Source organism: Streptomyces sp. NPDC001339, assembly GCF_042895955.1.
Classification (GTDB): Bacteria; Actinomycetota; Actinomycetes; order Streptomycetales; family Streptomycetaceae; genus Streptomyces.
In genome coordinates this window covers 1-52,525 of the sequence record NZ_JBIAWT010000021.1, presented here as the reverse complement: position 1 = coordinate 52,525, position 52,525 = coordinate 1, and the positions used below count along the sequence as shown (strand labels likewise).

At 67.4% G+C, this 52,525-nt stretch carries 53 protein-coding genes and 4 pseudogenes; 32 read left to right on the top strand and 25 right to left on the bottom strand.

The genetic code is table 11. From position 1 onward, the window contains the following. The 3 genes from ACFY12_RS34675 to ACFY12_RS34665 form a co-directional block, all read left to right on the top strand. The coding region (locus ACFY12_RS34675) for an FCD domain-containing protein (RefSeq protein WP_390719970.1) at positions 1–123 on the top strand (123 nt) is incomplete at its 5' end. 193 nt (positions 124–316) lie between these two features. After that, entirely contained in the window at positions 317–1,582 is a 1,266-nt protein-coding gene (locus tag ACFY12_RS34670) for an alpha/beta fold hydrolase (RefSeq protein ID WP_390719967.1), read from the top strand. Between the two features lie 121 nt (positions 1,583–1,703). Further along, on the top strand, positions 1,704–2,951 hold the full coding sequence (locus ACFY12_RS34665) for a M6 family metalloprotease domain-containing protein (RefSeq protein ID WP_390719969.1): 1,248 nt from the start codon (positions 1,704–1,706) through the stop codon (positions 2,949–2,951). A 66-nt stretch (positions 2,952–3,017) separates the two neighbouring features. Here the strand turns inward: ACFY12_RS34665 and ACFY12_RS34660 are convergent, their stop codons facing one another. Continuing rightward, the gene (locus ACFY12_RS34660) at positions 3,018–4,091 is read right to left on the bottom strand and encodes a hypothetical protein (RefSeq protein ID WP_390719966.1); all 1,074 of its coding nucleotides are present in this window, start codon (positions 4,089–4,091) and stop codon (positions 3,018–3,020) included. Next, on the bottom strand, positions 3,976–5,031 hold the full coding sequence (locus tag ACFY12_RS34655; protein WP_390719965.1) for an NACHT domain-containing protein: 1,056 nt from the start codon (positions 5,029–5,031) through the stop codon (positions 3,976–3,978). The genes ACFY12_RS34660 and ACFY12_RS34655 overlap by 116 nt, the downstream gene beginning before the upstream one ends. A 413-nt stretch (positions 5,032–5,444) precedes the next feature. On the opposite strand from ACFY12_RS34655, the gene ACFY12_RS34650 reads away from it, so the two are divergent. The 4 genes from ACFY12_RS34650 to ACFY12_RS34635 all read left to right on the top strand — a co-directional run bounded on the left by ACFY12_RS34650 (position 5,445) and on the right by ACFY12_RS34635 (position 7,995). Next, positions 5,445–5,594 (top strand): hypothetical protein, encoded by a 150-nt coding sequence (locus ACFY12_RS34650; protein WP_390719964.1) that lies wholly within the window; start codon positions 5,445–5,447, stop codon positions 5,592–5,594. 244 nt (positions 5,595–5,838) lie between these two features. Then, positions 5,839–6,780 (top strand): LysR family transcriptional regulator, encoded by a 942-nt coding sequence (locus ACFY12_RS34645; RefSeq protein ID WP_390719963.1) that lies wholly within the window; start codon positions 5,839–5,841, stop codon positions 6,778–6,780. Between the two features lie 128 nt (positions 6,781–6,908). Beyond that, the gene (gene dmpI / locus ACFY12_RS34640) at positions 6,909–7,091 is read left to right on the top strand and encodes a 4-oxalocrotonate tautomerase DmpI (protein WP_390719962.1); all 183 of its coding nucleotides are present in this window, start codon (positions 6,909–6,911) and stop codon (positions 7,089–7,091) included. 13 nt (positions 7,092–7,104) lie between these two features. Beyond that, positions 7,105–7,995, top strand: a complete 891-nt coding sequence (locus ACFY12_RS34635) for an MBL fold metallo-hydrolase (protein WP_390719961.1) — start codon at positions 7,105–7,107, stop codon at positions 7,993–7,995. Positions 7,996–8,132: 137 nt separating this feature from the next. Here the strand turns inward: ACFY12_RS34635 and ACFY12_RS34630 are convergent, their stop codons facing one another. Further along, a complete protein-coding gene (locus tag ACFY12_RS34630; RefSeq protein WP_390719960.1) occupies positions 8,133–8,483 on the bottom strand; it encodes a hypothetical protein in 351 nt (116 codons plus the stop codon). A 341-nt stretch (positions 8,484–8,824) separates the two neighbouring features. Here ACFY12_RS34630 and ACFY12_RS34625 point away from each other — a divergent pair, with 341 nt between their 5' ends. Both ACFY12_RS34625 and ACFY12_RS34620 read left to right on the top strand, forming a co-directional pair. After that, positions 8,825–9,193, top strand: a complete 369-nt coding sequence (locus tag ACFY12_RS34625; protein ID WP_390719959.1) for a YciI family protein — start codon at positions 8,825–8,827, stop codon at positions 9,191–9,193. Between the two features lie 100 nt (positions 9,194–9,293). Further along, positions 9,294–10,478 (top strand): RNA polymerase sigma factor, encoded by a 1,185-nt coding sequence (locus ACFY12_RS34620; protein WP_390719958.1) that lies wholly within the window; start codon positions 9,294–9,296, stop codon positions 10,476–10,478. A gap of 158 nt (positions 10,479–10,636) precedes the next feature. On the opposite strand, the gene ACFY12_RS34615 is transcribed toward ACFY12_RS34620, so the two are convergent. Further along, on the bottom strand, positions 10,637–11,221 hold the full coding sequence (locus ACFY12_RS34615) for a hypothetical protein (RefSeq protein WP_390719957.1): 585 nt from the start codon (positions 11,219–11,221) through the stop codon (positions 10,637–10,639). Between the two features lie 384 nt (positions 11,222–11,605). On the opposite strand from ACFY12_RS34615, the gene ACFY12_RS34610 reads away from it, so the two are divergent. Next, positions 11,606–12,382, top strand: coding sequence for a hypothetical protein (locus ACFY12_RS34610; RefSeq protein WP_390719956.1), 777 nt, complete (start codon positions 11,606–11,608; stop codon positions 12,380–12,382). Positions 12,383–12,492: 110 nt separating this feature from the next. Here ACFY12_RS34610 and ACFY12_RS34605 read toward each other — a convergent pair whose 3' ends face one another. Then, positions 12,493–13,449 (bottom strand): NAD(P)-dependent oxidoreductase, encoded by a 957-nt coding sequence (locus ACFY12_RS34605; protein WP_390719955.1) that lies wholly within the window; start codon positions 13,447–13,449, stop codon positions 12,493–12,495. A gap of 104 nt (positions 13,450–13,553) precedes the next feature. On the opposite strand from ACFY12_RS34605, the gene ACFY12_RS34600 reads away from it, so the two are divergent. After that, positions 13,554–14,528: a bis-aminopropyl spermidine synthase family protein gene (locus tag ACFY12_RS34600; RefSeq protein ID WP_390719954.1), complete on the top strand. Its 975-nt coding sequence runs from the start codon at positions 13,554–13,556 to the stop codon at positions 14,526–14,528. Here the strand turns inward: ACFY12_RS34600 and ACFY12_RS34595 are convergent. From ACFY12_RS34595 to truD, 3 genes are read right to left on the bottom strand one after another with little or no spacing between them, the layout of a single operon-like run. Then, on the bottom strand, positions 14,497–15,072 hold the full coding sequence (locus tag ACFY12_RS34595; protein WP_390719953.1) for an adenylate kinase: 576 nt from the start codon (positions 15,070–15,072) through the stop codon (positions 14,497–14,499). The genes ACFY12_RS34600 and ACFY12_RS34595 overlap by 32 nt on opposite strands. Continuing rightward, positions 15,069–16,184 (bottom strand): aminotransferase class I/II-fold pyridoxal phosphate-dependent enzyme, encoded by a 1,116-nt coding sequence (locus ACFY12_RS34590; RefSeq protein WP_390719952.1) that lies wholly within the window; start codon positions 16,182–16,184, stop codon positions 15,069–15,071. Before ACFY12_RS34590 ends, ACFY12_RS34595 begins: the two co-directional genes overlap by 4 nt. Before the next feature lie 46 nt (positions 16,185–16,230). After that, on the bottom strand, positions 16,231–17,280 hold the full coding sequence (gene truD / locus ACFY12_RS34585) for a tRNA pseudouridine(13) synthase TruD (protein WP_390719951.1): 1,050 nt from the start codon (positions 17,278–17,280) through the stop codon (positions 16,231–16,233). 290 nt (positions 17,281–17,570) lie between these two features. On the opposite strand from truD, the gene ACFY12_RS34580 reads away from it, so the two are divergent. From ACFY12_RS34580 to ACFY12_RS34540, 9 genes are all read left to right on the top strand, one after another. After that, positions 17,571–18,866 carry a glycosyltransferase family 4 protein gene (locus ACFY12_RS34580; protein ID WP_390719950.1) on the top strand — a complete coding sequence of 432 codons (1,296 nt, stop codon included), beginning with the start codon at positions 17,571–17,573 and terminating at the stop codon, positions 18,864–18,866. A 70-nt stretch (positions 18,867–18,936) separates the two neighbouring features. Next, complete coding sequence (locus tag ACFY12_RS34575; RefSeq protein ID WP_390719949.1) at positions 18,937–20,043, top strand: radical SAM protein; 1,107 nt, start codon at positions 18,937–18,939, stop codon at positions 20,041–20,043. Next, positions 20,040–20,735, top strand: a complete 696-nt coding sequence (locus tag ACFY12_RS34570; RefSeq protein WP_390719948.1) for a tyrosine-protein phosphatase — start codon at positions 20,040–20,042, stop codon at positions 20,733–20,735. The genes ACFY12_RS34575 and ACFY12_RS34570 overlap by 4 nt, the downstream gene beginning before the upstream one ends. A gap of 226 nt (positions 20,736–20,961) precedes the next feature. Continuing rightward, positions 20,962–22,617, top strand: a complete 1,656-nt coding sequence (locus ACFY12_RS34565) for a carbamoyltransferase (protein WP_390719947.1) — start codon at positions 20,962–20,964, stop codon at positions 22,615–22,617. Then, a complete protein-coding gene (locus ACFY12_RS34560) occupies positions 22,614–23,435 on the top strand; it encodes a class II aldolase/adducin family protein (RefSeq protein ID WP_390719946.1) in 822 nt (273 codons plus the stop codon). The genes ACFY12_RS34565 and ACFY12_RS34560 overlap by 4 nt, the downstream gene beginning before the upstream one ends. Before the next feature lie 62 nt (positions 23,436–23,497). After that, entirely contained in the window at positions 23,498–24,355 is an 858-nt protein-coding gene (locus ACFY12_RS34555; RefSeq protein WP_390719945.1) for a TauD/TfdA family dioxygenase, read from the top strand. Continuing rightward, complete coding sequence (locus tag ACFY12_RS34550; RefSeq protein WP_390719944.1) at positions 24,352–26,925, top strand: PqqD family peptide modification chaperone; 2,574 nt, start codon at positions 24,352–24,354, stop codon at positions 26,923–26,925. Before ACFY12_RS34555 ends, ACFY12_RS34550 begins: the two co-directional genes overlap by 4 nt. A gap of 53 nt (positions 26,926–26,978) precedes the next feature. Beyond that, on the top strand, positions 26,979–29,024 hold the full coding sequence (locus tag ACFY12_RS34545) for a Gfo/Idh/MocA family oxidoreductase (protein ID WP_390719943.1): 2,046 nt from the start codon (positions 26,979–26,981) through the stop codon (positions 29,022–29,024). Beyond that, positions 29,021–29,695 carry a hypothetical protein gene (locus tag ACFY12_RS34540; RefSeq protein WP_390719942.1) on the top strand — a complete coding sequence of 225 codons (675 nt, stop codon included), beginning with the start codon at positions 29,021–29,023 and terminating at the stop codon, positions 29,693–29,695. The genes ACFY12_RS34545 and ACFY12_RS34540 overlap by 4 nt, the downstream gene beginning before the upstream one ends. On the opposite strand, the gene ACFY12_RS34535 is transcribed toward ACFY12_RS34540, so the two are convergent. From ACFY12_RS34535 to ACFY12_RS34500, 8 genes are all read right to left on the bottom strand, one after another. Further along, entirely contained in the window at positions 29,683–30,495 is an 813-nt protein-coding gene (locus tag ACFY12_RS34535) for a N5-glutamine methyltransferase family protein (protein ID WP_390719941.1), read from the bottom strand. The genes ACFY12_RS34540 and ACFY12_RS34535 overlap by 13 nt on opposite strands. Continuing rightward, complete coding sequence (locus ACFY12_RS34530) at positions 30,488–31,222, bottom strand: HAD family hydrolase (RefSeq protein ID WP_390719940.1); 735 nt, start codon at positions 31,220–31,222, stop codon at positions 30,488–30,490. Before ACFY12_RS34530 ends, ACFY12_RS34535 begins: the two co-directional genes overlap by 8 nt. A gap of 14 nt (positions 31,223–31,236) precedes the next feature. Next, on the bottom strand, positions 31,237–32,160 hold the full coding sequence (locus ACFY12_RS34525; RefSeq protein WP_390719939.1) for a radical SAM protein: 924 nt from the start codon (positions 32,158–32,160) through the stop codon (positions 31,237–31,239). Between the two features lie 26 nt (positions 32,161–32,186). Further along, the gene (locus tag ACFY12_RS34520; RefSeq protein WP_390719938.1) at positions 32,187–33,152 is read right to left on the bottom strand and encodes a hypothetical protein; all 966 of its coding nucleotides are present in this window, start codon (positions 33,150–33,152) and stop codon (positions 32,187–32,189) included. An 11-nt stretch (positions 33,153–33,163) separates the two neighbouring features. Continuing rightward, a complete protein-coding gene (locus ACFY12_RS34515; RefSeq protein ID WP_390719937.1) occupies positions 33,164–33,841 on the bottom strand; it encodes a TylF/MycF/NovP-related O-methyltransferase in 678 nt (225 codons plus the stop codon). A 119-nt stretch (positions 33,842–33,960) separates the two neighbouring features. Further along, positions 33,961–35,061, bottom strand: a complete 1,101-nt coding sequence (locus tag ACFY12_RS34510) for a Gfo/Idh/MocA family protein (RefSeq protein ID WP_390719936.1) — start codon at positions 35,059–35,061, stop codon at positions 33,961–33,963. Positions 35,062–35,081: 20 nt separating this feature from the next. Next, on the bottom strand, positions 35,082–36,203 hold the full coding sequence (locus tag ACFY12_RS34505) for a DegT/DnrJ/EryC1/StrS family aminotransferase (protein ID WP_390719935.1): 1,122 nt from the start codon (positions 36,201–36,203) through the stop codon (positions 35,082–35,084). Between the two features lie 1,573 nt (positions 36,204–37,776). Further along, positions 37,777–38,226, bottom strand: coding sequence for a DUF523 domain-containing protein (locus ACFY12_RS34500; RefSeq protein WP_390719934.1), 450 nt, complete (start codon positions 38,224–38,226; stop codon positions 37,777–37,779). A gap of 344 nt (positions 38,227–38,570) precedes the next feature. Here ACFY12_RS34500 and ACFY12_RS34495 point away from each other — a divergent pair, with 344 nt between their 5' ends. Continuing rightward, positions 38,571–39,110, top strand: coding sequence for a putative immunity protein (locus ACFY12_RS34495; protein WP_390719933.1), 540 nt, complete (start codon positions 38,571–38,573; stop codon positions 39,108–39,110). A 175-nt stretch (positions 39,111–39,285) separates the two neighbouring features. On the opposite strand, the gene ACFY12_RS34490 is transcribed toward ACFY12_RS34495, so the two are convergent. Both ACFY12_RS34490 and ACFY12_RS34485 read right to left on the bottom strand, forming a co-directional pair. Further along, positions 39,286–39,792 (bottom strand): hypothetical protein, encoded by a 507-nt coding sequence (locus tag ACFY12_RS34490; RefSeq protein WP_390719932.1) that lies wholly within the window; start codon positions 39,790–39,792, stop codon positions 39,286–39,288. A 524-nt stretch (positions 39,793–40,316) separates the two neighbouring features. Then, on the bottom strand, positions 40,317–41,291 hold the full coding sequence (locus ACFY12_RS34485) for a zinc-binding alcohol dehydrogenase family protein (RefSeq protein WP_390719931.1): 975 nt from the start codon (positions 41,289–41,291) through the stop codon (positions 40,317–40,319). 117 nt (positions 41,292–41,408) lie between these two features. Between ACFY12_RS34485 and ACFY12_RS34480 the strand changes: the two genes are divergently transcribed. Next, positions 41,409–42,002, top strand: coding sequence for a TetR/AcrR family transcriptional regulator (locus ACFY12_RS34480; RefSeq protein WP_390719930.1), 594 nt, complete (start codon positions 41,409–41,411; stop codon positions 42,000–42,002). Between the two features lie 246 nt (positions 42,003–42,248). Here the strand turns inward: ACFY12_RS34480 and ACFY12_RS34475 are convergent. Continuing rightward, a pseudogene (locus ACFY12_RS34475) lies at positions 42,249–42,362 on the bottom strand (ATP-binding protein); the annotation flags it as partial. A gap of 144 nt (positions 42,363–42,506) precedes the next feature. Here ACFY12_RS34475 and ACFY12_RS34470 point away from each other — a divergent pair. The 5 genes from ACFY12_RS34470 to ACFY12_RS34450 all read left to right on the top strand — a co-directional run bounded on the left by ACFY12_RS34470 (position 42,507) and on the right by ACFY12_RS34450 (position 44,919). Further along, positions 42,507–43,181: a hypothetical protein gene (locus ACFY12_RS34470; protein WP_390719929.1), complete on the top strand. Its 675-nt coding sequence runs from the start codon at positions 42,507–42,509 to the stop codon at positions 43,179–43,181. Between the two features lie 6 nt (positions 43,182–43,187). After that, entirely contained in the window at positions 43,188–43,571 is a 384-nt protein-coding gene (locus ACFY12_RS34465) for a tyrosine-type recombinase/integrase (protein ID WP_390719928.1), read from the top strand. Next, entirely contained in the window at positions 43,568–43,882 is a 315-nt protein-coding gene (locus ACFY12_RS34460) for a helix-turn-helix domain-containing protein (RefSeq protein WP_390719927.1), read from the top strand. The genes ACFY12_RS34465 and ACFY12_RS34460 overlap by 4 nt, the downstream gene beginning before the upstream one ends. A gap of 239 nt (positions 43,883–44,121) precedes the next feature. Then, positions 44,122–44,664 (top strand): hypothetical protein, encoded by a 543-nt coding sequence (locus ACFY12_RS34455; protein WP_390719926.1) that lies wholly within the window; start codon positions 44,122–44,124, stop codon positions 44,662–44,664. A 111-nt stretch (positions 44,665–44,775) separates the two neighbouring features. Next, positions 44,776–44,919 carry a hypothetical protein gene (locus ACFY12_RS34450; protein ID WP_390719925.1) on the top strand — a complete coding sequence of 48 codons (144 nt, stop codon included), beginning with the start codon at positions 44,776–44,778 and terminating at the stop codon, positions 44,917–44,919. A 21-nt stretch (positions 44,920–44,940) separates the two neighbouring features. On the opposite strand, the gene ACFY12_RS34445 is transcribed toward ACFY12_RS34450, so the two are convergent. The 4 genes and pseudogenes from ACFY12_RS34445 to ACFY12_RS34430 all read right to left on the bottom strand — a co-directional run bounded on the left by ACFY12_RS34445 (position 44,941) and on the right by ACFY12_RS34430 (position 47,413). Beyond that, the gene (locus ACFY12_RS34445; protein ID WP_390719924.1) at positions 44,941–45,327 is read right to left on the bottom strand and encodes a barstar family protein; all 387 of its coding nucleotides are present in this window, start codon (positions 45,325–45,327) and stop codon (positions 44,941–44,943) included. Continuing rightward, positions 45,257–45,808 carry a hypothetical protein gene (locus tag ACFY12_RS34440; protein ID WP_390719968.1) on the bottom strand — a complete coding sequence of 184 codons (552 nt, stop codon included), beginning with the start codon at positions 45,806–45,808 and terminating at the stop codon, positions 45,257–45,259. The genes ACFY12_RS34445 and ACFY12_RS34440 overlap by 71 nt, the downstream gene beginning before the upstream one ends. A gap of 58 nt (positions 45,809–45,866) precedes the next feature. Continuing rightward, positions 45,867–46,817: pseudogene (gene istA, locus ACFY12_RS34435) on the bottom strand (IS21 family transposase); the annotation flags it as partial. Positions 46,818–47,026: 209 nt separating this feature from the next. Then, positions 47,027–47,413: a VOC family protein gene (locus ACFY12_RS34430; protein ID WP_390719923.1), complete on the bottom strand. Its 387-nt coding sequence runs from the start codon at positions 47,411–47,413 to the stop codon at positions 47,027–47,029. 171 nt (positions 47,414–47,584) lie between these two features. Here ACFY12_RS34430 and ACFY12_RS34425 point away from each other — a divergent pair. Continuing rightward, positions 47,585–48,166, top strand: a pseudogene (locus ACFY12_RS34425) (Tn3 family transposase); the annotation flags it as partial. Between the two features lie 385 nt (positions 48,167–48,551). Here ACFY12_RS34425 and ACFY12_RS34420 read toward each other — a convergent pair. Then, positions 48,552–49,115: a GNAT family N-acetyltransferase gene (locus tag ACFY12_RS34420; RefSeq protein WP_390719922.1), complete on the bottom strand. Its 564-nt coding sequence runs from the start codon at positions 49,113–49,115 to the stop codon at positions 48,552–48,554. 150 nt (positions 49,116–49,265) lie between these two features. Between ACFY12_RS34420 and ACFY12_RS34415 the strand changes: the two genes are divergently transcribed. Beyond that, positions 49,266–49,832, top strand: coding sequence for a helix-turn-helix domain-containing protein (locus tag ACFY12_RS34415; RefSeq protein ID WP_390719921.1), 567 nt, complete (start codon positions 49,266–49,268; stop codon positions 49,830–49,832). Positions 49,833–49,899: 67 nt separating this feature from the next. Further along, positions 49,900–50,466: a transposase gene (locus tag ACFY12_RS34410; RefSeq protein ID WP_390719920.1), complete on the top strand. Its 567-nt coding sequence runs from the start codon at positions 49,900–49,902 to the stop codon at positions 50,464–50,466. On the opposite strand, the gene ACFY12_RS34405 is transcribed toward ACFY12_RS34410, so the two are convergent. Then, positions 50,456–51,040, bottom strand: a complete 585-nt coding sequence (locus ACFY12_RS34405; RefSeq protein WP_390719919.1) for a DinB family protein — start codon at positions 51,038–51,040, stop codon at positions 50,456–50,458. The two genes, ACFY12_RS34410 and ACFY12_RS34405, sit on opposite strands and share 11 nt — an antisense overlap. A gap of 169 nt (positions 51,041–51,209) precedes the next feature. Between ACFY12_RS34405 and ACFY12_RS34400 the strand changes: the two are divergent. Together ACFY12_RS34400 and ACFY12_RS34395 are read left to right on the top strand one after the other, a co-directional pair. Beyond that, positions 51,210–51,272 (top strand): annotated as a pseudogene (locus tag ACFY12_RS34400) (hypothetical protein); the annotation flags it as partial. Positions 51,273–51,549: 277 nt separating this feature from the next. Then, positions 51,550–52,525, top strand: a 976-nt coding sequence (locus ACFY12_RS34395; protein ID WP_390719918.1) for an asparagine synthetase B family protein, incomplete at its 3' end; no start/stop codon positions are given.

Genomic DNA, 52,525 nt, shown 5'->3' with positions numbered 1-52,525 from the left:
GAGGAGCACCTGGAACTGCTGGACCTGATGCTCGCCGGTGACGCCGAGAAGGCCGAACAGTGCATGGCCAAGCACCTGGGCCACGTCCGCTCCCTGTGGGCCGGCAGCAGCAGCTCCTCATAGCACCGCGCTATGCCCAAGTAGGAGTTCCGCGGAAGCGGACCGCTGATGCACGATGACGTATGCGTCGTATGCAATGTCACACCTCATCCATGGCTCCTCATGCGCAACTTCTCGCTCCCCGCGGCTCCCCGCGGCTCCCCGCGGCTTCCCGTGTCTCGCCGCGCTCCGCCGTGCCTCGCTGTGAAAGGGCCCCATGAACCCCGCGTACGCCACTACCGACCACGTCTTCACCGTCCCGCTGGACCACCGCCGTCCCGACGGCCCGACTCTCCAGGTCTTCGCGCGCGAGGTCGTCGACCCGGCTCACGCCGATGACCAACTGCCCTGGCTGCTCTACTTGCAGGGCGGCCCCGGCGGCAAGGCGCCGCGCCCCTCGGCAGGTTCGCCGGGATGGCTGCCCCAGGCGCTGAAGACCCACCGGGTGCTGCTCCTCGACCAGCGCGGCACCGGACGCTCCACCCCGCTCACCGCGCGCACGGCCTCCCGGTTCGCCTCCGCCTCTCAGCTGGCCGCACATCTGGCCCACTTCCGTGCCGACGCGATCGTGGCCGACGCCGAACTGATACGCCGGCAACTATGTGACGACGAACCCTGGGAGACACTCGGCCAGAGCTACGGCGGCTTCATCACCCTCACCTATCTCTCCCAGGCCCCCGACGGCCTGCGAGCCTGCTACGTCACCGGCGGCCTGCCCGGACTCTCCGCGACCGCCGACGACGTGTACGCCCGCACCTACCCCCGCGTGCGTGACCGGGTCCTCGACTTCTACGCCCGCTACCCCGACGACGCCCCTCGCCTCCGCGAGATCGCCGATCTCCTTGCATCCGAGGACATCCGCCTGCCCGGCGGCGATCGCCTCACCACCCGCCGTCTGCGCACCCTCGGCCTCGTCCTCGGCATGGGCGACGGTTTCGAGCGCATCCACTGGCTGCTCGACGAATCCCTGGAGGCGGATGGCGAATTGACCGACACCTTCCTTCGCCAGGTCGAGTCCCTGACCGGCTTCACCGACAACCCGCTGTTCGCCGTCATGCAGGAGACCCTGTACGGGCAGGGGGCCGGTCCGACCGGCTGGGCGGCCGCCCGGGCTCTGACCACGTTCCCCGAGTTCGCCGAAGAGGCGGACCCCCTCCTCCTCACCGGGGAAATGATGTACCCCTGGATGTTCCGGGAGATTGCGGGCCTGCGCCCCTTCGAGGACGCCGCGGACCTCCTGGCCCAGCGCACTGACTGGAGCCCGCTCTACGACCCCCAACGCCTCGCCGCCAACCAGGTACCCCTCGCCGCGGCCGTCTACCACGACGACATCTACGTCGACGCGGAACTCTCCCTGCGCACCGCCCGCGAGGTCGGCGCCACTCACGTCTGGGTCACCAATGAATGGGAGCACGACGGCATCACCGCCTCGAACGGCCGCGTCCTCGCCCGCCTGATGGACCTGGCTACGGGCCGAGCCTAGGGCCTGTCCCAACGGACCGCCGGACCGGCCCTGAGCCGATCACCCTCCGTCCGCGCCCCAAGCCATCCCCTCCGATGCCCCAAGCCGTCCCCTCCGATCCGACGGGAGTGACATGCCTGCCCTGTCCGTCTCGCCGAGCCGCCTGCGCCGTTGTGCCGCGGCACTCACCCTCGCCGCATGCCTCGCCGCCCCCACGACGGCGAACGCGGCCGCCACGCCTTCAGCCCACCGGCCTCCTTCTCCCGCCGCCGCTTGTGCGCTGCCCGGGAAGACGGGCTGGACCGACGAAGGCCACGACACCGACCGTGCCCGGTTCCAGCCCACCACCGGAACCCGGCGGGTCCTGACGCTGTTCGTGGACTTTCCCGATGCCCGGGCCACCGGCGGCACGGACGAGTACGCGGCTCAACTCGCCCCGGCCGCCGACTGGATGCGCACGGCCAGCTACGGTCGCACCCGCCTCGCGCTCACCTCCCTGCACCGCTGGATCCGCATGCCGGCGGCTTCGGACGCGTACGGCTTCGAGCGCGGTCTCACTTTCGAGGCACATGAGAAGTACGTACGCGACGCCATCACCGCTGCCGACCCGTACGCGGACTTCTCCCGCTACGACATGGTCTACGTCGTCCCCACCAAGACGGCTTCCGCGATCTCGTTCTCCCCGACCTACCTCTACGACCCCGCCACTCCCGGCGTGCATGCCGACGGCACCCGCATCAAGTGGTCCGTGACCTTCGGCCAGGACCTGTGGCGCTGGGGCCCCAAGGTCGCCGCCCACGAGACCGGCCACACCTTCGGCCTGCCCGACCTGTACTCGTTCACCGCCCCCACCCACCAGTACGTCGGTGGCTGGGACGTCATGGGCAACATCGCCGGCCCCGCGCCCCAGTACCTGGGCTGGCACTCCTGGAAACTCGGCTGGACCCGCGATGCCCAAGTCACCTGCCTGGCCGCCCCCGGGCGCCGCACCGTGCGCCTGGCCCCGGTGGAACGGCGCCCTGGCACCAAGATCGCCGTACTGCGCACCGGCGCGACAACGGCGTACGTCGCGGAGTCCCGCCGGGCCGAGGGCAACGACCGGGATGCGTGCTCGGCCGGCGTCCTCATCTACAAGGTCGACTCCGCCACCCCGACCGGCGAGGGACCGGTCCGGGTCATGAACGGCCACCCGGCCGCCCGCCCGTCACCCGACCTCCACCCCCAGAAGACGGCGCTACGTGCCGACCGCCCGCATGCCACCGGCTGCACCGGACTCGACCTGGCGGCGTACCGACCGGGCCAGACCTTCACGGACCCGGACAGCGGCGTCCATATCGACATTCTCGCGGGTGACGCAACGGGGGATGTAGTGCGGCTTGGTCTTTCCTAGCAGGCCTTGAGGGCGGGACTGTCCGGGCACGGACGCACACACCACCGGGCGAGTGGCAGCGCGCGCTCAGCGGGCCGACGGCCCCGTAGGTGCCGAGCCGTTCGCGGTACGGGCGTGAAGGGCCGCGAAGTGGTCGAGGAACAGGCCGTGAACGAACATGTAGCCGCCGCCGACCCGGCGGAGCAGGATGCGGTCGCTCGCGTACTGCAGGAATCGCACCCACCTCAGCGGGATACGACCCCGTAGCGCCAGCATCACCCGCAGGGTGTAGTGGTGCAGCCAGGCGCGTCCTCCGGTGTGCAACGCCGTCAGAACGAACACGGAACCGCCGCACGTCAGCCCGTCGATCACACCGAACAGCAACGTCATCCGTGCGCCGAACGCCACTCCTGCCAGGATGCCGATGGCCGTTCCTCCGGGCAGGCCGACGGCGACGGCGTTCACCAGGGAGCGGCGCATGCCTTCGTTCGGAGTGATGCGGGCCTCTCGTAGCTGCGGCGACACCCCGCCGACCACCACGTAGAAGGTGATCGGCAAGGCCATGAAGAAGGCCGCGAAGATCACGGTGGTGGCCGGGCCCCACACGTGCATGATCGTCCCGACGATGGCGGAGAGCGCCACTCCCCAGGGCAGGGCCGAGCGCAGTTGCCGGCCGGCGTTCTGCCGCAGGGAGTGCAGTGACCAGGAGATGGTCTCGGCTGGACGGATCGCTCTGTCGAAGGCGAAGACGCAGACCAGCGCTCCGATCGCGGCACCCGTGAGCCAGCCCGTCGAGATGCCCGCCACATGGACGTCGTTCCCCAGGCCGAAGAGTCTGGCGCCGAGGGCGTTGGCATGGTCGATTGCGTACCCGGTGGGCAGAGCCATCGCCACCCCCAGGAGAAGGGGGGAGAAGCATGCCGTCAGGATCCTCAACAGCGGGCTCGACAACCACGCGGGCTGCATCCACTCCACGTGGAACACGGTCTGGTCGTCCTGGCTCATCTGATGCGCGAGCTCACCGAGCCAGCGGACGACGCGTGCGTCATCGTAGGCACGGCCGGTCGGCCGGCGGCGCAGCGTGTGCTGGATATAGCTGTCGATGAGGTGTGAACGTCGGTCCACGACCCGGCCTGCGGCCTCCAGCTCCGCTGCGGACAAGCCCCGGTAGACCAGGGAGGCCACATTCAGCAGCAGCAGCGGAGAGGAGTGACAGCAGCTGATCGTCGTGCTCGATAGCCGTGTGCAGCCCTGCGAGCTGGCCGCCGGCGCCGGCGAGGTGGTTGAGCACCTGGTTTTGCGTCAAGTCCTGGATCAGAACCGCCCTGTTCAGGCGGAGCCGTGAGCCGATGGCGTCGTAGTCCGCGACCCGCGAGCAGACGACGATTTGCAGGGGGCCGTTCGCGCCGAGGAAGTCATTGATCGCCTTGACGCAGTCGCCCCGGCGGTCGGCTCTGACCTCGTCGAGACCGTCCAGAAGGGGCAGGATCATCTCCTCGCGGAGCCACTGCCGGGCCAGCTTCCGCGGAACGGTGTACCGGCGATGCAGTTCGTCCTCCAGCCACTGGTCGAGCGGGCTTTCGGACTTCCCCCAGGAGGAGAGGTTGAAGACGACGGGCATGGGCTGTTCGTCGTCGGACCGGGCCCTCCGCAGCAGCTCCGCCGCCATCTCCAGCAGTAACGTCGTCTTGCCGGACCCGGGCATGCCCAGGACCAGCAGGGAGCCTCCGGACCGGTCGAAGACATCGATGGCGGACGTTCCCGGCGGAAGGGCACGCGGCCGGTCCGGATCGTCGTACACCACTACGTTCCACGGGTGCTCGACAGCGTCCGAGCGAGCCTCCAGACCGAGTTCGAGCCTCGTCACCGCCTCCAGTGACTGGCTCAGGACCCCGTCGATCCAAAAGGCCCACTGACGCTGGAGCATCAGTCTGCGGTGCTGCTGCGGAACCGGGTCGTCGGGTGCCGCTGCCTCCTCTTCCTGCGGCTCGATCCATGCCTGCCACGCCGCGACGCCGAGACACAGCAGCGTGGTGATGGCGAAGGCGGCCCAGGCGAGCGTGGAATTCTTCACCAGCCAGTCCGGCAGATGATCGGGCACGAGCCCGGTGGCAATCCCCGAGCTGGCACTGGCGCAGGCCAGCGCAATCGCCACGGCAACCCTTGCCCTGCGCGCGGCCATGACCGGTTTACCTGACGTCCGACATGTCGACATCCCCCAGAAGACGAAGCCACGGTGCCGAGGAGCGGAGAGGCGTGAGTGCCTCTGAGTGCCTTCCGGTACCGACGTGCAGACTTCTACTCTTGTATTGCCTATCGCTGCGCTTACAGAGCGTCAATTCACCTGAAGGTGTGATGCCCTGGCCTTGCACGCGCGACTGCAGCCGTGTCGATCTGGGGGTGTTTGGGGGCGTTACTTGCCCTCCCAGGGGTTGCCGGGGGCTCTGATCAACATTTCGGGATGACGAGCGTGATCGGTGCTCGGTGAGCTGGGGCCAGCGGTCCGAAGTTGTCGTGGAAGCGCACGGGGCCGACCGGAGCGGCCTGGGACCTCTGTGGCGGCAGAGCCGCCAGTACGCCTGGAACGGCGCCCCCCGGGTGTGGCTGACCGTGCTGGATCTGGCCCGCCGGACATACCTGATCAAGCCACCGACGAAGCGCTGACGTACCGCCCCGGTCACCGAGGGATGCCGCTGCCGTGACCCACCTCGTGCTGGAGGATCCGGAGGAGGCGCCGCTACCAGCGCACCAGTGCCTCGGCGCGGCCGCCCCGGTGCCCTCGGCGGGCCCGACACTCCCTCTGGATCAATGGCTTCCGTCGGTCTGCGCGCTCGGCTTTCCCTGGCGAGCCTGACGCGTACAAGCCGGAGGCATCGGGCGCATCCGCGCGGATTTCCCATGCCGTAGCGTGGTCGAGCATGTGTGTCTGCTGGGAGGGGGCGACGTGATGGAGCTTCGGCAGCTGAGGTACTTCGTCGCGGTGGCCGAGGAGTTGCATTTCGGGCGGGCGGCCGAGCGGTTGATGATTGTGCAGTCGGCTGTGAGCCAGCAGATCGGCCGTCTTGAGCGGGAGCTGGGGGTCGAGCTGTTCGACCGTTCGCCGCGTCGGGTGCGGTTGACCGACGCCGGGGTGGCGTTCTTGCCGGAAGCTCGTGCGGTACTGGGGGCCGAGCTGCGGGCGCTGGCGGTGATCGGGGATTTCGTCGCCGCGCGCGAGACCGTGCTGCGCGTGGGCACGAGCCGGGGGATGGGGGATCGGCTGGAGTACGTCCTGGAGGCGCTGAAGCGGCGAGCGCCGCAGGTGCGGGTGGAGCTGAGATCGGAGGGGACAGAGGAGCGTCTGCGGCGGGTGGCTGATCGGGAATGGGATGCGGCGTTTGTCCGTGGGGAGGTGGCGGCGCCTGACCAGGTGCGGCAGATCCCGGTGTGGCGGGACGAACTGGTGGTTGCCGTCTCGGCCCGCCACCCGCTGGCTACGGGAGCCCGCGTGGAGCTTGCGCAGCTCGCCGAGCTGCCGCTGTACCTGACGTCCCGCCGGAACAACCTGCCGTTGGTGGATCTGGTGGTGGGCGCGTGCCGGGATGCCGGTTTCGAGCCGGTTCCCGGGCCTCCGCACAGCTCTCTGCAGGACACTCTGGCGGCGCTGGGCGCGGGGGCCGCCGGTTGGACGGTGGTGTACGCGGCGCACGCCCGTCAGTTGCTCGGCACGCGGGTCGCCTTCCTCCCGGTGATGTCGCCGGGGCTCTGGCTGCCGACGGTGCTGGCGGTGAATGCCGCGGCGGCAGCCGAGCGGCAGCGCCACCTGGTCGAGGCATGCCGGGAGGCCGGGCGCGTCGATCACGATTCGTGATCGACGCATTCTCGGAACGCTTCTGGATCGCCGGTGTCGGCCGCAGTGGAATGGATCCATGCCGCCCCGTCGCCATCGTGGTCGAGGGGGCCGCGTTCACACACCAGTCTCGTAACGGGAGCACACCTATGCCCATCGTCACCGTCCAGCAGGGACCGCGCGATATCGAGCTCAAGCGGGAGCTTGTGGCACGTATCACCGACGCGTTCGTCGACACGTACAAGATCCCGGCGGACACCGTCCAGGTGTGGATCCAGGAGTTCCCACCGGACAACTGGGGTGCGGCGGGCACGCTCCGGGCCGACCGGTAGAGGGGGCGGACTCATGGCGAACCATGTGGCGATGAACCTCGGGGAACGGCTGCGGCGGCCGGCCGTGATGCGGTCGCTCCACCTCGGCGCGGTGAAGGTGACCTACGTGCCCGACGGTGCGGTGGAGCTCAACGCCCGTGCCTGGCTGCCGGGGAGTACGCAGGAGGACTGGGACGCACACCCGGAGTACCTGGACGACCGCGGGAACCTCACCGGCGGCATCGGAGCCCTGCTGGTGGAGCGGGAGGGCCGTGCGTTGTTGATCGACGCGGGATTCGGACCGCACGCGATTCCGGCACAGCCGGGCAACCCGCGCGGAGCCATCCATGGGGGTGCGTTGCTGGACAACCTGGCCGCGATCGGCCGCTCGCCCACACAGATCGAGGCGGTGGCCCTCACCCATCTGCATCTGGACCACATCGGCTGGGCCTGGAGCCCGGTCCCCGGCGGCAGCCGGCTCCCGTTCGACGACTGCCCGTACCTGGTCGCCGAGCCTGAGTGGGAGCACCGCCATCTGCTGAAGGAGCGCGGGGTCACCGACGAGATCCTCCAGGTCATGGCGCCCCGGGTGCGTACGGTGACCGACGGGGAGGAGGTCTTCCCCGGCGTGCGGATGGTTGTCACGAGCGGCCACACTGCCGGGCACGCCTCCTACGTCATCAGCTCAGGGAACGAGAGGCTGATGGTGTTCGGGGATGCGATGCACTCACCGATCCAAGTGGATCATCCGCGGTGGTCGGCTGCCGCCGACCTCGACGCCGACCGGGCGGCAGAGCAACGTCGCCTACTGGTAAGGGAGTTGGCCAAGCCGGGAACGATCGGCTTCGGTGTCCACTTCGCCGATGTGGTGTTCGGCCGGGTCCACCTGGACGGTGCGGGGCCCGCCTGGCGTCCGGTCGTGTGACCGCGGCGGTTGCCCGTACGAACAAGGGGTGCCCGCGCCCGGGGCTCGGCGGCCAGCCGACATCCCTCCCGACGACTGGCCGCCTGAGCTGCACCGTACCGACCAGGTTCGCCCCGCCGGTCACGCCTCGGCGGGGCCTACGGCACGAGCACGACGGAGTTGATCGGTGTCATGTTGTACGGCGCGGATTCGCCCACACCACGCATCACGATGGAGCAGCCGCCACCGCCGTCGTACCCGTAGCAGAACTGGAATCCGGCGCCGCCCGTCTGGTTGTTGACGACGACCCGGTCGCCGGTGACGTTCGACAGGTTGTGGGCGCCGTAGCTGTAGAAGATGTTCTTGCTCAGGATGCTGCCGTTCGTCTCGCGGATGCAGACCGCTCCGGACGGACACGGCGTCGCCGCAGTAGCGCTGGGAGCCGTGGCGAGCCCGAGAGCCCCCAAGGCGAGAGACAGACCTGCGGCGGATGCGGCAATCTTGCGCATTTTTCCCCCATTATCTTGATGTCCTGAATTAGGCCACCTCGCATCCGAAAGTATCCTGTGCCAACGAGGCTCACCAGAGGGCCGGTACAAGTCGCGGGTGCCCTTCCGCTTCCACGTACTCACCGAAGCGGGATGCACCCGGACTCACCGAAGCGGGATGCATCCGGACCTTCGCCGACAAGAAGCCCGACAAGAAGCCCGGCAAGAACGCCGACGGTGCCGGAACGGGTGCCGGAGCGGTCTAGATTTGGTCACCGGGGGATGTCGAAAGGCGCTGGACGGTTCCGACTCCTTGTCGAGCCGCCCCTCCCAGGGCGGAACCCGATACGAGGAGTCAGAACATGAAGTACCTCCTGATCATGCAGGTCGACCAGGAGATCCTGGATGCCCTCTCGGAGGACGAGCGGAAGCTCATCATGGAAGGCCACGGTGAGTTCATGAAGACCGTGCAGGACTCGGGGGAATTCATCCTCACTCAGGCACTCGCCGACCCGGCGAACTCGACCGTCGTCACCGGCACCGGCGGCGAGCCTGCCGTCACTGACGGGCCGTTCATCGAGGCCAAGGAGTTCATGGGCGGCTTCTACCTGATCGACTGCGAGAGCACACAGCGTGCGATCGACATCGCCAAGCTCATCCCGGACACTCGCATCAAGGGCCTGTCGATCGAGATCCGTCCGGTGATGTTCTCGTCCGGGGCCGATCTGTGAGCGGCCGTCCGTGAGCGGTGGGTCGGCGAGCGGTGGGTCCGTGAACGGTAAGTCTGTGCGCGGTGGTTCCGTGAGTGGTGAGTCTGTGCGCCGTGGTTCCGTGAGCGGCGGGATCGAGGACCTGTTGCGCAGCCTGGCGCCGCAGGTCCTCGGCGCGCTCGCCCGCAGGTACAGGCAGTTCGAAGCCTGCGAGGACGCTGTGCAGGAGGCGCTGCTCGCGGCGTCGGTGCAGTGGCCTCAGGAGGGTGTGCCCAGCAGGCCGGCGGGCTGGCTGGTCACGGTCGCCGGCCGGAGGCTGACCGACCACTGGCGCAGTGAGGCGGCCCGGCGGGAGCGCGAGCTTACCGTCAGCATGCAGCCGCCGCCGGACGACGATGCCTCCCGGCACGTCGACGACACGCTGAGCCTGCTGTTCCTGTGCTGCCACCCGAAGCTGTCGGCGACCTCGCAGGTGGCGCTGACGCTCCGGGCGGTCGGCGGCCTGACCACGGGCCAGATCGCGCACGCGTTCCTGGTGCCGGATGCCACTATGGCGCAGCGGATCAGCCGGGCGAAGCAGACGGTCAGGGGCGCCGGCTTCCCGGACGGTCCCGAGCGGCTGCCGGCGGTGCTGCAGGTGCTGTATCTGATCTTCAACGAGGGCTACACCGCCACCTCCGGGCCCGACCTGCAACGGGTCGAGCTGGCCGCTGAGGCCATCCGGCTCGCCCGCGAGGTGCACCGGCTGCTGCCCGACGACGGCGAGGCCGCCGGGCTGCTCGCGCTGATGCTGCTCACCGACGCCCGGCGGGGGACACGGAGTGCGGACGGCGTGCTGGTGCCGCTCGCCGAGCAGGACCGCAGCCTCTGGGACCGCGCGCGGATCGAGGAGGGCGTCGCGCTGGTCTCCGGTGCCCTGTCCAAGGGGCCGCCCGGGCCGTACCTGCTGCAGGCCACGATCGCCGCGGTCCACGCCGAGGCGCCGTCCACCGAGGAGACGGACTGGAGCGAGGTGCTGATCCTCTACAAGATCCTGGACCGGACCGCGCCGAACCCGATGGTCACCCTGAACCGCGCGATCGCGACCGCGATGGTGCACGGCCCGGCCGAGGGGCTGGCCCTGCTCGCCACGCTCGACGGCGACAAGCGGGTTGCCGGCCACTACCGGCTTCACGCAGTGCGCGGGCACCTGCTCGACCTGGCCGGTGAGCACGACCAGGCCCGCGAGCACTACCGGTGGGCCGCACGGCTCACGTTGAGCCTGCCGGAGCGGGAGTACCTGCTGCGCAGGGCTTCGCCACGGTGAGCCCAACGGCAGTGGTGACTTGCGCGTCGTTCTCGGTGAACTGCGCCCGGAGCGCGGCCTGTTGCGGTGCCGGGAACCGGGAGGCGGCCAATGGCATGACGTCGTTCTGACTCGACATCATCTACGGCCCGCGCCCCGCTCGACGTCGTGGTGCAGCATCAGTGTCCGCCGCTGGGGGGCTTGCAGCCCGTGCCGTCGGGATAGCCGCCGAAGGCATTCGCCTCGATGAAGTGGGGGTTGACCTTCCCTTCTACACACAGAGGTGAGGCGTTGATGGCGAAGCCGACGCTGGGCTCGACCTTGTAGGTCTCCACTTGTGCGGCGGGGTAGCCGAGGGCGGTGAGTGCGCGGCGGGCGGTGTCCGGGTCGATGTCGTTGTGTGTGCGCAGGGGTTCGAGTGCGTTCTTGATGCGCTGGACGGCGGCGATTCCGTCGCAGCGACGCTGGCCGTGGAGGGGGAGAGGCTCCCTGAAGCCGTGGTTTTCGGCGTAATGGTCGGCGGGGGGTGCGGCCGGTCCCGGAGTCTCTGCGGTCGCCTGTGGGTTCGGGGTGGGGGTTTCGCCGGGGCAGGGGAAGTCCACCGGGACGCTCGGCCTGCTCGGCTTCGCCGACGCGGCCCGCGAGGGGGCGCCAGTCGCGGTGTCGGTCCCGGGCCGCTGGGTTCCGCATCCGGCAGCGAGCAGGGACAGCGCCGCTATGGGCAGTATCCCGATCCGAACTCCGGCTCTCTTGATCAATGACATGCACTGATCTTGGCCGCATGACCGACAACACGGCAAATGAGCCTCGATCCCGGCTGAAAAGGCGAAGATCCGGGCCACCGCCACACCGGCGGACAGCAGACTGGCTCGGACCTCCGCTAGCTGCTGCGATACGCGGACGGCAGCATGCGTGCGGACTGCTCGGCTGCTGCCACGCCACCAGGCCGGCGGTGTACAGGCGACGGCGGCCGGGAAAGCGGGATTTCATCGGCATTTCAACGCCTCCATGACACTTGGAGGCCATGCGTCGAACGGTCAGTTGCACATCCGCAACGTGCCCACCCGGCTCCTGCTTCCTCGAACGCGACGGGCTGGTCGGCCGCACTGGTGTGGTGCTCGTTGTCGTTCCCCTGGGAGGGTGTGTTCATGGCCCAGCTGATGGTCCTCTTCATCGGCATCGCGGTGGTCTTCTCGGTGATTGCCTTCAAGGGCGGAAATCCCGCGGTAGGTGTCCTGTTCGCCGTAGTGGCAGCTGCCCCGCTCCTGTACCTCGGATACTTCTTGACGAACAGGCGTCGGGCCGGTGGGACGTCCTTCCAGGATCTGCGGCCGTACGAGCGCAGGCGGCGAAAGCTGTTGCTGCGGGTGACCGCGGTGGCCATGGTGGCGGCGCTCGGGTATGGCGTGTACTGGGTGATGTTCGAGCCGAAGGCCAGCGACACGATGCCAGGTCGCGTCTCCGACTTTGCCACCGGCTGCGGCGACGGCATAGCCCGCAAGTACTTCCCGCAGGCGGCAGACCGCAGCGCCACAGGTCCGCACCCGATAGCGATGTTCACGATCAGTGAGTCCGGCTCCCCACGGCAGATGATCCCGGCCTCCGGCACGGCGGACCACTGGAGCGGCAACCACCTCGATCCACACCTCGTCCAGCTCATCGCCTGCCTGGACTCCCCCGACGAGGGAGAATTCCTGACCGACTGCAAGTTCACGACGGACACCATCAAGCTGTACCGCGGTGTGTACGACGTCACCGTCTACGAGGCCAGGACGGGCAAGAAGATCGCAAGCGAGCGGCTGCACGGCAGCGTGAAGCCCGACTGTCCGGGACTGGTCTACCTCAAGAAGGGGACCGACAAGCTCCACACCGAGCCCGAATTCCCCGACTACCAGGCTGTGCTGCGCAAGTACGTCGAAAGCTGATCTCACACAAGACCCCTGAGAGCTACCCGCCGGCCTTCCTCTCCGAGCCTCGGTCATCTGGCTCAAGGACCTCACACGGACCGCCCATTGAGAGCGACTCACTACGCGCCCTAGTACCCCGCATCCGGATCCACGCGGTTCGCCAGGGGTTCGCCGCGCAGGTATGCCCTGAGGTGCTCAAGGAAAAGTGCCGCGTGCGCGCGATCCGAGCCTGGACACCGGAACGACACGTGCGGGGTGAGCCGCACGCGTGGATGTGCGCGGAGCCAGTGCCCGAGTGGCAGTCGTTCCGGGCTGACGACGTCCAGGGAAGCGCGGGCCACGATGCCCTGGGCGAGCGCTCGCCGCAGCGCATCGTGGTCGATCAGACCGCCTCGGGCGACGTTGACCACGTGCACTCCGCGCCGCATGAGGTGGAAGGCGCTGTCGTCGATCATTCCGGCGGTGGCCGGGGTCAGCGGAGCGGTGAGCACCAGGTGGTCGGCATCGCGTACCAACTCTCCTAGGGAACCGGCCATTTCGACGTTCGGCAGAGGAGCCGGGGCGGCCGTGCGCCGCAGCGCGCGGACCGAGGCGCCGACGCAGGCCAGCAGTGCGGCGACACTGGAACCGATGCTGCCCAGACCCAGCAGACCCACGCGTCGGCCTTGCAGCGTGCCGACGCACCGCGGCTCGGCGGGCTTCCGCGGGGTCTCCCACGACCACGCCTCTGGAAACCGCTTTTCGAAAGCCAGCAAACTGGCCAGTACCCATTCGGCGATGGCGAACCCGTCGGCGCCCGACGAGTTCGTGACAATCCGGCCATCACGAGTGAGCCGGTGCAGGTCGAGCCGCTCCATGCCGGTTCCGTACGTGTGGATCCAGCGCACATGACTGCGTTCGACGGTTTCATAGAGGGCGGGTCCGGTGGCACGCCAGCCGGAGATGTACAGAACGTCGCCGGACAATCCGGCTCGCGGCGGTGTGTCCGGCGGTATGTCGACCAGTTCGACACGCTCATGAAGGTCCGTGGGCAAACTCAGGCCGTCGGCGACCCCGCGGTGGCGCAGAACACGCGTTTTTGGCATGGAACTCTTTCCTCTGTGATCACTGGGAACTATTGCCGGAAACAGCTGTACCGATCACCGAGGTCTCTTGCACTGCCATGTTCAGGTCCCTAACATCGGCTCGCATGACCGCTGACAGGCACAATGCAGAGGTGATCGATTTTCTCACGAACTTCGGTGCGGCAGAGGTGCCGGAGATCCTGCGGTACTGTCGGATCGATTATCGCGACCTGGGGCCGATGCTCAAGAGGGCGCTGGGGCAGGGTTCGGTCCTACGTGAGGGCTCGCGCTATCGCGTTCCCGAAGTTCAGGTGGAAGCCGCCGCCCGGCAGTTGGCCGGACGGGTCTTCCATCCGCATGAAGCCCTCCGCGCCCGCTCTCCCCTGGTGGAGGAGTGGTTGCGGAGTCTTCACGTGCTCGCCCGGTCGCGACCGGGCGAGCACGATGAATGGCATCAGTGGCATGTCACCCTCCGGACATCGCTGCTCCGCGCGCTCTACCTGCAGTACCGAGGCGATGCGCGAGGAAAGGACGTGGTTCTGCTGGGCGACTCGGACCTGACGAGTCTGGCCATCTGTATGGTCGGGGGATACGGGCGACTGCGCGTCCTGGAGCGCGATCCAGAAGTGATCGATTTCCTCGCGCAGGCGCTGGACCGCCTGGCCGCCAAAGATGTCGAGGTGTGTCCTCTCGATGCCCGCGATCCCTTGCCCGACGAGCTTCGGGAAAGCGCGGACACCGTGATGTGCGACCCGTCGCGGCGCCTGTACCGGGCATTCTTCGCGCGAGGAGTCGAACTTCTCCGGCCCAGTGGTGTTTTCTACACTTTCGTCGATCCAAGTCACGGTGAAGCGGCAGGTCAGTTCATTCTGCAGCGGGACGCACTCGCAGCGGGATGGATCATCACCGACTCCGTACCGCTGTTCAACGAATACCAACGCCATCCAGGAGTCCCGAGTGCGGAGTTCGAGAGCTGTTACCCCACTCCGGAGAGCGCGGACGACGACATTTCGTTCACCGAAACGATGGTCCGGTTCATTCGAAGTCCCCAGGAAGCGGAAGAGGAATTCATTCGGAGAACGGTTCACGATCGTCCGTAGCCGGCCAGAACTCCGGTTCGGGCAGTGAGTCGAACCAGCGGTCGGCTTCGGCCGCACTGGTCAGACGGACCACCACGAGCTCAGGGTGGCGCGCCAGGCGGGCGGCGACGTCCGCCCGGTGCGACGCGTGGTGGGACAGGGCGAAGCGTGCCGGGTGCTTGGGGTCGAACAGCAGGGAGCGCCACCGCTCCCGGTTCCCGTTCCACAGTGTCCGGCGGGTGATCAGCCGAACCAGCGACCGGCCGACAACCCGTCGCATCACCGTGGTGTAGGGCATGTCGACCCAGACCAGCCGGTTGGCGCGCTCCCACAGAAGGTCACCAAGGTAGCCGTCGTACTGGTCCTCGCAGACCCACCGGCCCTGGTGCGCGAACGCGTGGACGTCCGCCTCGAATTCGGGTCGTTTCACCCAGCCGGGACCGTGGAAGAGGGCGTCCAGTTCGTGGTGTGGGAGCCCGTACCTCGTCGCGAGCGCGGCCGCCATGGTGGTCTTGCCGGCCCCGCACACCCCGGCGACCAGCACCCGCGGCCCCTGCGGCGTCATCGGCCGCTGCTCCAGTCGCCGAGGATGTCGACGACGCGCAGCGCGCTCGGTTCGTCGGCGACGGCGATGCGTACCGCGGCGGGCAGGCTCGGCAGTCCGGACATGTCGCGCGTGATGAACCCGTGCCGCAGAAGGCGCGAAGTGGCCGCACGTGCCTGCGCCGGGTCCGGCACGTCGAAGGCGACGAAGTTCCCCCCGCTCTCCCGAGCCCGCCAGCCGGGTACGGCCGATTCGACCAGGCGGGCGAAGCGCTCCCGCAGGTGCCGGATCTCGTCCCGGATGGCCTGGAAGTACTCGTCGTGTCGCAGCGCGGCGCGCAACAGGGCCATGGCGATCCCGGACACCGCTGCCTCGGGGTCGAGGTCGAAGACGCGGTTCACCGTCCGAGGGTGACCGACGACGGCGGCGATACGGGCGCCCGACAGGCCGTACCCCTTGGAGAAGCCGTTGACACGGAGGACGTGCGGTTGCCCGGCGACGCCCCGCACGAGCTCCTCACCGCCGTGGGTGAATGCCAGATAGGCGGTGTCCAGCACCAGCAGGCTGCCGTGTTCCCCTACGCCCCGGGCCAGGTCCGTCAGCTCCTGGGCGTCGTGGACCTGGCCGGTGTAGCTGTGGGGCTGGGTGACCACGACGATGGCGCGCGGGCCCTTGCGCAATGCGGTCAACAGGTCGGCCAGGCGGAACCCGCCGCTGTCGGGATCCGGCGCGACGTGGTCGATCGTCTGCTTGCCGATATGGGCGAACTTCGCCCAGCCGCCGAAGTTCGGTGTGTGGATGACGATGCGGGCCAGGGGGAAGGAGCGCACGATGAGGTCGAGAGCCGGGTCGCTGCCGGCGGTGAGGACCAGCGAGCCGGGGTCGACACCGAGGTGTTCCGCGACCAGGGCGTAGGTCTCCCGGTACACCGGATACGTCATGATCTCGACCGGGTCCAGGCCCTGGAGCGTCTCGGTGTGGAACTCGGCCGCACGCGGGTGCAGCAGTCCGCAGCTCCTGAGGTTGACCTCGTTCTCCAGGCGTGACCGGTCGTTTCGGAACATTCCCGTGCCAGGCTTGCCGAACGGCCATGGCTGGGGGGCGGTGGGCCTGGTGCTGACGTCAGAAGACACGACTACTCCGGGGTGATGGACCAGCGTGGGGGCCGATTGCCTGCGGCTATTGCCGTTCGCCGGCCACGGCGTGCAGCAGCTGGCTGACGGCGATGGTGCCGTAGGAACCAGAGGGGAGGAAGAACGCCAGGGTGCAGCACCACCGTCCTTCGAAGCACTCGTCGGGCTTGACGTCGGCGATGCGTACCTGCAGCTGCACCACTACCGGCCGCGGTGCTAGGTAGGACACCATCCCGCCGTTCCGCCACCGGTATGTGCGACAGCGGAGCCGCCGGCCCGCCTGCGCGACCTGGAGAGCGGCTGACTGCGCACGAGGGAAGACGTACGGGATCCCTTCCCGTTCCTCCTCGAGTACGTCGTCGCCGGCCACCTCGCGGAGGAGAGCGCGTACTTCGGCGTTCCACACGTCCGAGGCGTGTGCGGACTGGAAGAAGGCGATCCGGCGCGGGTCGAGTGCGTCGAAGAACTCCCTGGCGGTTCCGGTGAACGCGGAGCACGTGCGGGCTTCGGGTGACCGGGACGCGCGGAGCAGCTCGAAGGCCCGCTCGTAGTCACCCTCGAGCAGGGCGCCGCCGAGCAGGTGTGTCTGCCGGGGGCCGTCGGGAACGCCAAAGCGTTGCGTGTCGTAGTAGTTGATGGCGAAGAGACTGCGTCGGCCGTGCGAACCGGCCAGATGCCGGGCGTGCTCGGCTTCGAGGTCGCGGACCATGATGCGGAAACTGTTGCCGTCCAGGTCCCCGGCGGAGAGCGGCCGCATGCCGTAGCCGTGGTGCCGCAGTTGGAGGAAGCGTCCGTGCGAGCCCGGCGCCCCGGCAGCATGGACCTGGTTGAACTCCTCCAGGGCGCGCGAGTCGAGGGGCCCGGAGATGGTGAGGAACTGCTCGGTGATCGCGTCCTCGTCCTTGAGCCCTGCGTAGCCGATATTCGCGGACGGCTGACCGTGAAAGCGGGCAATGAGATCGACGGCCTCGAACGTGGTGTAGCCGGCCTTCCGTAGCCGTAGCTGCTGATGAGTGGCCACCTCGGAATCCACTGCGGGTAGCACGCTGGATTCCGCCACCAAGAATTCGGATGGGATGCGCTTAAGTACGGGCATATGCACGCCTTTCGCAACTGATGCGCGTGACATTGCTCGCGGCGTCGACTCGCAGCGCGAAACTGGTGGAGGCCATGGCATCTTCAGAAATGCGGGCGGCCGACGTACCGCCGCCGACACTATGGGGCAATCACAGGCGGTATGACAAGACCGCATTGTCCCGGCGGAGTGTTGACGTAAAAGGTGCCCTTGACAGTATTTTGCCGCCTCGGGTCCACTGAAGAAATGTAGCCCGACTTCCTCCTGAACGAGCGCACATGTCTGCTCCGTCGTGAGCAAGGGAGTGATCAATGGGGCGCGAGGTTCGTGATCCTGGTGGCGCGAAGCGCGAGCGCATACGTCGCCCCGTCTTCGCGGTGGCGTTGCACGACGGTTTCTATGGAACGGGAACGGGTGCCGGACACAGCAACCGTGCGTTTGTGCGCACGCTCGCCGGATTACTCGATCACCGTGTGCGCCTCGTGATCCTGCCCATCCGGCTGAGCCCCGGGGATTACGGTTACGACAGGCAGTGGCACCAGGACATGCGTGGACTGATCGACCGGCGCGGCGGCGAGGTTCGTCCGCTCGACAACGGCACGAAGGGAAGCAATTGGGGAGGCCTGACCGCCTTCCGAATCTTGTCGAATCACCTGCTTTCGGTGCTTGCCGAGGATGTCGTGCCGGGTGCGGAGCACGTCGCAGTGGTCGCGTTCGACGTTCCGTTCATGGGCTTTGCCACGCAGTTGCCGCCCGGCCTGCTCAGCAGCGTCGCTCTCGTGCCACGGGCGAGCCGGCGCCTGCACGACCCCGGCGATCACGAACTCATCCACTGGGAGGAACACGGAATGCACGCGGTGGCCGCCGGGGGTGGGCGGATCGCGGCAACGTCGGCGTACATGCGCCGTCACCTGTGCGCGGAGTACGGGGTTCCGCCGGAGGCGTTGGTGGACCTCACCAACGGGCTCGTCAGCACGGACCTCCTGTTCGGTCCGGAGGTTCCCGAGCTGGACCCGGTGTGCGCCCGAAGCGGATTCCTGTTCGCGATGGGGCGTGCGGTGGCGCACAAGGGCTTTGAGGATCTGCTCGACGCGCTGGCGATCCTCCGCGCCGAGGCCGTGCGGCTGCCACCGCTGGTGCTCGCGCCCGTCAGGTTCAACTCGATGGCCTCCGCCCACACCTACCAACAGCGGCTCAGGGCCCAGGGCAGCGCGCTCGGCCTCCAGGTGCAGTGGATGGAGCGGTTCAGCCACCGTGTCCGGAACATCCTGGCCCATCCCGGTGTGCGCGCGGTGATCGTCCCGTCGCGCGTCGAACCGTTCGGTCGCGTCCCACTGGAGGCATTCGCGGCCGGTGCCGCCCCGGTCGTGGCGACCCGCGCGGGAGGACTGGCCGAACAGGTCGTGGAAGGCGTCACCGGATATACGGCGAATCCGGCGGATCCCGAGAGCCTGGCAGGCGCTGTGCGCCGAGCCCTCTCGGTGACCGACGAGCAGCGCGGCAGGCTGCGTGCTCGCGGAAGAGAACTGCTCACCAGCCGCTTCGACTACGAACGAGCCATCAGGAATTTCGTGCGGCAGATCGCACCCTGGGCGCTCTGCCGCTGACCGGTGTCCTGGGCGTCGGCACCGCCGCGGGACCGGCCGTCATGTCCCCAGCCGACAGGAGGAGACGCGCATGACGCACGTGCCAGTGGAGAAGACCGGCGAGGCGCGGCTGCGCGCGTCGCTGTCGAAGTGGTCGCTCGCGCTGCGGCGTGCGCCGGAGAGCAAACGACCCGACGACCCTCGGTACATCAGCTACGACCGGATACGGCTGCAGGACGGACGGGTGATCGGCCGGAAGAAGGTCATTCTCATGTCAGGTGGCTGCTCGGTGCCCACCTGCACGATGTGTCCCTTCACGAACGAGAACAACTACGGGCTCCAGGCCCGGCCCGAGGCGTTGGTGGACCAGGTCGCCAGGGTGCTCGCGCGTACCCCTGACGAGCCGGACTACGAGGTGCTCGCCCTCTACAACGACGGCTCGTTCTTCGCGCCGCGCGAGATCCCCCGTGATGTGCAGGTCGTCATCGCGCGGCGGGTCGCCGCCGCGGGGGTACGCATGCTCGTGGTCGAGTCGCTGCCGCAGTTCGTCACACTCAAGAGCCTCAGGCCGTTCGTGGCGGCCCTGGGCGACGTGGAGTTGGAGGTCGGGATCGGGCTGCAGTCCTCCGACGACCTGGTCCGCGAGACGCTCGTGAACACACGGGTCTCCCGGGCGGCGTTCGAACGCGCGGTCGTCGCCATGCGGCAGCTCGGAGTGCGGCCGAAGATCTATCTCATGATCAAGCCGCCCCTCCTCACAGAAGCCGAGGCGATCACGGACGTGGTGGAGTCCGTCGACTACGTCCGCGCGCTGGGCATCGAAGGAGTGACACTGTGTCCCACGCGAGTCTCCCGGGACACCGTGGCCTGGCAGTTGTGGAACGCCGGCCACTACCAGCCACCGAACCTGTGGACCGTGGTGGAGGCGGTCCGCCGCGCCCACGAGGCGGCGGCCGTCCGTGTGGCCTGTATCAACCTTCGCGGTACGGACTTCGAGTCCGTCTTCCCCGACAGCTGCCCCGAGTGTGCCGACCGGATTGTCGACGGCTTGGTCCGCTACAGCGAGACGGGCGACCTGTCGGATCTACCGCGCTCGTGTGCCTGCCGCCCGGCGCTGGAGCCGGTGGCGCTGGACCGCCCCGCGATCGTCGACCGCAGCCTGGAGCTTCTCGCTCCCCTGGCGCCGTCGCAGCCGTGACGAACTCCGCCCGGATACTGCTGCCCGGCCTGGTGCCGAACCTTCGCGACGTGGGGGAGCTGACCACCCGGGACGGGGGCCTGCTGCGCTCGCGCAGGCTGCTCCGAACCTCCGCCTTGGCGCAGCTGTCCGCTCCGGCCGTCGAGGCGCTGGCCGGCCTCGTAGGACCGGCGCTCTATGTGGATCTGCGCACGGACGCGGAGATCGCCCAGGACGGTGCGCCGACGGAGCTGATCCGCCAGGGGTGGTCATGGGAGCGCCTGCCCCTGATGGACAAGCTCGTGAGCGACACCGATGCCACGGCAGGGGCGTCCTTGCGCAGATACCGGCGCCATCTCTCCGTCTACCTGGCTACAGCCCGGCGCCTCGTGCCACTGCTGGGCGAACGGACCGTGGTCGTGGGCTGCACCCTGGGGAGGGACCGCACCGGGCTGATGGTGGCTCTGCTCCTGCGATGGCTGAGGGTGAGGCGAGCGGACATCATCGAGGACTTCACCCTCAGCAACCAGTGCCTGCAGGCAGGATGGCACCTTCTTCCGCCGCACTGGACAAGCTCGGCACACGCGAGGGCGCCTGTGCACGGGTGGGTGTGCGCAAGCGTTCTGGAAACGTTGGACGGGCTGGAGCGGGGCCCCGGAGCCGTGCCGACACCCCGGATGCCAGTGGAACACCTCGTCCGTGAGCGCGGCTGATTACCCGCCAGGGGCGTCTTCGCCCGCGCCCGTGACTCCGACGACGAGGATTCTCCGAGCGGCTGCTTTCTGCCATGGGGGAGGAACCCGTTGACACTGCATGACAGCGCTGACTAAATGGTTCTTTACGCTCCGCTGTAATGCGTGCATATCAATTCGCGCAACCACGTCATCCCGGACCTCAGCAGCCCCACCCGCGTGATCGGCTCAGGGATAAAGGTCGGACATGATAGTACTCGGACTGAACGGTTGGACGGAGTCGACGCATGACCCGGCGGCCGCCCTTGTGGTGGATGGAAAAGTCGTCGCATTCGTAGAAGAGGAACGGCTCAATCGCATGAGGCATGCTCGCCTCATGGTCCCGGCCCGCGCCACCGAATGGGTGTTGAAGCAGGCCGGAATCAGCTTGGACGACGTGGACGCCCTCGCATATGGCTGGGATCTGCCGGCTTTCTACCGCGGGCGCGGTCTGGGCTGGCCGTTCTCCGACGCGGATTTCATCCGCCGCGTCACCGGACAGGAGCCCCGCCGCTTTCCCCGGCTCCATTGGATCCGGCACCACGAAGCGCACGCGGCATCCGTCTACTTCTGGACGGGGCTGGAATCCGCCGCCGTTCTCGTCGCGGACGGGCGCGGTGAGGACAGCTCCATCACCGTGTATCACGGGCAGCGAAGAACCCTCGAACCGATACGGTCGTGGCCGGTCGCCGACTCGCTGGGCATTCTCTATGCCGAGGCTTCGGCGCACTGCGGATTCGGCACCCTCGACGGCGGCAAGACCATGGGCCTGGCCTCGTACGGCAGCCCGGGGGACCCCCTCATGACGTGGCAGGACGGGGAGATCGTCAGGCCCGTGCCCTGCCGAGAGCTCGCGCGCGACGTCCACCGTGAGTGGCGGGCGTACTTCGCCGACCGCTTCGGACCGGGGGTGCGCGAACCGGCGAGGTTCGACGCGGTGCGGTCGCGGCGAACCACCCGGGACGTCCCCGCATCCAGGCTCAAGCCCCACGTGGCGGCTGCCGCTCAGGCCACCGCCGAGCACCTGATGGAATCCCTCGCCCGATTCGCTGTCGAGGCCACGGGGGAGAGCTCCTTGTGCGTCGCGGGAGGCGTCGGCCTCAACTGCGTCGCCAACGGGCGCCTGGTCGACGCGGGCCATGACGTGCACCTCCTTCCCGCCTCCGACGACGCCGGAGTGGCACTCGGCGCCGCGTTCACGGTCGCCGCGGAGCACGGGGAGCCCATCGGGCACGACGGCAGCGCCGATCTCGGCCCGGGCTACAGCGCGGCGCAGGTGGCCGACTACCTCGACTTCGTGGGACTGGACGCGCGGGAGGTGGCCGACCCCGCTGAGGCCGCGCTGGCCAGGCTCCTGCAAGGACAGGTCATCGGCTGGTTCCAAGGGCGTTCCGAGGTCGGTCCGAGGGCACTCGGCCACCGGAGCATCCTCAGCCTGCCGGCCGAGCGCGGGCAGCACGACCGGGTCAACGCCCTCAAAGGCCGTGAGCACTGGCGGCCCTTCGCCCCCTCACTGCTGTCCGAGGAGAGCCCCCACCTCTTCGGCCGACAGCTGGTATCGCCGTACATGCTGACGAGCTTCACCATGACCGACACCGCGATCGCCGAATTCCCCGCCGTCGCGCATGTGGACGGGACCGCGCGGCCGCAGACCGTCTCACCGGGGCAAGGCCCCTTCGGCCGGCTCCTGCACCGGGTCAAGGAGGAACGAGGCCATGGAGTGCTGCTGAACACCTCCTTCAACGGGCCCGGCGAGCCCGTTGTCTGCACCCCCGAGGACGCGGTCCGGTCCTTTCACAGCATGCCGCTGGACGCGCTCGTCATCGAGAACTTCCTGCTGACAAAGGCAGGGCGGCCCCGATGACCGACCTTCGCCGCCGGCCGGTCGGTGCCGCACCGATGTCGTCCTTCGTCGCCTCACTCCGCCCGCGGCCCAGGCCCGACCTGCCCGTCAAGCCCGACGGTCTGACGTGGGAGCAGGAACGCCGCTGGCGACAGGAGCGGCTTGCCGGAGCTCTGCGGATCTTCGCCCGGCTGGGCTACGAGGAGCATCTGACCGGGCATATCAGCGTGCGTGACCCGGAACTGCCCGATCACCTCTGGCTGAACCCACTCGGCCGGGCCTTCGGGCGGATCCGCGTCTCCGACCTGATCCTGGTGGCACCGCGAGGACAGGTGGTGCATGGCGACGGAAGGGCCAGCCTCACGGCCCACACGATCCACCGTCACATTCTCGCGGACCGTCCGGCCACCATGGCCGTCGCTCATGCCCACTCCGTGTACGGCAAGGCCCTCGCCGTCACCGGGGAACCACTGCACCCCATCACCCAGGATTCGTGCATGTTCTACGAGGACAACGTGGTCGTACCGTTCGAGGGAATCGCCCGCGGTCCGGAGGAAGGCGCCCGGATCGCCCGTTGCCTCGGGAGCCACCGGGTGGCCGTGCTCGCCAACCACGGTCTGCTGACCACCGGCGGCAGCGTCGAGGAAGCGGCCGCGCTGTACGTCGTCGCCGAGCGGGCAGCGAAGACACAGATTCTGGCGGCCGCGGCCGGCCCACTGACCCTGATCGACCCGGAACTCGCGAGAGCCAACCACGATCAGGCGCGAGGGGACGGATCGACCCTGTTCCTCAATCTCTGGGAAGAGATCGTCAACGACCAGCCGGACCTGCTGCTGTGACCTCGCCGTCCGCGGCGGAGAGCAGGCGGCCGGATGTCACCGTCAGGAAGGGGAGCACGCTCATGACCTGGCCCCCGCGCGTATCCATGCCCGCAGCCACCGCCGCCGCGTTCAGCGACTCCTCCGCCGCCTGGCGCCTGTCCGACCTGGAACGCGTCGACATTCAGCGCGAGGCATGGGCGCACTCCTGCGACCGCGCGCCTGGTCTGGCGGCTGTCATGGCGGACGCGGCCGAGGCCGTCCACGACCATGGCGCGGTCGTCGTGGAGGGCGTCCCCCCAAGGGACAACACGCTCGTCCTGGCCGGCCACCCCCTGGGCACCGCGGACCCCGAGTACAACGGGCCGGCGCCGGGGACCCTGGTCCACGACCTGGTGGCCGGCGGCGGCCGAGGCCTGCCCGATCCCCTGCACACGGACGCATCCTTCCTGGCGCGTCCCCAGGCGTACATAGCGATGATCTGTGTCCGTCCCAGTCCCGCCGGCGACGGCCGTACGCTGCTTGCTCGCGCCGTCGATGTGGCGGACATCCTCGCGGACCGGGGTGGGCACCTGCGCCTGCTGGCCGACCCCTGTTTCCCGTTCGCGGTACCGCCCATGCCCGACCCCCGCCCGGACGACCCCGTCGTGCGGCTCGGCAGCGTTCTGGTGACGGATTCCGGGGACGCGCGGGCGCGCTACCGGCCCACTCGGGTCGCCCCAGGGCTGCGCCTGGCCCCCGACGCCGTCGACGACGAGCATCTCGCGGCCCTGCGTTCCTTCGAGAACGCCCTCGAACAGGAGCGCATCGACCGTTCCGTTCTGCTGCGGTCCGGAGAGCTTCTGCTGTTGGACAACCGGCGGGTGCTGCACGGTCGGTCCCCGGTGGGCCCGGCCGGCCACACCCGGCACCTCAAGCGTGTGAAGCTGGCCGCGGCATGAGGGACAGCCGGCCCTCGTGCGACGACCGTCTCCCCGGCACCGCGGCCGCCCCGGGCTGGTGGATGACGCCGGTCGCGGTGCTGCGCCAAGCCGGCTACCCCATGGAGCTCCTGGACCCACTGGTCGATCACGACATCGCCGACGCGGCGACGGGACTGCTCGACCTCGAGTCAGATGTCGCGCGGCTGGCGCGTCCGTTGTGCGAGCACCTCGCCCGATCCAGGGTGGCGGGGCGCCACGCGGCGCGCCGTCGGGTGCGGGGGCTGCGCCGGCTTTCCCGTGGAGACCTCCTGCTCTTCGAGCGGGCCGGACCGGAGGCGCTCTCGGCAGCGCACGCCTACGAGCAGGCGGTGGGCCGTCTCGCGCTGCGCCGGACGGCGTTCCGCCGCCGCTTCGACGACCGGATGCGCGCCGCCCGCCACGCGGTCGTCGAGACATTCGCCGACGAGAGCCTCAGAGAGGTTCTCCTGCTGTCGAACGGCGCCCACTACCAGACCTTCACGCGCAGGCTCGACGCCTTTCCGGACGAACTGAGGCACCATGAGCGCCGTCTGACCGACACCCTGACGCTGTATCTCCAGCGGGTGACCACCAAGAACGAGAGCTATGCGCACTTCGGCCCGCTCAGTGTGGGACGCGTGGACGCACAGCCCGCGGTTCGCTGGCGGAAGGGCCCGTTGGAGCGCCGGACGTCCTTCGCCTATTGGGCCGCTGAGGAACTGGCCGCGGCCATGGCCTCCCGGACCGAACTACGGCTGCGTCTGCGGCCCCACCGTCATCCGTGGGCCTCGCTGGTGGAGAACAGGATCCGCGTGCTCATCGACCCTCGCGACCACGGCCGAGCGGTCTCCGAGCCGGCCGCTTGGCTGTGGGCGCAGTGTGACGGCAGCCGCACCGTGGCAGAACTGCGGGAAGCGTGGGCCGAAAGGTACGGAGCCGACACCGGAGCCGACACCGGAAGTGCGGCGGAACCCTACGAGAGCACGCTGGCTCAGCTCGTGGACTCCGGCTTCCTGCTGACCGGCTTCGAGATCCCCTACGGCGACCCCCATCCCCTCAGACTCCTGCTCCGGCGGCTCGACGAGTGGCCGGCCGATCGCGGCCACAAGGCGCAGCGCACCGAAATCGCCTCGCTCGAAGCGGATTGCGCCCGTTTCGCGGACGAGCCGCCGGGCGGACGGCCGCGCCTGCTGTCCGACATCAAGAACCGATTCGAGGCCCTGACCGGTGTACCGGCCGATCGGGCGCCGGGCCAGTTCTACGCGGACCGGACGGTGCTGCGCGAGTACGCCCACGGTGAGGTGCGTGATCTGCGGATCGGGTGTGATCTGGCCGACTTCATCACCGGCGAACTGTCCATGGCGTACGAGATCGGGCTCGCCGGCCCACGTGCCCGCATGAGGCTGGAGACCGACCTCTTCGTCGACTGGCTGACCGGCCGCTTCGGTGCCGAGGTACCCGTGCCGCTGAAGAGTATGTACGCCGCCTTCCGTCAGGACTCCACCGGCCTGTCCGCGGCCTGCGCCGCGGTGGACTCCCGGGTCGCCCAGCTCGAATCATGGATCCACGAGCAGCTGATGGAGGGAAGCGAGCCGGGGTGCCGGGAGGTGGTGATCGGCCGGGAGCGGATGAGTTCGGTCCTGCGCTGCCTTCCTGACGGCCCGGCAGCCGTCCTCAACCCCGACATCCAGTTCGCCGCCTCCGGACCGGAGGCGCTCAACGCCGGGGACTTCCTCGCGGTCATAGGTGACTTCCACGCCTTGCGTGAGCTGCTGACCAAGACCACGTTCGCCTCCCTCATCGAGGAAGCCGCACCGGAGGTCACCGCACAGACATACGCGGGCTACCTGGGGCTGTTGGAGGACGACGAGATCCTGGTGGACCAGTCGCGCGACGCCAAACTCGTCCGGCTGCCCTTTCCCTGTCACGACCTGGACGTGGTGGGCCGCCCCGGCGCACACCTGACGCGGGGCCGGGTGCTTCACCCCGACGGACTGTACGTCCTGGTACGCGACGGGCGCCCGGAGCTGCGCTCCCGGACTCTCCCGCAGCGGCTCCGGCTGACCGCCCCTCCGATCAGCACCTACAGCCTCGCGCACGACCCACTGGCGCTGTTCTCGTTCCCTCGCCGCTACGGAGGCCCGATGATGCCGCTCCTCCGCGCCCACGAGCCTCGCATGCGATGCGGACGGGTCGTACTGCGTCGCGAGTCGTGGTTGGTGTCGGCCGACCGGCTACGGGAGCAGTGGCCCGGCGGCGGGCCGGCGCCGGCCGGGCAAGCGGCCGAGTACGTGACGGCCCAGCGGATCCGACGTGAGCTCGGCATGCCGCGACATGTCTTCGTCGTCATTCCCGGTGAGCCGAAGCCGATCTACGTCGACTGGGAGGCGCCGCTGCTCGTGCGACAGGTCTTCCGCCTCGCCCAACAGGCGGGTGGGGAGCTGAGGTTCTCGGAGATGCTACCGGGCCCGGACCACCGGTGGCTGGTGATCGACGGCAGGCGCTACACGAGTGAACTGCGCTGTGCGCTCTTCTCTCCCGCGCCGGGGGTCTCCGGAGAGGCCCGCTGACCTGATCCCGTCGGCCATCCGCCCCACCGCCACCGTGAAGGGAGAACACGCCCGTGCGAGTCATTCGCTGGCCGCGCCCAGGGGCGGTCGAGGTACTGGAAGCCGAGGCCGATCAGCCGGCCCCCGGACCGGATGAGGTGGCCGTCGATGTGAGGGTCAGCGTGATGAGTCCCGGCACCGAACGCGCGCGGTTCCTCGGTCTGCCGACCGCCCAGGTCACGTACCCCCATGTGGCCGGCTACCTGGCCGCGGGGACGGTCAGGGGCGACGCCCCGGGAATGACCGCCGGCACGCGGGTCGCGGTACGCGGTGCCCGGCACAAGAGCATCGCGGTCGCCGCCGTCGCGTCGGTGCGTCCGATCCCTGACGGTGTCGCCTTCGCGGACGCGGCGCTGTGGAAGCTGGCGCTCACCGCGATGCACGGCCTGGCGCAGGGTGGCCACCGGAGCGACGAACCCCTGACCGTGGTCGGGGCCGGACTGCTCGGGGCGACAACCCGTCGGCTCGCCGCCGCTCGTGGCTGCGCCGGCCGCGTGGCGGTGGCCGCGACGCGGGAGAAGGAGTGGACCACCACGGCGGAGAAGGGCACGAGGTTCGTCGTCGCCGGGCACGCCACGGCATCGGTGCCGCGGGCTCCGCTCGTCGTCGACGCCACGGGCACGGCAGAGGGACTGAGGACCGCGATGGCCATGGCGGCCGACGGGGGGCGGGTGGTGCTCCTCGGCTCACCGCGTGTGGAGCTCGCCTCGTTCCCCTTCGCCGAGGTCTATGACCGCGGCCTGCGGGTGACCGGTGCCCACATCGACACCCTCCACACCGGAGCGGAACCCGCGCTCACCGAGGAGTTCTTCACCATGCTGGCCGAGGGCCGCTTCAGCGCGCACGACCTCCTGACACCGTGGGCGGTGGAAGACGCTCCGCTGGCCTACCGGCGGCTGGCGGAGGACCGGTCCTTCGTGGGAGCCGCCTTCCACTGGCAGGGCTCGCCCGCCCGGCGTGAGCCGCCGCCGAGGGCGGTCGCCGCCCCCCGTCGAACCGGCGCGGACCCGGTGCGGTTCGCGCTTCTCGGCTGCGGTGAGGTCGGCGTCCGGGACGCCGAAGCCACTGTCGCCGCGGCCGGGGCACGGCTCACCGTCTGCTGTGACCCGGTCGCGAAGCTGGCGGAGGACGTCTCGCACCGCTGGGGCTGCGCGGCCGTGCCCACCGCTGACGAGGCGCTCGGGCATCCCGATGTCGACGCTGTCCTCATCGCCACCCCGCACCACACACACGAGGCGCTGGCGGTGGCGGCGTTGCGGGCCGGCAAACACGTCCTGCTGGAGAAGCCGCTGTCCGTGGACCTGGCATCGGCACAGCGCATCGCCGAGGCCGCCGAGCGTGCCCGCACCGTGACGGGCGTGCTCTTCCAACTGCGCTGGGACGAAAGGCTCCGGCGGGCGCGTGCCGCCATCGACGAGGGGCGCCTCGGTGCCCCTCTGGGCGCCCACACCGCGTACTTGGTGGACAAGCCGCCCTCCTACTTCCACGGAGGCTACAGCCATCGCTCGCCATCCTCGTGGCGGATGTCGAAGACCCTGGCGGGCGGCGGATTCCTCCTCATGAATCTCATCCACCACATCGACGCGGTCCGGTCGCTCCTGGGTACCGAAGCCGATCGCGTGTACGCGGAGACCGTCCTGTCGCGGATGGCTCCCGAACTCGATGACTCCGTCACCGTGGTGGTGCGCTTCGGTGGAGCCATCGCCACATTCGTCGGCGGTGCCAGCGTAGTGGGCGGCGGAGGCCAGAGCCTGATGTTGTGGGGAGAGGCCGGGCAGGTGCGGATCCTGCCGGAGCTGTCGGTATCGTCCCTGAGTCCCCCTGTCGCCGGCCGGGCGTCGGCGCGCCACCGCCCGATGCCTGATGAGGCACCGACGCGCCACAGCGCCCGCACCCGTACCGTCGGCGCCTTCGCCACGGCGGTGCGTGACGGCGTGCCGCCGGAGAGCACCGTGGGCGACGCGCTGGCAGCCCAGGCGATCGTCGAGGCGGCGTACGAGTCGGCACGCCGCGGTCGTGCCGTCCGCCCCGCCTCGCTGATGACCGGACGGCCGGCATGAGTACCCGACTGCTGCTCCGCTGCCCGCCCGGCACCGCCTTCTCCGGTCCGGCGGATGTGCCGCCGGACCACGTCTGTTTCGCGGACTGGGGAGCCGGGGAGTGCGTTCGCTGGGCTCGCGGCTACCCGTCCCGCGCCGGCGACCGGACGGCGGTGGAGAGACGAGCGGCCGAGGAATGGGCGCAGACCGCGCAAGCGGCAGCGGACGAAGCCCGAACGCTGGCCGGCGCGGGGTCCATCATGGTGTGGGGCGACGGGACGCTGGCCATGCTGATCCGCATGGCACTGCGGGGCAGCACCGCCCCGCACACCCGCTCCCCAGCGGTCGTCGTGGACACCACGGGTAGCGCGGACGCGCTCGCCCAGGCGCTACGGCTGGTCATCCGCGAGGGAAGTGTGCTGCTGGCGGCGCCCCCGCTGCAGCCGGATGCCGTCGTCCGCACCTACGAGGACCTCCATCGCCGCAGTCTCACCGTGAAAGTCGTCCCGTGGGCGGAGCCGCCCTCGCGAGCGCCCTGGCACCTCGTCGACTGGGCACTGGACCACCTCGCCCGTGCGACACCGGAGTCACCCCCGATCCCGGCGCCGTGGCACCGCGTCGGTGCCGGAGGGATCGCCATACCCGTATCGGCGTCCGACGCACCACATACGACACGGCCTCAGGGCGCCTGACCGACCGTGAAACGGGCGTATCCGCTCGTCGCGCCGACTGCGCGAGGACGCCGCAGAAGGGCATGGACGGCTTCGGTCTGCGATGGCGCGTGCTTCAACGCGACCATGACGCCCGGTGGAACCCCGCGCAGGAAGTCACGGATGACGTCGAGGCCGCCGCGACCGCCCAGTTGCGCGACAGCCGGCTGGTAGTCGCCCTCGGGGGCATGGGGGACCACGGGGTTGTGCGGATCCTGGTACGGCAGATTGGCGACGACGAGGTCGTACGTGCCTCGGGGGAGGCCCGATGCGACAGCGAACCGCACATCGAGGTGGAGACGTACGGCATTCTCACGGGCCACGCCGATCGCGTCGGGCGAGATGTCCGACCCGGTCACGATCACATCGGGGCGTTCGGCCTTGATCGCCAATGCGATGGCGCCGCAGCCGGTTCCCACGTCGTGGATCCGTGCTCCCTCGGGCAAGGCGAGCGCTGCCTCTACCAGAGTCCCGCTTTCCTCCCTCGGCACAATCGCCCTGTGGTCGATGTAGAGGCTGAGGTGCCGAAACTGACAGCGTCGAACGATGTACTCCACTGGTTCACGTGCCGCGCGACGGTCGAACCAGCCGGTGAGCAGGTCCACGACCGTAGGAGCGAGACTGCGGCGACCGTACTCCGGACCCTCGTCACGAGTGAGCCGCAAGGCCGCCGCGATGAGCCGTTCGGCATCGGAGTGGGGGTCGGGGCATCCCGCCGCCGTGAGTACGCCGATCGCCCGACGTAGTTCGTCATGGACGGTCGTGGGGATGTTCTCACTCATGGCCAAGCTCCGGTTGGGGTGCTTCTCCGCCGGTGAGCACGCTGGTGACATGCCGTGTGACGGTGAGGTCGGATACGACCACATGTGCTCCGGCGGCTCGGAGCTCATCCTCCGTGAACTCTCCGGTGGCCACGGCCATGACGCGAACCCCCTGGGCCAGGCCGGCCGTTACGTCGTGCGGCGTGTCACCGACGAGAACAGCTGATGCGGGGGGACAGGCAGCACGGCGAAGGGCGAGCGCCACGAGTGCGGAGCGGTTATCGTGCTCGTCTCCGTATGCTCCGGAAACGAGATCCAGATAGGGGGCCAATCCGAGTGCCGCGAGTTTGACCTCGGCCGTTCCGCGGATGTTGCCGGTGACCACGGTCTGCCTGATGCCCTTCACCTTGTGCACGGCCTCCAGAGCGGCAGCGGCACCGGGGAGTGCGCGACTGCGGTTCCGCAGTATGTCGCGGTGGCGGCGGTGGCATTCGGCCAGGGCTTTGGCGAAGACCTCAAAGTCCTCGTGCGTGGTGGCCAGCCCGTGGAGTTTCGCTGTCTCACGAAAAATCACGCGTTCGGTGAGGCCGTCCACCCGAACGTGCCGCTTCATGTCCATACCAGTGGCCTTGCGGAAAGCATCAGCGGACAGTTCTCGACCGTAGCCTCGGGTGTCGAGTAGTGTGCGGTCGATGTCCCACAGAACGAGTCGTGTTGTCACTCCGACCTCTTCGATGCTGAGCCTCAACCCTGTCGGATGACTTACGACTTGGTCCAGGCGTCGGGAATCGGGCCGTCCTCCAGCCTGACCTTTCCGTGGCTCTCCTCGTTGATATCGCCCTCGAGCTCAGTCAGCAGCCGCCGGTCCAGGAGCGCTTCGGTGGGTTCTTTCGCGAGCTCAGCCCACTGCCGTCGTGGCACCTGCTCATGCGCGAACCTGCGACCGACGCTCCCCAGGCACCACCGGCACGCCGCAGGGCCCATCGCAGAGTCGATGTGGCGGCGCAGATCATCGGCGAAGTCGTCGTCGCGAATCTCCAGGCCGTCCCCCGAATCCTCGGGCTTCGCGTGCCGCAACCTATGGATGAAGTAGCTCTGGGGACAGCGGTAGAAATACCCCTCGTGCACGGTATGACAGCGCCATACGTGAGCGATCTGGCACGTATGGAAGATGCGGTCGATGAGATTTCCGTCCTCGGTTCCCAGTTCCGAATACGACTCGCGAAATACCGGACTGAGTCGCACGGAGAGGTTGGTGTTGTGGTCCCGGGCGCGACGACGGAAGTCTTCCAGTCGATCATTGGGGATCACATTGCTCGGATACACCGATATCTCAATTTCATCCACCATGGACCATACCTCGTCCTTGGCGGAGTGAAGAAGCGATCCATTGGTGCAGAGCACGACCCTTTGTGCGATGGAAGATTCACGGATGGCGTGAATGATCTCCGTCAGCTGAGAGTGGAGCAGTGGTTCTCCGCCGAGAATCTTGACGAATTCGCAATGGTAGCACCTGGCCATCCTGGACAGGTCGTGGAAGACGCGCTCAGGGTCGGCGAACCATGGTGGCATGATCGGCGACAGATGACTGCATGACCGGCAGCGGAGGTTGCAGTGCAGAACAGCGTTGACCTCGCAGCCCCGGGGGTTGTATATCCTGCGGTCACTGAGTCCAGTTGTGGCCATGACTTACTCCAGTGTGGGTTTCACGGTTATGTCGGCTTCGGTTCTTTTCCGTCCTCGTGACGTGTCGTGAAGTAACGGGCCACCTGCTCATGCAGCCGTTTCTTGGGTGTGCCCCATTTCCAGCATCCTCCTCCGGTGAGGGCTATATCGACGCACGGATCGAAATCGTGGTCAGTGAGTATCGAGTAACGCTTTCCGTATCCACGATCGGCGGTTTCCCCGTGCCAAAGGTGCATCAGTTCCCCTTCCACGTATCCGATGCGGCCGTCTATCGCCGAAGACCATTTACGGGCCCACGTCAGAAAGTGGTCGAGCTGCGCGCGGCTTCGTGGGTGGCACCGCGCCGCGGCCTCGATCTCCCCGATCGCGGCCGTGGCGGACTCACGCGTGCCGCCACCCATGATCGACGCATCGTAGAAGCCGTGCTCGAGCAGCAGATCCAAGCGCCCGACCCATGCGTAACCGCAGTGGATCGGGACGGGGTCGTGACCGATTCGCCACGTACGGATCTCTTCCGGAGATAATTCCCGTCTGGCGTACCGAGCGGCGAACGAGGGGCGGGTGGCGACACGAGGTGTTGCCGCCGGCAGGCGAGCGTCCCCTGCGGCCTGCCCTTCGTACGCCGATGAGAAGGGTTGGACGAGAAGTGACTCGTCGAGCTTCGCGAGCGACTGGCCGGCCCAGTCGGGGTTGTGCAGGAGCACGTCGCAGTCCAGCCAGGCCACGGCCTGACATGTTGCCGGAATCGCCTCCAGAGCCACATTGAGGAGCCGTTCCTTCTGCCACATGACATCCCCGCCGTCGAGGTGGATGAGGATGTCGGCGTCGTCACCGTCAAGGTCGAACCGCCCCGTCGTGGAATGTTCAACGGTGACCAGCGGAACCTGCAGATTCTTTCGGAACAGGTGATAGTTATCTCGTCGCGATCGATAGCCGATGGGGTTGAAGTAGCTGGTTATCGCCCACACCGGCGAACCTGCTGTTGATGGCATCAGTTCGTCCCCTACGATGCGGGCTGAGGCGAAGTGGTTGACGGGAGTTGCGGTGTTTCACCAAGAAAGATGAAGGCCTGGTGTTCGTTGTTGCTGAGGAAGCGCTGGAATCGGAGCCCGGGGTTGGCCAGTTGGAACTCCGCGAAGGCCTTTCGCTCACCGCGTTCGGGATCACCGTTGTAGAGGAACCAGTCATCGAACACGATGAGCGTGCCAGGCCGGAGGAAGCTTTTTATGAAGCTGAGGACGGGAACCGTGGAGGCGTACAGGTCACAGTCGATGTATATGACGGCTGCGTGCTGCGGTCCGAGTTTGGCGGCGAGTTCCGGAGTCAGGGTGCTGTCATAGAACCCTTTCACGATCCGGTATTTCTCTTCCGGTATTCTGTGGCGCTTGCACAATCTCCTGAAATCTTCCTCGCTTGTGCACATCTGGCCGCGATACCACAGATCACCGTGCACATCTACGCCTGTGACGTCAGGTAATCCTTCGAAGGAGTCGAAGGCGACGTAGGTGAAGTCATGGAGTGGGCTGAACGCGTCGTAGGCGATGCGAAACGTCCTCGCGCCGTGACAGCCGAACTCGAAGTAGTAACCGCTGGTGATCCCGTTGACTTCACAGTGTCGCGCTGCCGCCAGGAGCGTGTTCCGGCGGAGAGTCCAGATGGACTGCGCGTATGTGTTGCGCACCCAGCGGTTCCGAACCCAGGCCGAAGTGAAGGGGAGACGCAGGACCTTTCGCTCACCCCACAGCTCGAATTTCCGCATATAGCGACGTTCGGCGTGCGAACCCACTCGCATCTCTGTCCTCACTTCGCGTGGACGGCGGTCCAGGTACCGGGCTCAGTCCTGCGGTAGGCCTCGAAGAGCTCGAGAATCTGAAATGCCTGCTCAAGTGAACCGCGGTCCGGAGCGGCGCCGTTCATGATGCACTTGCAGAAGTACACGATCTCGTCGACGTAACCCAGATAGAACAGGTTTTTGTTGTAAAGCTGGCCATACGAGTACTCCGGCTCCCAGCGCAGCGGTGCGTTTTCGGTCGGCACGAGGAAGGAGCCGACGCGGCCGGATTCCCGGGCCGGCGTAGGCCGGTAATATGTCACCGTGGTGCCGTTCTCGATGACGATATTTGCGTTGTTTCCGATCACCTCGGTTCTGTCCACTGGACTTCCGGGCGATGCTCCGGCCGCAAGATGCAGTGCACCCACCGCACCCGAACGGAATCGTATCGCGGTGACACTGGCACCGGTGTTCGCTTCCCATTCGTGGCTTATCCGGTCGATGGGACCCATCAGATGGAAAAGTACAGCTGCTGGGTGAAATATGCAGTCGAGAAACCAGTTCATCGCCACGAGACTGGTGCGCTGCTCGAACGCCGGCATCGAGAGAGGATAGCGGATGAATATCGATGACGGATCTCCGAACTCTGGTGAGGAGATGATTTCTTTCACCCTGCGCATCACCGGAGAGAAGACCATTTTTGTTCCGGTCACCACGATGCGGTTGGCCCGCTGTGACAACTCCGCGAGTTTCGCTACCTCCGCAGTGGAGCTTGCGGTGGGTTTTTCCATCCATACGTGAGCTCCGGTCGACAAGCAGTCGAGCGCCAGGTCCAGTGCTTGGACACGGCCATCCGTGTCGTACGAGGTCACGATGAACACCGCAGTCGGCTTTTCGCGTTCCAGCATCACCCTATGGTCACTGTAGTGCCGAGCGGCACCGAATATACGCGCGTATTGAGCTGCCCGGTCGGCATCGAGATCGCAGACGGCACAGAGGTCGACCGGCGCGTATTGAAATGCCGGATAAATGTTCCTGTAAGAATGCCCGCCGGCACCTATGAACGCACACCGGAGGCGCTTTTCATATTCGAACTGGTACAGGATGCGGGCGGTGTCGGTCTCGGTCACAATCCCCTCCGATCGATTGCTCATCCGGATATCTCGAGCGTCTTGCGGACAGTCGTTACGACATGTTCGACCTCCTGGTCGGTGAGGTAAGGATGTATCGGCAGTGAAATCACTTCTTCGGTGAGCCGTTTCGCCCGCCCAAGGGTGGCCAGTCGGTGCGGGTACTGCTTGATGAATGACAGCTCGTGCAGCACGTAGGGATAATGCACGAGTGTTTCGATATCAGCTGCTCGCAGAGCAGCTGCCAGGTCGTCCCGTCGAGGCGTGCGGATCACATACTTGTGGTATATGTTTTCGCGCAACTCGCCGTGGTGCGGCACACTGCATCGACAATCAGCGAAGGCCGCCGAGTACGTTGCCGCGATCGCACGGCGCCGTCTCAGCCACCGTTCTTCATATGCGAGCTTCACCGCGATGACCGAAGCTGTAAGAGAGGACATCTGGGAGTTGTGGCCGAGGCGGACGAAGTCGCCTCGAGAAAATCCCCATCGCCTGAGTTGCTCAACCTGATCGGCTATGTCAGGATCATCTGTCAGCACCACCCCACCCGTTCCTGGAGCTGGAATCACCTTCATCGGGTCAAAGCTATGACAGCTGACCGCGCCCACTGAGCCGCTGCGCCGTCCGGAAACCGCAGCACCGAATGACTGAGCAGCATCCTCAATAAGAATAATTCCGTGTTCCCGGGTGAATTTCTCTACGGGGTCAGGTGTGGTCATGCGCCCGTAGAGCTGAACGGCGACAAGCGCTTTGGTGCGTTCCCTCAGGGCTTCAGCGGCCAATTCAAGATCGATGGTGTAGTTGTCGTCTATATCGACGAAGACGGGTACCGCGCCAGCCCGAACGATAGCGTCGACAGTTGCGACAAACGATAGATCGGTGACGAGTACCTCGTCGCCTTCGCCGACACCCGAAGCGACAAGCGCGAAATACAGTGCATCGGTTCCGGAATTCACCACCCGTCCGTATCGGCGCCCAGCGAATTCGGCCAGTGTGCGTTCCAGCTGATATACGGGCTCTCCGTTCAGCGGTTGCCCGGAGCGCAATACCGACTCAAGGGCCGCCAGTAGTTCCGGGCCGATTTCGTCGAATTCTCGATCCGCGCCGGAGAACGGCACGTGCAAGGACTTGGTCATCGGCATTCGCTCTCTGTCGAGGAAGTGCCACAACGAAGTGCTCATCCTGGGTCGTACGGATAGTTGTAGCATCAATGCTCTCGCCGTCGTAGAGAAAAATTCGCCACGTCCGAGTTGATGTTTGATCGAGAGAGGAGCCCTACCAGATCGGGCGGTGGTGGCAGATTCCATCCCTTCCCCTCCGGTCATCTCCTGGATACGCTGATCTTGGTACTCTGGTTGTAGTTCGCCGTTCCTGCTCGTCAGAAGTATTTTTGCCGAATGCAGTGATTTGGTTCCCATCATGGCGGGATTTCGTCGGCAGTGCGGTACTCGTGGCGCACTGCCTGCCGGTGGCGGGGCTGGTGGCTTCGGCCAAGAGCATCTCAGTGTTCGGACAGTGTGCGATCGGTAGAGATTCCGCGTTCGGAACAAACTGCTGGCAACGGCGATTTCCTGCCAGGAATGACAGGACCAGGGAAGGCCGCTTCCAGCGGTCCCCTTTTCTGCCGAAGCAGCGGGAGTCGGCCGCCCGGCGGGCGATCGGGTCCCGAGGGCGGGACAGGCGGGGATCGAGGGACGTCCGGTTATCCCTCCTGGCGGACCCGGGGAACCCCGTAGCCCGGGCCGCACTCAAGAAGCTTGCTCGGGCGGCGTCACATCGGTCGGTCGCCGGCGATGTTCCCCGGCTGTCAGTGGAACCGCACCTGGTACTCCGGCGCATGGGCCTGCTGGAACAGAAGGCGCAGCGCGATGAGACCGCCGTCGGAGAACGCCGTGTAGAGGTGTTTCTGTTCGCTGGTGGGGCGTGGGAGGTAGTCGTGGTCGAACAGGGCGCGCTGCTGAGCGCCGGCCTGTCACGTACTCCGGCGGGCCCTGGAGAGGAGTCTCCCCTCGGCCTGGTGATGAGGCCGAACTCGTCGACTGGGGAGAGCGAGCGCTGTGTGCCTCGCCATGGTCGTCAAAGCCGCCGAAGAGTTCCGCAGATGTCTGGCAGGCGGCCGGCGTCGGTCCGTCTCCCGGGACGCCCAGCGAGCCAGAAATCACCCGGGCGGTGACGAGGCGACAGGGGTTCAATCGCTCTGGTGGTGGCTGGTTGCGGTCACTACGGTGCCGCGGGTGGCCAACTCATGCACCGCGCTCTCGCGGCACTACGAGCTCACCATGACCTCGACTGCTTGAAGATGGAGGAGCGGAGATACGCCGGGCCCTCGCCGGTCACGGCGTCTGCGTGCTGAGTGACGCCTACATGGATCCATCGGGTCTGGCCCCTCGCCCGCACTCTGGTCGCGCCGTGCCGCGCCTCGTCCCGACCCGACCCGAACTCCTTCCCTCCGCACCCCGACAGCCTGTACGCCCAGGTCGTCACCGGCGCGATCCCCCGTACGGCAGACGGCACGCCCGGCCCGACATCACCCAGTGGCATACCGACCTGTCCTCACCGTGATCAATCTCGGCGGCACTTTCCGTTCCGCGACTACTCACACCCCGTCCACCGCGCCGACCACGACATCACGCGGACCAACCAACGCCTGCCTGACCCGATGAATCCTCCGTACCTGGCCAGGGCTCGCCCTCCCCCCCCCGCACCGAGATCGCTTCACACCCCAGGTGCGGGCCGCACAGCGATCCCGTTCCGTTCAAGCAGCGCCGCCGTCACCCCGTCTCCTGACACCAGCTCCCCGGCGAACGACCCGTCGTAGACCACACCCCGTCCGCACGACGGACTGCGCGGCATCAACAGCGCCTCCGTGCAGCCTCCATGCCGCGCCGCCGCGAGCGCGCGCCGCGCTCCGTCCACGAACTCGGCTGTCACGTCACGCCCGGTGTCCTCAACGACCCGGGCCGTCCCGTCGAGCACGTCGTGCCCGTCGCCGCCCACCAGCTCCGCGGGCCGCCGAGGCGTCGCGAGCCCGCCCGCCACCTCTGGACAGAAGGAGACGACTTCGCGACCCGCCACTGCCTCCGCGATCTCCGAAGACGCCTTGTGACGCCCGTCGAACCGGCACGGCACCCCGCGCAGACACGCGCTGACCAGGATTGCTTCCATGCTGCCAGGCTAACCACAGCTGTCACTGCGGACCGGTCACCAGTGCCCATGAACGTCCGGATCACCCGGACAGTGCTCATGATTCGCCGACCGCGCTCACGGAGTCCCGGTCCTGCCGGACTGTCTGGGATCCGCAGCTTCACGAGGCACTGGTTTCTGAGTATGCACAGGAATCCGTGCCTCATGAGCAGTGAGGCTGTCGGTGCCCGATGAGCACTGCCACTGTCACCTCTGCGGAGCGAGGCTCGTACTGCACCGGCCGCGACGGCTGCCGACTGCGACGGCTGCCGGCTGCGCCATCTCTGCCTCGTCGTCGGCCACCGTATCGATGGGAGAATCGGGTCATGACGACCGGAGCTGGTGATTTCGAGCTGACCATGGAAGAGCTGCGCGTCGTGGCGCGCTATGTGGTGGAGAGTGCTCAGGAAGTTCTTCCGGTGTTCGAGGGGGCTGTTCCCGGTGATCCTCGGCCTCGCGCAGCCGTTGACGCTGCCTGGGAGTTCGTGAACGGGGCGCGGAGGAGCACGTTGCAACGCGTGACCGCATTGGACGCGCACCGGGCTGCGAAGGAAGCACCCACCGAAACCACACGCCTTGCTGCGCGCGCTGCCGGCGATGCCGCAGCTGCCGCGTACCTGCACCCCCTCGCGAGGGCTACCCAGGTAGGTCACATCCTGCGCGGGGTGGTATGTGCAGCGCGCGTGGCCGAGTTGTGCGCAGGCGATGTACCCGAGGTCGGGGACAAGCTCATCGAGCGGGCTCGGCGACGTGCCACGCCGGTCCTGATCGATGTTCTTGGCCGGTATCCGCTCGCGCCGACAGGCAGGGGCCGCGTTGCCCACCTCATGAGCACCTTGGACGCTTCCCTGCGCGCATCGCGCTGAGCAATCCCGCCTGGAACGTCACCGATGCTCGTGATCATCCGGATGCGCTCGGACAGTGCTCATGATCCGCTGTCATTGCCAGGGTCTGTCCGACGGATCACGGCAGGGTCCTTGAGTCCCGGCAGGCGGGTATATGGGAGGTCCTCGGCCATACGGCCGAGGACCAGGTCCGGGATCAGCCCCGCTGGTAGTGCTCCCAGATCTTGACGGTCGCGTTGTCCTTGATGTCGGCCCGGACTACGACGTCACCGCGTTTGGCGGCCTCCTTGAGCTGGGTGAGGGTGCGCGGTGCGGTGCCGTAGCCCTCCTTGTTGACGGTGAGATGATGGCCGTCGCCTATGTGAAGGGCGCCGAACACCTTCGTCTGCTTGGTGAGGCAGAGCTGGGACACCTCGGTGTGCGGGACGTCTTTGGATCCGTCGATCTTCTCCGTGACGGTCAGTTTCCCCGCCTTGTACTTCAGCACGCCCTCTACAGGGCCGGTGAAGAGGATCTTGCTGCTCTTCCGGCACGCGTCGGCAGAAGATTTCCCGGCGGCCGGTTGTCCTGCGGAACGGCTGGAGGACGGTGATGTCGCGTGACCGGCCGTCGCCGTCAGGCCGACGACGGCGACGGCGGCCAGAGACGTCGAGGCGATACGCCGCACCTGACGGTGTTTCCCGTCGGTGGTGACAGAAGGCATGTCAACTCCTGAAAAAACAGAGGTGGTTCTGCAGGACGGGAGTCAACGTACTTGCCGCGATTGACTTTGTTTGCACAGTCTTGCCTCGGTGGGCCATCACTCCGATCTCGGCCGTGTAACGGGTTCGTCGTCTGTGAGCGGTTGTGGTGGAACGGCCGGCAGCCACGCTCGTCAACGGTCCCTTGGACAGGGCCTGACGGAGTCGCGGATCCTGGAAAGCTGACCGGCGGTTCTCACCGGTCGTGGGTGAGTTTGTGGGGCTCGGTGAACAATCCGGCCGCGTTCAGCAGGACGTCGGATGTCCCCGTGGCTCTGTACGTGACGAAGAACAGTGCACTTGCTGTGGCTGATAGGAAGGTTCCTCCACGAGCGGGTCTGCCCGGGGCATGTTCGAGTGCCGGGGAAACGGTTCCGGGGATACGTGGGAACCCTTGGACTTACCTGATGCCTGCAGGCATGGAGCTGAGCTTGGTAGTCGCTGTTTGTCAGCCGTAACAACGAGCGTTCGTGCCGGGCCGGCCGTCCTACGGGACGACCAGTATGCGGCCCAGCTGTGCACGGCTCTCCAGCAGTCGATGCGCCTCGGCCGTCTCGGCCAGCGGCAGCCGGGCGTGGACCGCTGTGCGTAGCAACCCCTGGGCCGCGTACTCGGTAAGTTCAGCCAGGTCCTTCGCGGCGCGTGCGGCGTCGGCCGCATGCGCGGCCAGGAGGGAGAACCCCATGACGGACCTCAGGGCGAACAGACCGGTGACAGGGATGCTGCCGAGCTCGCCGCTCGCGGCTCCGTAAGTCACCAGCCGTCCGTACGGGGCCAGTACGTCCAGGCTGCGGCTCAGGATGTCACCGCCGGCTGCGTCGAGGACGACGTCCACGCCGCCGGGTGCGACCGTGCGGACCTGCTCCGGCCAGTCCTCATCGGTGTAGTTGACGCCGATGTCGGCGCCGTGAGCGCGAGCGAAGTCCAGCTTGGCAGCTGTGCTGGCTGCGGCGATGACCGTACCCGCACCGAGTACCTTCGCGAGCTGCACGGCCAGGTGGCCGATGGCGCCCGCGGCGGAGTGAACCAGTACGGTCTCGCCGTGCGCCAGCCGCCCGGCACGCAGCACGCCCAGAGCCACCGGTGCCACCATCGGCAGTGCGCTGGCCGTGCCCGCGTCGAGCCCGTCAGGTACCGGGACGAGCCCTCGCGCGTCCGCGAGGATGAGGTCGCAGAACGCGTCCTCGGAGGCCGTGGCGGCCCGCTGCCCGATCAGGGACGGATCCGTGTCCGGCCCGACCGCCTCGACCGTGCCCACCACATCGCCGGTGAGGGGCCTCGGTAAGGGCCGCGGATAGAGCTCGGTCTGAGCCATGCCGCGCCGGAGCTGGGTGTCCACGAAGTTGGCGCCGATCGCCTCGGCCCGGATGAGCACCTGCCCCGCCTCTGGGACGGGAACGGGGACTTCTTCCAGGCTGAGGACCTCGGGGCCACCGTGGGAGTGGTAGCGGATTCGTCGCATGGCAGATCTCCTTGAACACGATGGCGCCCTAAACTGGACTGGCGGTCCAATTCAACCGTACTGGACCGTCGGTCCAGTTGTCTACGGATCGTGGTCCTGGATGAGGAGAGAGACCTGATGGCGGAAGTCCGTCGTGAACGCGCCGACGCGGCACGCAATCGGCACGCGATCCTGAAGGCCACCGAGCGCCTCCTCTCCGAACACCCTCCGGAGCAGGTCTCGATGGAGCGCATCGCTGCCGCGGCCGGGGTCGGGAAGGGCACAGTGTTCCACCGCTTCGGCAGCCGCGCGGGCCTGATGCGAGAGCTGATGCTGGAGCGAGCCCACGCCCTGCGCGAATCGGTCACGGACGGCCCCCCGCCGCTGGGCCCGGGAGCCCCGCCCGGGCAGCGACTGCTGGCCTTCCTCGACGCGGTCGTGGACATGGTCGGCCGTAACAAGGGCCTCCTGGCCGCTCTCGGCCAGGAGGCGACAGCCTCCCGCGACACACAGGAGGACTCACGCGAACAGCACTCGGTCTACGGGTTCTGGCACGGCCACATCAGCGCGCTGATCATCCAGGAACGCCCTGACCTGGACGCCGAGTTGCTGGCCCATGTCCTGCTTGGCGCTCTGCAGAACGGACCGATCGTGCACCTGCTGGGGCAGGGAGAGGCTCAACGGCTTGCGGCGTCGCTGCGGCTGCTGGTCACCGGCATGTTGGAGGCGTAACGGCTCGCTGGGGGCAGTGCCGCCTCACGGTCGAAGACCGGCCATCTCCCACTCGGATGTCACTCATGCCCGTGTCAGCAGGCATCACCTGTTAATGCCGCTGTCCCGGGCTCCTCGAAGCCCTGGGCCAGGACACCTTGTTGAGCATCGAACCGATGAGGGCCGAGGACCGGAAGCGGCATCAGCCACCGCGCCACCCCCGCCCCGACTCAGCCAGCCTTGGCGGGTTCCTCGGCCCGCTGCCCGCGTGGACGCGAGGCGGTAGGAGTCGGTGCCGGTCTCGATGATGGTGCCGTTGTAGGTCAGCCGGTCGACGATGGCCGTGCAGAGCCGAGGGTCCGTGAACGTCTTTGTCCAGCCGTCTGGGGCTGACACTTGTTCCCTCACAGGAGTTGCCGCTGCCACCTGGCCGTATCTTCCTCCTGGGTCCTCGTTGATTCTCGCGGTGACGCCACGGTTTTGAAGGTGTCACCTTGACCGTTCAGGTGCGAGGAAGGTGTGCCGGTGGCCGAGGCGAGACTGCAGGTCATCGCGGGCGGGGCCGTCCCGCAGGAGCCGCTGGCGACGGATCCGTGGCAGTTCCAGACCGCGTGCGTCGACGCATTCGTTGCCTCGTGGCGGGCCCGCGGGTTCAGTCCAGTGACCATCGACAACGACATCGGACAGCTGGAGCGGCCCCTCAAAGCCCTGGGCCGGCCCGCGTGGGAGGTGACGCCCGAGGACATCGACCGCGTGGTCGGCAACCTCGCGCTCCAGGGCCGCAAGACGTCCACCCGGCGCGAGTATGTGCAGATCTTCAAGGGCTTCCACCGGTTCCTGCAGGCCCGCAAGGCGGCCGAGATCGAGGCCGTGCTCGGCGTCCGGCTGGTTTGCCCGATCGACGAGTTCAACGCCTGCCGTCACGTCGGCGACGATTCCCCGGCCCTGCTGCCGCCGCCGACGCCGGAGCGGGTGAGTGAGTTCTTCGACTTCATGAAGCAGCGGATCGCGACCGCGAGGAAGTACGGCCCGGCCGCACGGGACTACGCGATGTTCCGGACGCTGTATCACGCCGGCCTCCGCTCCGAGGAGGCATCGCTGCTGGAGAAGCCGGACCTGCACTTTTCCCGCGGCCCATTCGGCAAACTCCACGTCCGCTTCGGAAAGGGCGCCCATACTTCTGGGCCGCGGCCGCGATAGGTGCCCATGCTGGATGGCCTCGACCTGGTGCTGCGATGGTTCCTGGAGGACGTGCGGCCCAAGTTTCCCGACTCGCCGGTGCTGTTCGCCGACGAGTCCGGCGGCCCCCTGCATCGCGGGACCATCCGCAACCGCCTGCGCTATCTGATGGAACTCGAAGGCCGCCCGGCGGCCGACTGGTTCAGCCCGCATGCCCTGAGAAGAGCATGCGCGACCCACAACTACGAACGCGGCGTCGATCTCGTGGCGATCCAGCAGATGCTCGGTCACTGGACGGTCAGCTCGACAATGCGATATGTCCGGCCGTCGGCGACGTTCATCAAGGACGCCTATCAGCGTGCGGTCTCCAGCACTCTGGCCGAGCTGAGCGGGAAGGACACCACGGCGTGAAGATCCAATGGGGGCTGCGGATGGCCGCCGCCGAGCGCGAGGTGTGGACCGGCACCGAACTGCGGCGACTGCTGGCCGAGAAGGCCGGCCTGGAGCTGTCCTCGGCGTCGGTGTGCGCCCTGTCCGCCAAGGAACCCTCGCAGGTGAAGATGACCACGCTGGCCGCGTTGTGCACCGCGCTGGAGTGCACCCCCAACGACTTGATCGAGGTCGACACCACCCCCGTCGAGAGGCCGATCGCACCCCCTCGCCCGGTCGCCGACCTGCCGCAGGCCGCCTCGGCCCGGGGCCGGTCGATGCCGCCCCTGTGACGGTGGGCCACGATGGGCAAGAAACAACGGGACTGCGTCACTTGCGGTGCCCTCGTGGGATATCTCGACCGACTCCACTGCTGGCTGTGCTGGCGCCGGATGAAGGAACAGGCGGCCAAGGCGCCGTGTCCCTCGTGCGGACGCGACCGAGTCCTGCAGAGCGACACAGGTCGCTGCACGATCTGCTCGCCTGTCTGCGAACAGTGCGGACATCCGGTCAGGTCACCGCAGAACAAGCTGTGCCGCGAGTGTCGGCGCAGGCCGGGCAGCTGGCCGGCCAGCGGACCTGTCCGCGCTGCGGCAAGCTGGGCTTTCTGCGCGAGACGACCGGCGAGCAGGGCAAGGACGACTGGTCGCTCGTCGACGTCCACGACATCGAAGCCTTCCTCACGACACTGCCCAAGGCTCGAAAACGACGGCTGACCGTGCTGCGGCAGTTCTTCCGCTTCGCGCGGTTCCACAAGCTGGCGCTGATCGATCCGACCCACGGCCTGGTCGCCCAGCAGACCAACGGCTTCCGCGACAACACCCTCACCCTCGACCAGCAGCGTCACCTCTTTCGCAGATGGGTCACCGGCGAGCACGTCCACCCGCACGAGGCACTGGTGGGAATGCTCGCCCTGCTTCACGGGGCATCCAGCTCGGAGGCCCGCCTGCTGCAGATCAGCGACGTGGACCGCGTCACCCAGACGGTCAGGCTCGGCAAGCGCCCTCATCCCGTTCCACTGGACCCCGCCTCCTGGACGGTGCTGCAACGGTGCCTGAACCACCGTGGGGCATGACGGACCAACAACCCGCATGTCATAGTCACCAAAGGAACAAAGGCCGGGCGAAGCCCGGCCTCAACCGCCTATCTCTCCCACGTCCTTGACGACCGCGGTTTCCCACCCCGGATGATCCGCAGCACCCGCCTCGTCGACCTCGTGAACACCATGGACCCCAAGCTCGTCGCAGCCGCCTTCGGCATGGATCCGCAAGCTGTCTTGATCTATCTCGGCGATCACGTCGACGAAGGCCGACTGCCGGGCAGGGAGTGAAAAGCCCAGCATCCATCGTGACTACCGAAGGCAGAGAACTCCGGGAGCCCGGTCCTCGAAGATCTCGAGCAGCCAGTCAAAGACCGTCGTTCCGCGCTTCTCACGCGCGTCGGCCAGTTCGGCACTGAAAGCAGGGCGGTTCGTGGGGTGGCAGCGAGAGAGGAGGATCTCCAGCTGGCGAGCCGTCTCCGCATAGCCCAGATGCTCGCGAGACACCTGGTGATCCCGCCACTCAACCTCGTAGTCATCGTCGTCTGGAGTCCCGAAACCACCGCTGAGGCAGTCGGCGAAGGCATCGAGGTTCTTGCCGAAGTAGCCGTCGGGACCGTTGATCGCTTCACCGATGACTCGCCAGAAGTCCTCGAGTGTCCTGATCTGGGCGCCTTCCAGTACATATTTCGCTGTCACAACCTGCAGGATACGTGCGGCTTCCCGACATGCTCTCTGATCTTGAACCTGTGCTGTTCAGGCGCTGCCTCGCACGGGTTCGCCGGAACATGTGCGCTTTGCTGGGCGCCCTGTTGCTCGTGATGATCAAGGACCGGCCTTGCCGTTCGCTGACCAGCTCGTAGAAGTCGTCGGCCTGGGCTGCGGTGAGCTGGCGCAGGGCAAAGCCCGAAGGGCGGCACCACACCGGCGTGCGCATCTGGAAGGTGATCTTCTCCGGCGGGCAGTCGTTCTTGTCCGTGCGTTTGCCCTGGTCCAGGGAAGCGTGGGTCTTGACCAGATCGCCGTCGCGGAAGACCTGGACCAAGGTGGCCGTGGAGCGGACATCCACGCGTCGGCCGATGAGCTTCCAGGGCACCGAGTAGTAGGGTGCGGCCGACTTTGATGTGGATGTCCGGGCCGACGGTCGCGGTCGACCAGCGGGCCGGCACGAACGGCGCATCCGGCAGTGGCAGCAGGGCCTTGGCCTCGACGGCCTGGAAGACCGACAGCGGGCTGGCGCCACCCAGCGGCCGGCACTTCCGTTTTCCGGCGACGGTTCTGGCCCAGGTGAGGGCCTCGGCCCGCATGTGGTCGAGGGAGGTGAACTGGCGCCCGTTCCAAAATGAGTCGCGGATGTAGGGCATGGGTCGCTCGCCCCGCGGTTTGTCCTTCGGATGCAGGGATCTGGCTGGGTCGGCCAATGTCCCGTAGTAGGTGGCGAGTTCGGCGTACGCCTTGTTGATTTTCGGGTCGTAGAGGTCGGGCTTGTCCACGGCCGTTCGCAGGTTGTCCGGCACCAGCCTGCGCGGGACCCCGCCGAAGAAGCGGAAGGCTTCGGCCCATGCGCGTTGGTCCATGTGCAGCACGGGCCGCACGAACATGCGCCGTGAACAGGGCAGCGCCATCACAAACGTCCAGACTCGGTGCCGTTTTCCGGTGCCGGGGTTGATCCACTGGCCCATGAACCCGTAGTCGACCTGGGCTTCGGAGCCTGGCTCCACGTCGTCCCGCAGCACGGTGACCTGCGGCTTGTTCGTTTCGTCCGGCAGGTTCGCGTGCACCCAGCGGCGGAAGGCCGTCAGGGATGCCTTCAGCTTGTGCTCGTCCCGAAGTCGTTGGTGGATCGTGGTGACCGTGGTCGTCGGCAGCAGGCTCTTGACGTATTCGCGGTGCTGCTCGATCTCCGGCCAGGTCAGCTGGTTCGGGCGCCGTGAGGCAAGCTCTGGCAACCAGCTCTTGATCAGCTTGGCCCAGTCCTCTTCGGTCATCGGCGGCCCGCCCGGGTTGATCCCGGCCTCTTCCGCCGGCCGCAGATCCTTCCTGATCGTCTTGCGATCCAACCCCAGCGAGGCTCCGACCTGGCTCTTCGACCGGCCCGCGTACCAATGGATGTAGATTTCGGTGATGTCGACCACGGCGAACTTTCTCCTTGCCGTCCGGTGTGTCCGTCGACCCTCGGCCCGTGGCATCGAGGGGCACGAGCGGCTCCGATATGGCCAGGACCCTCAACCGGACACCGGCATTCCCATGGGAACCAGGAGGAACCAGGGCGCAGCGGTGCTTGATCCTCAAACCACCTGAAACGGGAACGTTGGTGAACGAGCACTGACCGGCCTTCGGCCGGTCAGTGCAGGCAGACAGCGGGGATTGCCCGCATGGTGGACGGCTTGCAGTTTGCTCAGACCAGGGTGGAGATGCAAAACGGGTGGCCTGCGGGATCCAGCAGGACCCGCCACCGGTCGGGGGCCGGCTGGTATTCGGGCTTGACGGCCCCCAGAGCGAGCAGGCGAGCCTCAGCGGCGTCCAAGTCGTCGACGCCGAGTTCTATATGGGCCTGCTTTCCCTGGGAAGGGTCCGGCCAGGTGGGACGGCGATAGTCGGCGAGCCGGTTGAAGCCCAGTCCCGCCGCACCGTCTTGACCGAGCAGAACGAAGTCATCGGTGGAGAAGACGACCGGCAGGCCGAGGGCGTCTCCGTAGAAGCGGGCCAGTTCGGCGGGGTCGGGGCAGTCGAACGTGACAGCTGAGTAGCGGAACGTGGAGGCTGACGTGGCTTCATCTTTCATGGGCCGGACGCTACTAGGGAAATAGGACAGACTGAGTCCTAAGTCTGTGGGTGCGATCGGCGTGCTCGCTCACCTGTTGACCGCCGTCCCCATGGGGAATTACCCCGACACCGAGGTGGGGAATTACGCCGACACAGTCACGCGGTTCGTGGGGAATTACGCCGTCGTCCACACAAGGTGATCACGCATCGGCCGGACGTGCTGAAGGTCGCCGGTTCCCTGGTCACCAACCAGGTCCGTGCCTACGACTGCTGCGCATGTTCGGACGTGAGGGGCGCCCGACTCCGCTGGGTGCGGCGTTCGCGGAGTACGGGCGGATCGCCAAGACCGAGCATCTGCTGTGCGGGGTCGACCCGGTCGACGGCACCTACCGGAGGCAGATGAACCGGCAGTTCACCGTCCAGGACTCCCGCCGCAAGCTGGCCCGGGACGTGTGTGCCACGGCAAGCGCGGCACTATCCGCCAGGCGTACCGGGACGGCATGGAGGGCCAGTTCGGCTCGCTCGGCCTGGTCCTCAACGCCATCGCGCTCTGGACGACCCGTTACATCGACGCTGCCGTCGCCCAGCTCCGGGCCGGGAGCCACGAGATCCGCGCGGAGGACATCACCCGGCTCTGCCCACTCAAGCACCGCAACCTGAACCTGCTCGGCCGCTACAGCTCACCGCCTCGACCCTGGCCGCCGGCGCCCTGCGCCCGCTGCGCGACCTGGACGCGCCCGAGCTGGACGAGGACGACGAAGGCGTGGACTGAACGCCCACATCGGGTGACGCGGGCATATCAGGTGGCCGGGTGTTCGGAAATCGCAAGCGCCGGTAGGGGAGCTGATGTCAGGCTGCCTGGTATGTCTAACTAAGTGGTCAACGCTCGAACTCCTTCGGGGTTGGCCCCGGAGCAGGACTTGTGGTGAGACCGGTGCGGGTGTCTTGGTTGCAGAGCGAGGCTGCTGCCTGGGGACGGCCGTCGTGTCAGCGCCGCCGCTATTGCTGCCGGTCCCAGTCGCTGATTGCCCAGTAAGGGGCGTCGTTGACGGCAGCCAACAGTCCGTGGCGGGCCTCGGGTTCAACCTGGTACGGCTCCTGCCGTCCACCTGCCGGTTCCGGTGGGCGTGGATGCGGAACGGTCGTTCACGCCGTGGCTACTGCTGCTTCCACTGCTCCTTGGTGATCTCGTACCGTACGCCTCCATGCTCGGAGCCCTCGATCATCTCCATGTCGGAGGGGGTGGGGATGGTGTCCGCGAGCGTCATTTCGAGCTTCTCCATGATGTTGCGCGAACCGTGGTTCACGGACATCGTCGCAGCCCAGACCATGCGCACACCGAGCTCTGTGAACGCCTTGCCCAGCAGGGCCCGCGAGCCCTCGGTGGCATAACCCTTGCCCCAAGCCGCCTGACGCAGCCGGTAGCCGAGTTCGGCTTCGTCCAGCGGGCCTTCCGGCTCGGGACGCAGGTGGAACCAGCCGATGAACGCGCCGCTGTCCTTCTCGTGTGCGGCGAATAGTCCGAGGTCGCCGCCCCACTTCTCGTAGCCGGCGAGGATTTTCGGCAGGTCGCGCTCGCGGACGAGCTCCGGCGCGGTCGGATTGCCGCCGGTCAGGTAGCGCATCACCGCCGGGTCGCTGTCCAGCTCGATCAGCAGGTCCGCGTCATCGGCAGTGAAGCGGCGCAGGGCCAGGCGCTCGGTCTCCAGGTAGGTGTCCACGAGTCGATCATGCCTGAGGCAAGTCGGGCGGCCCAACGGTTTTCCTCGGCAACTCGGGGGCTCTGCCCTGACGTCGCAGGATATAGAGACGGGTACGCCCTGGTGCCGGCCCGTTCCCCGTTGCCTCGAAGAATCGGTCGCTTTCCTCCCATGCCCCTCGCCTCCGCCGTGCCCGTCATGCTGACCGCCTCTGAACGCCACTGGCTGAAAAAGATGGCCTACGGCCACAAGACCCCGCATCAGGCCCGGCAGCGGGCAACCATCGTGCTCTTGGCTACCCGAGGGCGTCCCAACGCCCGAATAGCCATGCAGACGCGGCTGCACGTGGACACGGTGCGCACCTGGCGGGGCCGCTTCGCTGCCGGAGGACTGCCTGTCCCGGCTGACCGCAAGCGGTCGGGCCGGCCGGTCTCGTTCACTGCGCTGCAGGTTGCCGAGGTCAAGGCGCTGGCCTGTCAGTTACCCGCCGGGACCGGCGCGCCGCTGTCGCGCTGGTCGTGTCCGGAGCTGGCCCGGGAGGTGGTCGCCCAGTCCATCGCCGGGTCGATCTCCACTTCCGCTGTGTGGCGCTGGCTCAGGCAGGACGCGCTCAAGCCCTGGCAGTACCGGTCCTGGATCTTCGTGCGCGGCCTGCCTTCCGGCCCAAGGCCGCACGCGTGCTGGATCTGTACGCCCGCACCTTCGATGACGTTCCGCTGGGCGAGGACGAGTACGTGATCTCTGCGGATGACAAGACTTCCCTCCAAGCGCGTTGCCGCTGCCACCCGACACTGGTACCCGGGCCATGCGCGTGAACCACGAATACGACCGCGGTGGCGCGGTGGCCTACCTGGCCGCCTACGACGTCCATCGCGCCCGTGTCTTTGGCCGCTGCGAACCCACAACGGGCATCAGGCCTTTTATGAACCTGGTCACCCAGGTCATGACCACCGAGCCCTACCCCAGTGCCAGACGCGTCTTCTGGATCGTCGACAACGGCTCCTCCCACCGAGGGAAGAAGGCCACAGATCGCCTGACCAGGGCGTTTCCTCACGCGGTCGTGGTTCACACCCCGGTGCACGCCTCCTGGACGAACCAGATCGAGGTCTTCTTCTCCATCGTCTCTCCAGCGCAAGGTCGTCTCACCCAACGACTTCACGGACCTCAGCGAAGTCCGGGACCGGCTCCGAGCCTTCGAAGACCGCTACAACGCCACGGCACAGCCATTCCCGTGGAGGTTTACCACCTCCGACTTGAACGATCTGCTGACCAGGCTCGACCGACACACACTCGATCGGCAGGAAGAATCCTCCGCCCGTCTCACCGCACGATCACCCCCGAAGGACTTCGAGCGCCGACCACTAAGCCTTGATTGGTGCGGCCGACCTGGCGGCCTGCTCGATCTTCGCGCAGTGGGCTGCACGGGCTTCCTCGTCGATCTGCTTCTCGTGTTCGGCGCGCAGCCCGGTTCGGCCGTCGAGGCTCTCGCGCAGGATGTCGGCGTGTCCGGCGTGCCGGATGGTTTCGCCGAGGACATGGATGATGATGGCGAACAGGTTTGTGTCGGCATGAGGTTCCGGCCACCACGGCACGTGGCCGGGGGCGTCGAGGGGAAGCTCGTTGATCGTCGTGTCCGAGTGTTCCCACGTGCGCCGGTAGAACGCGATGATCTGATCGCGGGTCTCGTCCTCGGTCGCCCACAGATCGCTGCCGTTGGAGTCCTGCCACCGGGGCAGCGGTTCCGGGGAAGGGCGGTCGAAGACCTCGCCGAAGTACCTGGCTTCGACGGTGGCCAGGTGTTTGACCAGGCCGAGGAGGTTGGTCCCGGTCGCTGTCAAAGGTCGGCGGGCGTCGTATTCGGACAAGCCGTCGAGTTTCCAGAGCAGCGCCTTGCGGTCCTGTCGCAGTCTCCCGTGCAGGTTGTTTTTCGCGAATTCATCGATCATGCGGTATGAGCCTGCCATGGGCTGCTCGTGGTCTCAAGATCCGGTACGTGGTCCGCAACGACTGGCAGAGCCGAGGCCTGGCCATGGCCGCCGTTGTTGACGCTCACGGACAGCACTGCCTCGGGGCGAAGAGCGGGCGCCGCCGCCGATTGTCGTGCACCGTTCGACGATGCGGGTTATCGACGGAATGCACCGACTGAGGGTGGCACTGATACGGGGCTGTTCAAAGATCGCGGTCCGCTTCTTCGAGGGTTCCGAGGCCGATGCCTTCGTACTGGCCGTGGAGTCGAACGTCGGGCACGGACTGCCGCTGACGCTGGCCGAGCGGACGGCTGCTGCCGCGCGCATCGTCCTGCCCCACCCCCAGTGGTCGGACCGCGCCATCGCTTCGACGACCGGCCTGTCGGCCACAACCCCCTGGGGCATATCTTCCGTACCCGTTCCGACACCGAGGTCGTCCTCCACGCCTACTGGAGTGGGGCGACGCCTTCGTCGGCCGGCTCAACGGCATGTGCGCCTTCGCCGTCTGGGACCAGCGCCACGAGCGCCTGCTGCTGGTACGAGACCGCTTGGGCATCAAGCCGCTCTACTACTACTCGCTGGACGGGGGAGTGGTCTTCGGGTCGGAGCCCAAGGCGGTCCTGGCCAATCCCAAGATCTACGCCGGCGTCGACCGGACCGGCCTGGCCGAACTGCTGATCTTCCCCGGCCCACGGACCACTGGGGAGGGCATCTGCTGCGGAATGCGCGAGCTGCGGCCGGGCCACGTCTTCGAACTCACCCGCGAAGGCGGCGTCGAGCGGCGCTGCTGGCAGTTGGCCAGCGCTCCGCACACCGGCACCGGGCAGGAGACCATCTGCACCGTCCGGGAATATCTGGACGACATCACTGCACGCCGGCTCATCTCCGATGTCCCGCTGTGCTCCCTGCTGTCCGGCGGGGTCGACTCCAGTGCCATGACCGCCCTGGCGGCCAAGAACCTGTGTGCCTCCACTGGTCAGACCCGGGACAGTTTCGCTGTCGACTTCGTCGACAGTGACAAGATCACCAGCAGCAGTACCCCGGAAGTCACCTGGTGGTCATCCCTCGACGCACCCTTCGCGCGCGAGGTCGCCGACCACGTGCAGTGCCATCACACTCCCATCGTGCTGAGCAATGACCTGCTCATCGAATACGAGGACATCGGTCTGCACGCCCGCGACCTGCCCGGCTGGGGAGATTTCGACACCTCCCTGTACCTGCTGTTCAAGGGTGTACGGGAACGTTCCGCTGTCGCCCTGTCGGGAGAGTCGGCCGACGAGGTGTTCGGCGGCTGCTACTACTTCCAGGGCCCCCAGGCCCTGCACCACGGCGGGTTCCCCTGGCTGCGCGAGGGCATGGCCTTCGCCGAGGCGTATGTCGGTGTCGCTGTGGAACCGGGTGTGGACGAGTTCCGTGCCGGTCGTCCCGCATGCGGGGCACGTGCCGTTGCGTGTGCCGCGCAGC

Coding starts and splice junctions, on each gene's coding strand:
- ACFY12_RS34670 (WP_390719967.1), top strand. CDS start 317: ATGAACCCCGCGTACGCCACTACCGACCACGTCTTCACCGTCCCGCTG.
- dmpI (WP_390719962.1), top strand. CDS start 6,909: ATGCCCATCGTCACCGTCCAGCAGGGACCGCGCGATATCGAGCTCAAG.
- ACFY12_RS34635 (WP_390719961.1), top strand. CDS start 7,105: ATGGCGAACCATGTGGCGATGAACCTCGGGGAACGGCTGCGGCGGCCG.
- ACFY12_RS34630 (WP_390719960.1), bottom strand. CDS start 8,483: ATGCGCAAGATTGCCGCATCCGCCGCAGGTCTGTCTCTCGCCTTGGGG.
- ACFY12_RS34625 (WP_390719959.1), top strand. CDS start 8,825: ATGAAGTACCTCCTGATCATGCAGGTCGACCAGGAGATCCTGGATGCC.
- ACFY12_RS34615 (WP_390719957.1), bottom strand. CDS start 11,221: ATGTCATTGATCAAGAGAGCCGGAGTTCGGATCGGGATACTGCCCATA.
- ACFY12_RS34610 (WP_390719956.1), top strand. CDS start 11,606: ATGGCCCAGCTGATGGTCCTCTTCATCGGCATCGCGGTGGTCTTCTCG.
- ACFY12_RS34605 (WP_390719955.1), bottom strand. CDS start 13,449: ATGCCAAAAACGCGTGTTCTGCGCCACCGCGGGGTCGCCGACGGCCTG.
- ACFY12_RS34600 (WP_390719954.1), top strand. CDS start 13,554: ATGACCGCTGACAGGCACAATGCAGAGGTGATCGATTTTCTCACGAAC.
- ACFY12_RS34595 (WP_390719953.1), bottom strand. CDS start 15,072: ATGACGCCGCAGGGGCCGCGGGTGCTGGTCGCCGGGGTGTGCGGGGCC.
- truD (WP_390719951.1), bottom strand. CDS start 17,280: ATGCCCGTACTTAAGCGCATCCCATCCGAATTCTTGGTGGCGGAATCC.
- ACFY12_RS34580 (WP_390719950.1), top strand. CDS start 17,571: ATGGGGCGCGAGGTTCGTGATCCTGGTGGCGCGAAGCGCGAGCGCATA.
- ACFY12_RS34575 (WP_390719949.1), top strand. CDS start 18,937: ATGACGCACGTGCCAGTGGAGAAGACCGGCGAGGCGCGGCTGCGCGCG.
- ACFY12_RS34565 (WP_390719947.1), top strand. CDS start 20,962: ATGATAGTACTCGGACTGAACGGTTGGACGGAGTCGACGCATGACCCG.
- ACFY12_RS34560 (WP_390719946.1), top strand. CDS start 22,614: ATGACCGACCTTCGCCGCCGGCCGGTCGGTGCCGCACCGATGTCGTCC.
- ACFY12_RS34555 (WP_390719945.1), top strand. CDS start 23,498: ATGACCTGGCCCCCGCGCGTATCCATGCCCGCAGCCACCGCCGCCGCG.
- ACFY12_RS34550 (WP_390719944.1), top strand. CDS start 24,352: ATGAGGGACAGCCGGCCCTCGTGCGACGACCGTCTCCCCGGCACCGCG.
- ACFY12_RS34540 (WP_390719942.1), top strand. CDS start 29,021: ATGAGTACCCGACTGCTGCTCCGCTGCCCGCCCGGCACCGCCTTCTCC.
- ACFY12_RS34535 (WP_390719941.1), bottom strand. CDS start 30,495: ATGAGTGAGAACATCCCCACGACCGTCCATGACGAACTACGTCGGGCG.
- ACFY12_RS34525 (WP_390719939.1), bottom strand. CDS start 32,160: ATGGCCACAACTGGACTCAGTGACCGCAGGATATACAACCCCCGGGGC.
- ACFY12_RS34520 (WP_390719938.1), bottom strand. CDS start 33,152: ATGCCATCAACAGCAGGTTCGCCGGTGTGGGCGATAACCAGCTACTTC.
- ACFY12_RS34505 (WP_390719935.1), bottom strand. CDS start 36,203: ATGCCGATGACCAAGTCCTTGCACGTGCCGTTCTCCGGCGCGGATCGA.
- ACFY12_RS34500 (WP_390719934.1), bottom strand. CDS start 38,226: ATGGAAGCAATCCTGGTCAGCGCGTGTCTGCGCGGGGTGCCGTGCCGG.
- ACFY12_RS34495 (WP_390719933.1), top strand. CDS start 38,571: ATGACGACCGGAGCTGGTGATTTCGAGCTGACCATGGAAGAGCTGCGC.
- ACFY12_RS34490 (WP_390719932.1), bottom strand. CDS start 39,792: ATGCCTTCTGTCACCACCGACGGGAAACACCGTCAGGTGCGGCGTATC.
- ACFY12_RS34485 (WP_390719931.1), bottom strand. CDS start 41,291: ATGCGACGAATCCGCTACCACTCCCACGGTGGCCCCGAGGTCCTCAGC.
- ACFY12_RS34480 (WP_390719930.1), top strand. CDS start 41,409: ATGGCGGAAGTCCGTCGTGAACGCGCCGACGCGGCACGCAATCGGCAC.
- ACFY12_RS34465 (WP_390719928.1), top strand. CDS start 43,188: ATGCTGGATGGCCTCGACCTGGTGCTGCGATGGTTCCTGGAGGACGTG.
- ACFY12_RS34450 (WP_390719925.1), top strand. CDS start 44,776: ATGATCCGCAGCACCCGCCTCGTCGACCTCGTGAACACCATGGACCCC.
- ACFY12_RS34440 (WP_390719968.1), bottom strand. CDS start 45,808: ATGCGCCGTTCGTGCCGGCCCGCTGGTCGACCGCGACCGTCGGCCCGG.
- ACFY12_RS34430 (WP_390719923.1), bottom strand. CDS start 47,413: ATGAAAGATGAAGCCACGTCAGCCTCCACGTTCCGCTACTCAGCTGTC.
- ACFY12_RS34415 (WP_390719921.1), top strand. CDS start 49,266: ATGCCCCTCGCCTCCGCCGTGCCCGTCATGCTGACCGCCTCTGAACGC.
- ACFY12_RS34410 (WP_390719920.1), top strand. CDS start 49,900: ATGCGCGTGAACCACGAATACGACCGCGGTGGCGCGGTGGCCTACCTG.
- ACFY12_RS34405 (WP_390719919.1), bottom strand. CDS start 51,040: ATGATCGATGAATTCGCGAAAAACAACCTGCACGGGAGACTGCGACAG.